Source organism: Escherichia sp. E.sYA108 (genome assembly GCF_011754335.1).
Lineage (GTDB): Bacteria > Pseudomonadota > Gammaproteobacteria > Enterobacterales > Enterobacteriaceae > Escherichia > Escherichia coli.
On record NZ_JAAQVZ010000001.1, the window covers coordinates 2,188,741 to 2,244,961 of the forward strand.

Below are 56,221 nucleotides of genomic sequence, written 5' to 3' on the forward strand. Positions count from 1 at the left end.
TGCATGGCCAGATCTGGAAAATGGCTTGTGTAAAAACGGTAGTGCGAACGTGTTAACGGCGGATATCCCCAGCTCGCAGCTGGCGAATGCCTGTGCCGGTAACTCTGCGCTGGTGTATATCGAAAAATATACGGGCAATGCGCTGAAGTTAACGGCGTTTGATCAGCCAGCTGTTCAGGCATAAGACGTGAAAAGCGCCCGGAAACGGGCGCTGAGGTTATGCAAACGCAAAACTGCCTGATGCGCTATGCTTATCAGGCCTACATAGCCCCTGCAATATATTGAATTAGCAAGACTTTGTAGGCCGGATAAGGCGTTCACGCCGCATCCGGCAGTATTACCAGACCTTTACGGCTTGCGCGCAATCAGCACCGCGCGTTTAGGCGCAGGATAACCTTCCACCGTTTTACCCGGATCATGCGGGTCGAGAAAATCGGCCAGAGACTCGGTGACCATCCATTCGGTGCGTCGCTGCTCTTCTGTGGTGGTAACGCTCACATCTGCAATGCGAATATCAACAAAACCACACTTCTTCAGCCAGTTTTTCAGCGCCAGCGCGGAAGGAATGAAATAGACATTACGCATTTGAGCGTAACGATCGCCCGGCACCAGCACCGTGTTTTCGTCGCCATCAATAACCAGCGTTTCCAGCACCAGTTCGCCTTCATTCACCAGTTGGTCTTTTAACTGCCAGAGATGCTCCAGCGGTGAACGACGATGATAAAGCACGCCCATCGAAAAGACGGTATCAAAGGCTTTCAGTGCCGGAAGTTGTTCAATACCTAACGGTAACAAATGTGCGCGCTGATCGTTACCCAGCAGTTTACGCACTGCTTCAAACTGGCAGAGGAATAGCTGCGTGGGATCGATACCCACCGCCAGATGCGCCCCTGCGCCAATCATGCGCCACATGTGATAACCGCTGCCACAGCCGACATCAAGAATGGTGCGCCCGGTTAAATCAGAAAGATGGGGCATAACGCGATCCCATTTCCAGTCGGAACGCCATTCGGTATCGATGTTGACGCCATACAGTGAGAACGGCCCTTTGCGCCACGGCATCAGGTTGCGCATCAGCGTTTCAATGCGCTTAATTTGCCCGGCGCTCAGTGGCTCTTCGCTTTCGGCGGTTACGCTATGCAATAAATCCAGACGATACGGTTTAATTTCAGGCAGAAATTCCACCGCGTTGGACCACTGCTTAAACAGCCCGTGCTGCTGCTCGCGCTGCCAGTTAGCAATCTGCGCGGGCAGCGTTTCGAGCCAGTGTGAAAGATGATTTTTGGCAATCAGAGAATAAAAGTTACCAAAGTCGATCATGCAGCGTCCTCTGCTTTTAATGCCACCAGTGAACCAAAGTTAAAGCACTGGAACCACAGCTCGCTATGCTCAAAACCGGCTTTATGCAGGCGTGCTTTATGGGTTTCCACGGAATCGGTCAGCATCACGTTTTCCAGCATGCTGCGTTTCTGGCTGATCTCCAGTTCGCTGTAACCGTTGGCACGTTTAAAGTCGTGGTGCATGTTGAACAGCAGTTCACCAACTTTGGCATCTTCGAAACTGAATTTTTCCGAAAGCACCAGCGCACCGCCCGGGTTCAGCCCTTGATAAATTTTATCCAGTAACGCCTGGCGCTCGGAAGGTTCCAGGAATTGCAGGGTAAAATTCAGCACCACCATCGATGCGTTTTCAATGGCGATATCGCGAATATCACCTTCAATAACGTCTACTGGCGTAGGGGCTTTATAGGCGTCAATATGACGACGGCAGCGTTCAATCATCGCCGGGGAGTTGTCGATGGCAATAATTTTGCAATTATCATGATGAATGTTGCGACGCACCGAGAGCGTCGCCGCGCCCAGAGAACAACCCAGATCGTAAACCTGCGTACCAGGTTGAACGAAGCGCTCGGCTAACATACCAATCATGGAAATAATATTGGAATAGCCGGGAACGGAACGCTGGATCATATCCGGGAAGACTTCAGCTACCCGTTCATCAAAGGTCCAGTCGCCCAGTCTGGCGATAGGGGCAGAAAATAGCGTGTCGCGGTGAGACATAACGTAAAAATCCGGGAAAAAGAAAGTGGCGTATTGTGCGCTAACGCAGGGAGAAAACCAACTCCCAGGGCATATACCAAAGATTCGCCAGCACCATCAGCAACAGCGCACACCAGGTGGCGCTCATGCCAGAACGTCGCCAGCGGAACAGACGGTGATGAAAACCGTAATAATGCATCAGACGACCAGCAAGCAAAACGATGCCGCAAATATGCACCATCCAGGTTTCTGCGCCATTCATTTCCATAAACAGCATCAACACAATCGCGATAGGAATATATTCCACCGCGTTACCATGAATGCGAATAGCGCTTTGCAGTTCGCTAAAACCGCCGTCGCCATAGGCAACGCGGTACTGCATTCGCAGGCGAACGACATCAAAAGAGAACTTCATTAATAACAACGCACTTAAAACGGCATACAGCGCGCTTACCATACAAACTCCCTTTAAAATGGCCGATGGCACCTGTCTATGATAGGTGGCAAATTCAGAAAAGAGAAGATTGCTGTGGAATAGCCGGAACTGCTCCGATCTCTGGAAGCGTTTTACGTAAGTCTTCCCACAGGGTATGTACCAGTTCCGGGGCCTGGGCAATATCTGGCGTATGTAAAAAAAGATAAGGCGTAGTGGTCTGATGCCACTGCGCTAATTTTTGTAACCAGACCTGAAATAATTCCCGGTTTTGCGTCATATCATCACTACCGATAAAACGGATCAGTGGATTTTTCGCCGTCAGTACAGCATGTACCGGAACTTTAGGTTTTTTTCGTTGAGCGTCGCGAATAGCTTCACTGTATGGACGTGCTGCATGAACCGGGCGGCTGTCTAAAATCACCCGATTAACGCCGCGCTGATGTAAACCGCGATTAAGCGTTTGTTCCTCTTCCCCTTTGGCGAAAAACTGTGGATGGCGGACTTCCACCCCATAATTAAATTCACCGGGAAGAGAATCGAGAAAATGCCAAAGCGCAGGCAGCTCCCGTGGGCCGAATGTGGCAGGCAGTTGCAGCCAGTATTGTCCAATGCGCGGAGCCAACGGTGACATGCGGGTCAAAAATTCAGTCACTAAATCATCGCAATGCCGTAATGCTGCCTGATGCGAAATGGTCGCCGGAAACTTAAAACAGAAGCGGAAGTCATCTGTGGTCTGCTCACGCCAGCGCAGGACAACCTCGGGTTTCGGCAGGGCATAAAGCGTGGTGTTACCCTCCACACAGTTAAAGTGGCGGGCATACTCTTCAAGGCTGGTGATCCCCAACCGCACCCATTTAGGATGCGACCATTGTGGCAAACCGATGTAAATCATAACGCGTTGAGGATCTCTTCAACGCTACGCACACGGGCGATGCGCGGGTAGATATGATTAATGCTGTTATTGTGCTGCTCGGCGCTAGCGGCGCTACAGGCATCTTCGGCAATCACCAGATTAAAACCGAGTTCCCAGGCATTGCGGGCGGTGGATTCAACACCGATATTGGTCGAGATCCCACATAACACTATTGTATCGATACCCCGGCGGCGTAATTGCAACTCCAGATCCGTACCGTAAAACGCACCCCATTGACGTTTGATGATTTCGATATCGCTGTCGGTTGCACCTAATGCAGCAGGATGTTGCCACCAGTTTTCGGGCAACACTTTTGCGGGGGAGGGGGCATCAACCGGCTGTTTTAATGCTTCGGCGTAATCGGCAGACCAGCCAACGCGCACCAGAAACACGGGCTGACCGCTGGCGCGAAATTTCGCCGCCAGCTTCCCGGCGCGATTAACCACCTCATCGGCAGTATGTGGACCTCCGGCAAAAGGCAAGATGCCTTCTTGTAAATCAATCACCACCAGCGCGGTGGTTTTAGCATTAAGTTCAAGCATGATGACTCCTGACAAAACAAAATCGTGCCTCTCACCTTAATGCGATTAGCCGATGGCGGAACGACAAATTTTGTTAATTTTTATGAGTTCGGGCAACACCTTTATAGCAAACTGGCGTAGAGTCTGATTTCAGGCCCGATATAAAGTGGTAACGAGGCGTTCCAGCGCGGGCCAGGCTCTTACGGTGCGGCAGAATTTCCAGTATAATAGCCGCCTTTTTTCATTCAGTTGTGACATACAGCTAACGCTGCGACTTGGTCACCTGCGCAGCAGGGGGCATCCGCCGGCAGCTAAGTTAAGGGATATCTCATGCGTACAGAATATTGTGGACAGCTCCGTTTGTCCCACGTGGGGCAGCAGGTGACTCTGTGTGGTTGGGTCAACCGTCGTCGTGATCTTGGTAGCCTGATCTTCATCGATATGCGCGACCGCGAAGGTATCGTGCAGGTATTTTTCGATCCGGATCGTGCGGACGCGTTAAAGCTGGCCTCTGAACTGCGTAATGAGTTCTGCATTCAGGTCACGGGCACCGTACGTGCGCGTGACGAAAAAAATATTAACCGCGATATGGCGACTGGCGAAATCGAAGTACTGGCGTCCTCGCTGACTATCATCAACCGTGCAGATGTTCTGCCGCTTGACTCTAACCACGTCAACACCGAAGAAGCGCGTCTGAAATACCGCTACCTCGACCTGCGTCGCCCGGAAATGGCTCAGCGCCTGAAAACCCGCGCTAAAATCACCAGCCTGGTGCGCCGTTTTATGGATGACCACGGCTTCCTCGACATCGAAACTCCGATGCTGACCAAAGCCACGCCTGAAGGCGCGCGTGACTACCTGGTGCCTTCTCGTGTGCACAAAGGTAAATTCTACGCGCTGCCGCAATCCCCGCAGTTGTTCAAACAGCTACTGATGATGTCCGGCTTTGACCGCTACTATCAGATCGTTAAATGCTTCCGTGACGAAGACCTGCGTGCTGACCGTCAGCCTGAATTTACTCAGATCGATGTGGAAACTTCTTTCATGACCGCGCCGCAAGTGCGTGAAGTGATGGAAGCGCTGGTGCGTCATCTGTGGCTGGAAGTGAAGGGCGTGGATCTGGGCGATTTCCCGGTAATGACCTTTGCAGAAGCAGAACGCCGTTATGGTTCTGATAAACCGGATCTGCGTAACCCGATGGAACTGACCGACGTTGCCGATCTGCTGAAATCTGTTGAGTTTGCAGTATTTGCAGGTCCGGCGAACGATCCGAAAGGCCGTGTTGCCGCTCTGCGTGTTCCGGGCGGCGCATCGTTGACCCGTAAGCAGATCGACGAATACGGTAACTTCGTTAAAATCTACGGCGCGAAAGGTCTGGCTTACATCAAAGTTAACGAACGCGCGAAAGGTCTGGAAGGTATCAATAGCCCGGTAGCGAAGTTCCTTAATGCAGAAATCATCGAAGCCATCCTGGAGCGTACTGGCGCGCAAGATGGCGATATGATTTTCTTCGGTGCCGACAACAAGAAAATTGTTGCCGACGCGATGGGCGCACTGCGCCTGAAAGTGGGTAAAGACCTTGGTCTGACCGACGAAAGCAAATGGGCACCGCTGTGGGTTATCGACTTCCCGATGTTTGAAGACGACGGTGAAGGCGGCCTGACAGCAATGCACCATCCGTTCACCTCACCGAAAGACATGACGGCAGCAGAACTGAAAGCTGCACCGGAAAATGCGGTGGCTAACGCTTACGATATGGTCATCAATGGTTACGAAGTGGGCGGTGGTTCTGTGCGTATCCATAATGGTGATATGCAGCAGACGGTGTTTGGTATTCTGGGTATCAACGAAGAGGAACAGCGCGAGAAATTCGGCTTCCTGCTCGACGCCCTGAAATACGGTACTCCGCCGCACGCAGGTTTGGCATTCGGTCTTGACCGTCTGACGATGCTGCTGACCGGCACCGACAATATCCGTGACGTTATCGCCTTCCCGAAAACCACGGCGGCAGCGTGTTTGATGACTGAAGCGCCGAGCTTTGCTAACCCGACTGCACTGGCTGAGCTGAGCATTCAGGTTGTGAAGAAGGCTGAGAATAACTGATATGGCTTATAAGCGTCCCGTTTCGATCTTAGTGGTCATCTACGCACAAGATACGAAACGGGTGCTGATGTTGCAGCGGCGTGACGATCCCGATTTCTGGCAGTCGGTAACCGGCAGCGTGGAAGAGGGTGAAACCGCGCCGCAAGCTGCCATGCGCGAAGTAAAGGAAGAGGTCACCATTGATGTTGTCGCTGAACAACTGACCTTAATTGACTGTCAGCGCACGGTAGAGTTTGAAATTTTTTCACATTTACGTCATCGCTATGCGCCGGGCGTGACGCGTAATACGGAATCATGGTTCTGTCTTGCGCTTCCGCACGAGCGCCAGATCGTTTTCACTGAACATCTGGCTTACAAGTGGCTTGATGCGTCTGCTGCGGCGGCGCTCACTAAGTCCTGGAGCAACCGGCAGGCGATTGAACAGTTTGTAATTAACGCTGCCTGAACAGGCAGGGCTATCTGGAGATATTTTTATGGCAGGTCATAGTAAATGGGCCAACACCAGACATCGTAAAGCTGCGCAGGATGCTAAGCGCGGTAAAATCTTCACTAAAATCATTCGTGAGCTGGTAACCGCGGCTAAGCTGGGCGGTGGTGATCCGGACGCTAACCCGCGTTTGCGTGCAGCAATTGATAAAGCACTGTCTAACAACATGACCCGTGACACTCTGAACCGCGCAATTGCACGAGGTGTGGGCGGTGATGATGATGCAAACATGGAAACCATCATCTACGAAGGTTACGGTCCTGGCGGCACGGCAATCATGATTGAATGTCTGTCTGACAACCGCAACCGTACCGTTGCTGAAGTGCGTCATGCATTCAGCAAATGTGGCGGTAACCTCGGTACTGATGGTTCCGTAGCTTATTTGTTCAGCAAAAAAGGCGTGATCTCCTTCGAGAAAGGCGATGAAGACACCATCATGGAAGCAGCCCTGGAAGCCGGTGCTGAAGACGTTGTGACCTATGATGACGGCGCGATTGATGTCTACACTGCATGGGAAGAAATGGGCAAAGTACGCGACGCTCTGGAAGCGGCAGGTCTGAAAGCAGACAGCGCGGAAGTTTCCATGATCCCGTCCACCAAAGCTGATATGGATGCAGAAACCGCACCGAAACTGATGCGTCTGATCGATATGCTGGAAGATTGCGACGACGTGCAGGAAGTTTACCATAACGGTGAAATCTCTGATGAGGTTGCAGCGACTCTCTGATGAGGCCTGCTAAACAGCAAAACGGAGACGCGTGATGGCTATTATTCTCGGCATTGACCCGGGTTCGCGCGTGACCGGCTATGGCGTCATCCGCCAGGTAGGCAGGCAACTGTCCTACCTGGGTAGCGGATGCATACGCACCAAAGTGGATGATTTACCGTCTCGTCTGAAGCTCATCTATGCGGGCGTGACGGAAATCATCACCCAATTCCAGCCTGATTATTTCGCCATTGAACAGGTCTTTATGGCGAAGAACGCTGACTCAGCCCTGAAACTGGGGCAGGCGCGCGGCGTGGCGATTGTGGCGGCGGTGAATCAGGAATTGCCGGTATTTGAATATGCGGCACGTCAGGTAAAGCAAACAGTGGTAGGTATTGGTAGTGCCGAAAAAAGCCAGGTGCAGCATATGGTCCGCACCTTGCTGAAACTGCCCGCTAATCCACAGGCGGATGCCGCCGATGCGCTGGCGATTGCCATCACCCACTGCCACGTTAGTCAGAATGCGATGCAAATGAGCGAATCGCGACTGAACCTGGCGAGAGGGCGACTGCGTTAAGTTATACCGCCTCGGTCAGTTCAGGCTGAGGCGTTTCAACTCCCACCGCGTGAATCAACACCAAACCCGGATGATGCCACAAACTGGCTGGCGTGACGGTTTTACGCTCCCACGGAATAGAACCTAAGAACCAGAATTTCCAGAAAGTGAGTTTTGCATTTGGATTGCTATTTAACAATTCTCCAAACGTCTCTATTTCACCCACCGGAATACATAGCGCCTCTTTATAAATATCAAAAACAAATTTTGAACAGAACTGGCGCGAAGATTCGTATTTAAAACCGGTGTGGTAAATTTTGCGTAGCCGGGAAGGAACCTGTTCAACAATTCGTTGATTTTGTTGTTCTGTTAGTCCGGCGTCTAATCGCTTTATAGCATAGCGTTGATTAGCAGAGCGTTTAATAAAACGGGATAGCGTAGTGATGGTTGAGAGGGGAACACGGCTTTCTGCAACCAGAAAGTCTTCACCGTTATGACCGATAATGATCCCGACGTGATTACTCCAGCAATTTGATGCAGCTGATATTTGACCAAATAAGGCAGCACTTATACATGTAAAGACGATATCACCAATTTCATATTCAGCAGGATAATTAATATTCACGTTGTCATTCCATTGAAATAGATATGAATATACGTAATAGCATAAAAAATTTATTTTTTTCAGGGGTCGCAATGTGTATTTTTATTACACATTTCTTCGCTGAATATGTAATATTTAAATATTTGCTTCCAATATAATCTGTAGAATAAATTATACTGCGCCATTTTTCAGATCATCGAGACACCTCGCAAGTTTTCTTCATCCTTCGCTGGATATCTATCCAGCATTTTTTTATCATACAGCATTATCTTTGATTCATTACGCAGGAGCGTCATGTGATAGGCAGACTCAGAGGCATCATCATTGAAAAACAACCCCCGCTGGTGTTAATTGAAGTGGGCGGCGTAGGCTATGAAGTGCATATGCCGATGACCTGTTTTTATGAACTCCCTGAAGCGGGTCAGGAAGCGATCGTTTTCACCCACTTTGTGGTGCGTGAAGACGCGCAACTGCTGTACGGTTTTAACAATAAACAAGAGCGCACGTTGTTCAAAGAGTTGATCAAAACCAACGGCGTCGGCCCGAAGTTGGCGCTGGCGATCCTCTCCGGAATGTCAGCGCAGCAGTTCGTTAATGCCGTTGAGCGTGAAGAAGTGGGGGCACTGGTGAAACTGCCGGGTATTGGCAAAAAAACCGCCGAACGCTTGATTGTCGAAATGAAAGACCGATTTAAAGGTTTGCATGGCGATCTCTTTACGCCAGCCGCCGACCTGGTACTCACGTCTCCTGCCAGCCCGGCGACCGACGATGCTGAACAGGAAGCGGTTGCTGCGCTGGTGGCACTGGGCTATAAACCACAAGAAGCAAGCCGCATGGTGAGCAAAATCGCTCGCCCTGACGCCAGCAGTGAAACATTAATTCGCGAAGCCCTACGCGCCGCGTTATGAGGTAAAGGATGATTGAAGCAGACCGTCTGATTTCTGCCGGTACCACTTTGCCGGAAGATGTGGCAGATCGCGCCATTCGCCCTAAATTACTGGAAGAGTATGTTGGTCAGCCGCAGGTTCGTTCGCAGATGGAGATTTTCATCAAAGCAGCGAAACTGCGCGGCGATGCCCTCGATCATCTATTGATTTTTGGTCCTCCGGGGTTGGGTAAAACTACGCTTGCCAATATTGTCGCCAATGAAATGGGCGTTAATTTACGCACGACTTCTGGTCCGGTGCTGGAAAAGGCGGGCGATCTGGCAGCAATGCTCACTAACCTTGAACCACACGATGTACTGTTTATTGATGAGATCCACCGTCTTTCACCAGTGGTGGAAGAGGTGTTGTATCCGGCAATGGAAGATTACCAACTGGATATCATGATTGGTGAAGGTCCGGCGGCACGCTCCATTAAAATTGATTTGCCGCCGTTTACCCTGATTGGTGCAACCACGCGCGCAGGTTCGCTGACATCACCGTTGCGCGATCGTTTTGGTATTGTGCAACGTCTGGAGTTTTATCAGGTGCCGGATCTGCAATATATCGTCAGTCGCAGCGCACGCTTTATGGGGCTTGAGATGAGTGATGACGGCGCGCTGGAAGTTGCTCGTCGTGCGCGCGGTACGCCACGTATTGCCAACCGTCTGCTGCGTCGAGTGCGTGATTTCGCTGAAGTGAAGCACGATGGCACCATCTCGGCAGATATCGCTGCTCAGGCGCTGGATATGTTGAATGTCGATGCTGAAGGTTTCGATTATATGGACCGCAAATTGTTGCTGGCGGTAATCGATAAGTTCTTTGGTGGGCCGGTAGGTCTGGATAACCTGGCGGCAGCCATTGGCGAAGAACGTGAAACCATTGAGGATGTACTGGAACCTTATTTGATTCAGCAAGGCTTTTTGCAGCGTACACCGCGCGGGCGTATGGCGACAGTGCGGGCGTGGAACCACTTCGGCATCACGCCGCCAGAAATGCCGTAAGTCGGATTGGTCGCTCGAGCCGCATCCGACACTGGCAGTGTGCCTGATGCGACGCTGTTCGCGTCTTATCAGGCCTACCAGAGATAGCGAACCGCAGGTGGGATAAGGCGCTCGCGCCGCATCCGACAAATGTGTTCAGCGACAGATTAGCTGGCCTGCTTTTTCATCATACTGATAATAAATAACAGTGCCGCGCATAGCACCACCGACGGGCCTGCAGGTGTATCGTAAAATGCGGAAAAGGTTAAACCGCCAGTCACTGCCACCATCCCCACCAAAACAGCGACACCAGCCATCTGTTCCGGCGTGCGGGCAAAGCGACGTGCAGTAGCAGCAGGAATAATCAGCAGTGAAGTAATAATCAACGCGCCGACGAATTTCATCGCTACACCAATCGTCAATGCCGTCACCAGCATCAACAACAATTTCACGCGCTGTAATTTCACACCATCAACAAACGCCAGATCCGGGCTAATCGTCATCGACAGCAAATTGCGCCATTGCCAGAACAAAATAGCCACCACGATGACCACGCCAATCGCAATAGAGATGAGATCTTCTGGCGTCACTGCCAGTAAATCACCGAACAGGTAAGCCATCAAATCAACACGAATATTAGACATCAGACTAACGACCACCAGGCCCAGCGACAGGGCACTGTGCGCCATAATCCCTAATAACGTGTCGATCGCCAGCTGTGGACGCTTCTCCAGCCATACCAGACCGCCCGCCAGCAGCAGCGTAACGGCAATCACCGCATAGAATGGATTCACGTCCAGCAACAAACCAAACGCGACGCCAAGTAATGAGGCATGAGCCAGCGTATCACCGAAATAAGACATACGACGCCAGACTACAAACGAACCCAGCGGACCCGCGGCACAGGCGAGCATGATCCCGGCTAACCAACCGGGAAATAATAATTCAATCATGAGCGATCATTTCCCCGACGCAAAACAATTCGTCCCTGTAAATCGTGACGATGATTATGATGATGGCGATAGATACCCAGTTGTTCAGCACCACGAGGACCAAACATAGAAATAAACTCCGGATGCAGGGAAACAACTTCCGGTGTGCCGGAACAACAAATGTGGTGATTCAGGCAAAGCACTTCATCGGTTTTTGCCATTACCAGATGCAGATCGTGAGATACCATTAAAACGCCACAATCCAGTTCGCGACGCAGTTGGTCAATAAGGTCATATAACGCCACCTGACCATTCACATCCACGCCCTGAGTGGGTTCATCCAGCACTAATAATTGCGGTCGATTTAACAATGCTCGCGCTAACAGTACACGCTGCGTTTCGCCACCCGAGAGCTTTTGCATCGGTGCGTTAATCAGATGCCCGGCCTGGACACGTTTCAGTGCAGGCAAAATATCTTCTTTATGTGTGCCAGGGCGTAAGCGTAAAAAACGGTTTACGGTCAGTGGCAACGTGGTGTCGAGATACAGCTTCTGCGGTACATAGCCGATGCGCAGTTTTCCGTTGCGCTTGATAACCCCTTCATCGGGTGTTACCAGCCCGAGCACTACCCGTACCAGTGTCGACTTACCTGCGCCGTTTGGCCCAAGTAAAGTCAAAATTTTTCCAGGTTTAAGTTCCAGCGACACATCAGAGAGGACGCGGCGTTGGCCAAAAGAAACCGAGACATTTTCCAGGGAAACCAGACTTGTCATGTTAATTTTAGTCTTGCAGTAGTCATGAAATGTTATAATATCACACTTCTCATATTCATTACGATGATTGGTCGCATTATGTTACATAAAAAAACGCTTCTTTTCGCAGCATTATCCGCCGCTCTCTGGGGCGGTGCAACACAGGCCGCAGATGCTGCCGTTGTCGCTTCGCTTAAACCCGTTGGGTTCATCGCTTCTGCCATTGCTGATGGGGTAACAGAAACGGAGGTTTTACTACCTGACGGGGCTTCAGAACATGATTATTCACTGCGTCCATCAGATGTAAAACGCTTACAGAACGCGGACTTAGTCGTTTGGGTTGGCCCGGAGATGGAAGCGTTCATGCAAAAACCGGTAAGTAAATTACCTGAAGCGAAACAGGTAACGATTGCGCAGCTAGAGAATGTGAAACCGCTGCTGATGAAAAGTATTCACGGCGATGATGATGATCACGACCACGCGGAAAAAAGTGACGAAGATCACCATCACGGCGATTTCAACATGCATCTTTGGCTTTCCCCAGAGATAGCGCGGGCTACAGCGGTTGCAATCCATGGAAAATTAGTGGAACTTATGCCGCAAAGTCGAGCCAAACTTGACGCCAACCTGAAGGATTTTGAGGCACAATTAGCCTCAACCGAAAAGCAGGTTGGTAACGAGCTCGCGCCGCTCAAGGGGAAAGGTTATTTCGTTTTTCACGATGCTTACGGCTATTTCGAAAAACAGTTCGGACTGACACCGCTTGGTCATTTTACCGTTAACCCTGAGATTCAACCTGGCGCGCAGCGTTTACATGAAATAAGAACACAGTTGGTTGAGCAAAAAGCAACCTGCGTTTTTGCTGAGCCACAGTTCAGGCCAGCGGTCGTTGAGAGCGTCGCACGAGGGACATCCGTTCGTATGGGAACGTTGGATCCCCTGGGGACGAATATCAAACTGGGTAAAACAAGCTATTCAGAATTCCTGAATCAATTAGCCAACCAGTATGCGAGCTGCCTGAAAGGAGATTAATGAGGAAGTGATTACGTGCAACAGATAGCCCGCTCTGTCGCCCTGGCGTTTAATAATTTACCGCGACCACACCGCGTTATGTTGGGGTCGCTCACCGTTCTTACTCTGGCCGTCGCTGTCTGGCGGCCCTATGTTTATCACCGCGATGCCACGCCAATTGTCAAAACCATTGAGCTGGAACAGAACGAAATTCGTTCGCTCTTACCTGAAGCCAGTGAGCCGATTGATCAAGCTGCACAAGAAGATGAAGCCATTCCCCAGGACGAACTGGATGACAAAATCGCCGGTGAAGCGGGCGTGCATGAATATGTTGTTTCCACTGGCGATACGCTAAGCAGCATTCTCAATCAGTATGGTATTGATATGGGTGATATCACCCAACTGGCTGCTGCCGACAAAGAATTGCGTAACCTGAAAATCGGTCAACAACTCTCCTGGACATTAACCGCGGACGGCGAACTGCAGCGCCTCACCTGGGAAGTGTCTCGTCGTGAAACCCGAACCTATGACCGTACTGCCGCTAACGGTTTTAAAATGACCAGCGAAATGCAGCAAGGAGAGTGGGTCAACAATCTGCTGAAAGGTACCGTCGGGGGAAGCTTTGTTGCCAGCGCCAGAAACGCCGGTTTAACCAGCGCCGAAGTGAGCGCAGTGATTAAAGCCATGCAGTGGCAAATGGATTTCCGCAAACTGAAAAAAGGCGATGAATTTGCGGTGTTAATGTCACGAGAAATGCTTGATGGTAAACGTGAGCAAAGCCAGCTGCTGGGCGTACGTTTGCGTTCAGAAGGTAAAGATTATTACGCAATCCGCGCTGAAGATGGCAAATTCTACGATCGTAACGGTACTGGTCTGGCGAAAGGATTCTTGCGATTCCCGACGGCGAAACAGTTCCGTATCTCATCTAACTTTAACCCGCGTCGTACTAATCCGGTGACCGGTCGCGTTGCGCCACACAGAGGTGTTGATTTTGCCATGCCACAAGGTACGCCAGTGCTTTCAGTGGGTGACGGTGAAGTGGTGGTTGCCAAACGTAGTGGCGCAGCAGGTTATTATGTGGCTATTCGTCATGGTCGCAGCTACACCACGCGTTATATGCACTTGCGCAAGATCCTGGTGAAACCGGGACAGAAGGTGAAACGTGGCGACCGTATCGCGCTTTCCGGTAATACCGGACGTTCAACCGGGCCGCATCTGCACTATGAAGTATGGATAAACCAGCAGGCCGTAAACCCGCTGACGGCAAAACTGCCGCGTACCGAAGGGCTGACCGGCTCCGATCGTCGCGAATTCCTGGCACAGGCCAAAGAGATTGTGCCGCAGCTACGGTTTGATTAATTAACATCCATTCGCAGCCGGTACGCAGTCAGTACCGGCTTTTTTATTTGGTGCGGGGCAAGTTGCGCCGCTACACTATCACCAGATTGATTTTTGCCTTATCCGAAACTGGAAAAGCATGGAAACGAAAAAAAATAATAGCGAATACATTCCTGAGTTTGATAAATCCTTTCGCCACCCGCGCTACTGGGGAGCATGGCTGGGCGTAGCAGCGATGGCGGGTATCGCTTTAACGCCGCCAAAGTTCCGTGATCCCATTCTGGCACGGCTGGGACGTTTTGCCGGACGACTGGGAAAAAGCTCACGCCGTCGTGCGTTAATCAATCTGTCGCTCTGCTTTCCAGAATGTAGTGAAGCTGAACGCGAAGCGATTGTAGATGAGATGTTTGCCACCGCGCCGCAAGCGATGGTAATGATGGCTGAGTTGGCAATACGCGGGCCGGAGAAAATTCAGCCGCGCGTTGACTGGCAAGGGCTGGAGATCATCGAAGAGATACGACGTAATAACGAGAAAGTGATTTTTCTGGTGCCGCACGGTTGGGCCGTCGATATTCCTGCCATGCTGATGGCCTCGCAAGGGCAGAAAATGGCAGCGATGTTCCATAATCAGGGCAACCCGGTTTTTGATTATGTCTGGAACACGGTGCGCCGTCGCTTTGGTGGTCGTCTGCATGCGAGAAATGATGGTATTAAACCATTCATCCAGTCGGTACGTCAGGGTTACTGGGGATATTATTTACCCGATCAGGATCATGGCCCAGAACACAGCGAATTTGTTGATTTCTTTGCCACCTATAAAGCGACGTTGCCCGCGATTGGTCGTTTGATGAAAGTGTGCCGTGCGCGCGTTGTACCGCTATTTCCGATTTATGATGGCAAGACGCATCGTCTGACGATTCAGGTGCGCCCACCGATGGATGATCTGTTAGAGGCGGATGATCATACGATTGCGCGGCGGATGAATGAAGAAGTCGAGATTTTTGTTGGTCCGCGACCAGAACAATACACCTGGATATTAAAATTGCTGAAAACTCGCAAACCGGGCGAAATCCAACCGTATAAGCGCAAAGATCTTTATCCCATCAAATAAAAAATGCCTCTCGCGAGGAGAGGCCTTCGACTGATGATAAGTTCAAGTTTGCTTCAGAAGATTCGAAATCTGTTGAATTATCATTGAACTGTAGGCCGGATGAGGCGTTTTCGCCGCATCCGGCAACGTACTTACTCTACCGTTAAAATACGCGTGGTATTAGTAGAACCCACGGTACTCATCACGTCGCCCTGGGTGACAATCACCAGGTCACCAGACATCAAGTAACCTTTATCACGCAGCAGATTAACCGCTTCGCTGGCAGCTGCTACACCGTCATTAGCGCTATCAAAGTGCACCGGCGTAACGCCGCGATAGAGAGCAGTCAGGTTCAGCGTACGTTCATGGCGTGACATGGCGAAAATTGGCAGACCAGAGCTGATACGGGAGGTCATCAGCGCGGTACGACCCGATTCGGTCATGGTGATGATCGCCGTAACGCCTTTCAGGTGGTTAGCCGCGTACATTGCTGACATGGCAATAGCTTCTTCCACATTGTCGAACTGAACGTCCAGACGGTGTTTAGAAACGTTGATGCTCGGGATTTTTTCCGCCCCCAGGCAAACGCGCGCCATGGCTGCAACAGTTTCTGACGGGTATTGACCAGCAGCAGTTTCTGCCGACAGCATCACAGCGTCAGTACCATCCAGAACGGCGTTTGCTACGTCCATGACTTCTGCACGCGTCGGCATCGGGTTAGTAATCATTGACTCCATCATCTGGGTCGCCGTGATTACCGCGCGGTTAAGCTGACGCGCACGACGGATCAACGCTTTCTGAATGCCGACCAGTTCCGGATCGCCAATTTCCACACCGAGGTCGCCGCGAGCAACCATTACCACGTCAGAGGCGAGGATGATGTCATCCATTGCCTCCTGGCTGCAAACGGCTTCCGCACGTTCAACCTTGGCAACAATTTTCGCATCACATCCTGCATCGCGTGCCAGACGACGGGCATAGTTCAGATCTTCGCCGCAGCGTGGGAAGGAGACAGCCAGGTAATCTACGCCAATCAACGCCGCAGTCTTAATGTCTGCTTTGTCTTTTTCGGTCAGCGCTTCAGCTGACAAACCGCCGCCAAGTTTGTTGATACCTTTATTGTTGGAGAGGGGACCACCGACGGTCACTTCGGTGAACACTTTCATGCCCTGGACTTCCAGTACTTTTAACTGGACGCGACCATCGTCCAGCAGCAGGATGTCACCAGGCACAACGTCAGCAGGCAGGCCTTTGTAGTCGATACCGACTTTTTCTTTGTCGCCTTCACCTTTACCCAGGTTGGCGTCGAGCAGGAATTTATCCCCAATATTGAGGAAAACTTTGCCTTCTTTAAAGGTGGATACACGGATTTTGGGCCCCTGGAGGTCACCCAGAATAGCCACATGACGCCCCAGTTTTGCGGCAATCTCACGAACTTTATCCGCGCGCATTTTGTGATCTTCAGGCGAGCCGTGAGAAAAATTCATACGTACAACGTTGGCACCCGCCGCGATAACTTTTTCAAGGTTATTATCGCGATCTGTTGCCGGGCCTAACGTGGTAACGATTTTAGTTCTGCGAAGCCTTCTGGACATGTAATACTCCGTTGACTGAAACAACCAGGTGTTGCTTGAACATGAAATCCGAATGAAATAACGCCGCGATGGCGATAAATTAATCTCATTCGGATGTCGTATAAGATTAGGACAGTGACAGTCGTTTTTAGCGATCGTCACTTAAATTAAGTAACTGCTTATCAAAACGCGATTCCTTCAGCGCTTCCTTGACCCGCTTCAAGTTATCTCTGAATTTTGTACCGCGCCGCAAAGTAAATCCTGTCGCCAGCACATCTATCACGGTCAGCTGTGCAAGTCGAGAAACCATGGGCATATAAATGTCAGTATCTTCCGGTACGTCGAGAGTAATTGCCAGCGTTGCTTCCCGGGCGAGCGGGGTACCCGCAGAGGTGAGGGCAATTACCATAGCGTCGTTTTCGCGTGCCAGCTGCGCCAGCTCGACCAGATTTTTTGTTCTTCCCGTGTGAGAAATCAGCACCACCACGTCCCCGTCGCTACAATTCATACAACTCATGCGTTGCAGCACGATATCATCGGAGTACACCACCGGAACATTAAAACGAAAGAACTTATTCATCGCATCGTGGGCAACGGCGGCTGAAGAACCTAATCCGAAAAAGGCGATTTTTTTTGCCTGAGTGAGCAAGTCGACGGCGCGGTTGATGGCAGATTTATCCAGTGAATGACGGACATGATCGAGCGTTGCCATTGCGGACTCAAATATTTTCCCCGTGTATGATTCAACGCTGTCATCTTCATTGACGTTGCGATTAACATAGGGAGTGCCATTCGCCAGACTTTGTGCCAGATGAAGTTTAAAATCAGGAAAACCGCGTGTGTCCATGCTGCGACAGAAACGATTCACCGTCGGTTCGCTAACATTGGCTTCCAGCGCCAGAGCAGCAATACTCGAATGGATCGCGTTATCGGGCGAAGCCAGAATGACCTCGGCAACTTTGCGCTCAGATTTGCTCAAATGTTCCAGCTGAGACTGGATTTTTTCCAGCATATTCATGATGTAAAGAGACTCACGGGTAATGACGATTTCCGCTCTGAAAGAAATCGAAATGCAGTTTTGTCAGATATTACGCCTGTGTGCTGTGTTAATGACAAAAGCAGATAAAAAAGTTGTTATTTTTTTTCATAACATGATCAGTGTCAGATTTTTACCCAATGGAAAACGATGATTTTTTTATCAGTTTTGCCGCACTTTGCGCGCTTTTACCGTAATCGCACGGGTGGATAAGCGTTTACAGTTTTCGCAAGCTCGTAAAAGCAGTACAGTGCACCGTAAGAAAATTACAAGTATACCCTGGCTTAAGTACCGGGTTAGTTAACTTAAGGAGAATGACATGGCGGTAACGCAAACAGCCCAGGCCTGTGACCTGGTCATTTTCGGCGCGAAAGGCGACCTTGCGCGTCGTAAATTGCTGCCTTCCCTGTATCAACTGGAAAAAGCCGGTCAGCTCAACCCGGACACCCGGATTATCGGCGTAGGGCGTGCTGACTGGGATAAAGCGGCTTATACCAAAGTTGTCCGCGAGGCGCTCGAAACTTTCATGAAAGAAACCATTGATGAAGGTTTATGGGACACCCTGAGTGCACGTCTGGATTTTTGTAATCTTGATGTCAATGACACTGCTGCATTCAGCCGTCTCGGCGCGATGCTGGATCAAAAAAATCGTATCACCATTAACTACTTTGCCATGCCGCCCAGCACTTTTGGCGCAATTTGCAAAGGGCTTGGTGAGGCAAAACTGAATGCTAAACCGGCACGCGTAGTCATGGAGAAACCGCTGGGGACGTCGCTGGCGACCTCGCAGGAAATCAACGATCAGGTTGGCGAATACTTCGAGGAGTGCCAGGTTTACCGTATCGACCACTATCTTGGTAAAGAAACAGTGCTGAACCTGTTGGCGCTGCGTTTTGCTAACTCTCTGTTTGTGAACAACTGGGACAATCGCACCATTGATCATGTTGAGATTACCGTGGCAGAAGAAGTGGGGATCGAAGGGCGCTGGGGCTATTTTGATAAAGCCGGTCAGATGCGCGACATGATCCAGAACCACCTGCTGCAAATTCTTTGCATGATTGCGATGTCTCCGCCGTCTGACCTGAGCGCAGACAGCATCCGCGATGAAAAAGTGAAAGTACTGAAGTCTCTGCGCCGCATCGACCGCTCCAACGTGCGCGAAAAAACCGTACGCGGGCAATATACTGCGGGCTTCGCTCAGGGCAAAAAAGTGCCGGGCTATCTGGAAGAAGAGGGCGCGAACAAGAGCAGCAATACAGAAACCTTCGTGGCGATCCGCGTCGACATTGATAACTGGCGCTGGGCCGGTGTGCCATTCTACCTGCGTACTGGTAAACGTCTACCGACCAAATGTTCTGAAGTCGTGGTCTATTTCAAAACACCTGAACTGAATCTGTTTAAAGAGTCGTGGCAGGATCTGCCGCAGAATAAACTGACTATCCGTCTGCAACCTGATGAAGGCGTGGATATCCAGGTACTGAATAAAGTTCCTGGCCTTGACCACAAACATAACCTGCAAATCACCAAGCTGGATCTGAGCTATTCAGAAACTTTTAATCAAACGCATCTGGCAGATGCCTATGAACGTCTGCTGCTGGAAACCATGCGTGGTATTCAGGCACTGTTTGTACGTCGTGATGAAGTGGAAGAAGCCTGGAAATGGGTAGACTCCATTACTGAGGCGTGGGCGATGGACAATGATGCGCCGAAACCGTATCAGGCCGGAACCTGGGGCCCCGTTGCCTCGGTGGCGATGATTACCCGTGACGGTCGTTCCTGGAATGAGTTTGAGTAATATCTGGGCTTATCCTTTATGGTTATTTTACCGGTAACATGATCTTGCACAGATTGTAGAACAATTTTTACACTTTCAGGCCTCGTGCGGATTCACCCACGAGGCTTTTTTTATTACACTGACTGAAACGTTTTTGCCCTATGAGCTCCGGTTACAGGCGTTTCAGTCATGAATCCTCTGAATGAAACGTGTTGTGAATCATCCTGCTCTGACAACTCAATTTCAGGAGCCTTTATGAATCCACAATTGTTACGCGTAACAAATCGAATCATTGAACGTTCGCGCGAGACTCGCTCTGCTTACCTCGCCCGGATAGAACAAGCGAAAACCTCGACCGTTCATCGTTCGCAGTTGGCATGCGGTAACCTGGCACACGGTTTCGCTGCCTGCCAGCCAGAAGACAAAGCCTCTTTGAAAAGCATGTTGCGTAACAATATCGCCATCATCACCTCCTATAACGACATGCTCTCCGCTCACCAGCCTTATGAACACTATCCGGAAATCATTCGTAAAGCCCTGCATGAAGCGAATGCGGTTGGTCAGGTTGCGGGCGGTGTTCCGGCGATGTGTGATGGTGTCACCCAGGGGCAGGATGGAATGGAATTGTCGCTGTTAAGCCGCGAAGTGATTGCGATGTCTGCGGCGGTGGGGCTGTCCCATAACATGTTTGATGGTGCTCTGTTTCTCGGTGTGTGCGACAAGATTGTCCCAGGTCTGACCATGGCAGCCCTGTCGTTTGGTCATTTGCCTGCGGTGTTTGTGCCGTCTGGACCGATGGCAAGCGGTTTGCCAAATAAAGAAAAAGTGCGTATTCGCCAGCTTTATGCCGAAGGTAAAGTGGACCGCATGGCATTACTGGAGTCAGAAGCCGCGTCTTATCATGCGCCGGGAACATGTACTTTCTACGGTACTGCCAACACCAACCAGATGGTGGTGGAGTTTATGGGGATGCAGTTGCCAGGCTCTTCTTTTGTTCATCCGGATTCTCCGCTGCGCGATGCTTTGACCGCTGCAGCTGCGCGCCAGGTTACGCGCATGACCGGTAATGGTAATGAATGGATGCCGATCGGTAAGATGATCGATGAGAAAGTGGTGGTGAACGGTATCGTTGCACTGCTGGCGACCGGTGGTTCCACTAACCACACCATGCACCTGGTGGCGATGGCGCGCGCAGCCGGTATTCAGATTAACTGGGATGACTTCTCTGACCTTTCTGATGTTGTACCGCTGATGGCACGTCTCTACCCGAACGGTCCGGCCGATATTAACCACTTCCAGGCGGCAGGTGGCGTACCGGTTCTGGTACGTGAACTGCTCAAAGCAGGCCTGCTGCATGAAGATGTCAATACGGTGGCAGGCTTTGGTCTGTCTCGTTATACCCTTGAACCATGGCTGAATAATGGTGAACTGGACTGGCGGGAAGGGGCAGAAAAATCACTCGACAACAATGTGATCGCGTCCTTCGAACAACCTTTCTCTCATCATGGTGGGACAAAAGTGTTAAGCGGTAACCTGGGCCGAGCGGTTATGAAAACCTCTGCCGTGCCGGTAGAGAACCAGGTGATTGAAGCGCCAGCGGTTGTTTTTGAAAGCCAGCATGACGTTATGCCGGCCTTTGAAGCGGGTTTACTGGACCGCGATTGTGTCGTTGTTGTCCGTCATCAGGGGCCAAAAGCGAACGGAATGCCAGAATTACATAAACTCATGCCGCCACTTGGTGTATTATTGGACCGGTGTTTCAAAATTGCGTTAGTTACCGATGGACGACTCTCCGGCGCTTCAGGTAAAGTGCCGTCAGCTATCCACGTAACACCAGAAGCCTACGATGGCGGGCTGCTGGCAAAAGTGCGCGACGGGGACATCATTCGTGTGAATGGACAGACAGGCGAACTGACGCTGCTGGTAGACGAAGCGGAACTGGCTGCTCGCGAACCGCACATTCCTGACCTGAGCGCGTCACGCGTGGGAACAGGACGTGAATTATTCAGCGCCTTGCGTGAAAAACTGTCCGGTGCCGAACAGGGCGCAACCTGTATCACTTTTTAAGACGACAAATTTGTAATCAGGCGAGAGAAAACTCTGATGAAAAACTGGAAAACAAGTGCAGAATCAATCCTGACCACCGGCCCGGTTGTACCGGTTATCGTGGTAAAAAAACTGGAACACGCGGTGCCGATGGCAAAAGCGTTGGTTGCTGGTGGGGTGCGCGTTCTGGAAGTGACTCTGCGTACCGAGTGCGCAGTTGACGCTATCCGTGCTATCGCCAAAGAAGTGCCTGAAGCGATTGTGGGTGCCGGTACGGTGCTGAATCCACAGCAGCTGGCAGAAGTCACTGAAGCAGGTGCACAGTTTGCAATTAGCCCGGGTCTGACCGAGCCGCTGCTGAAAGCTGCTACCGAAGGGACTATTCCTCTGATTCCGGGGATCAGCACTGTTTCCGAACTGATGCTGGGTATGGACTACGGTTTGAAAGAGTTCAAATTCTTCCCGGCTGAAGCTAACGGCGGTGTGAAAGCCCTGCAGGCGATCGCGGGTCCGTTCTCTCAGGTCCGTTTCTGCCCGACAGGTGGTATTTCTCCGGCTAACTACCGTGACTACCTGGCGCTGAAAAGCGTGCTGTGCATCGGTGGTTCCTGGCTGGTTCCGGCAGATGCGCTGGAAGCGGGCGATTACGACCGCATTACTAAGCTGGCGCGTGAAGCTGTAGAAGGCGCTAAGCTGTAAAAGTCAAAATGCCCGATCGAGGATCGGGCATTTTTGTAGCGTTTTTTTGCCGGGTTTAACCCTGTACTTTTACCTGTCCGGCGGCGTGCTTCGCGCGTTCAATGGCGTCAACAACACTCTCTGCAGTAGCCAGTGCTACCCCCAGACGACGGCTGCCATCAATTTCCGGCTTACCAAATAAACGAATCTGCAAATCTGCGCCTACGGCATTCTGCACATTATCAAACGTGACATTCTGACTGGTCAGTTGCGGCAGGATAACGGCAGAAGCAGCAGGACCATACTGGCGGATCCCGCCAACCGGAAGTCCGAGGAAGGCACGTACATGCAGGGCAAACTCCGAGAGATCCTGAGAAATTAGCGTCACCATCCCGGTGTCATGCGGGCGAGGGGAGACTTCACTGAAAATCACCTCATCACCACAGACAAACAGCTCGACACCAAACAGCCCATAACCGCCCAGTGCCAGCACCACTTTACGGGCAATCTCCTGCGCACGTTCAAGGGCAAGCGGGCTCATTTGCTGTGGTTGCCAGGATTCACGATAGTCGCCATCTTCCTGGCGATGACCTACCGGTGCACAGAAATGGACGCCATCCACCGCGCTGACGGTTAGCAGGGTAATTTCGAAGTCAAACTTAACGACGCCTTCAACAATTACGCGGCCCGCTCCGGCGCGACCACCTTGCTGAGCGTACTCCCATGCATGAGCTAGTTGCTCTGCAGAACGAATAAACGTCTGCCCTTTACCGGAAGAACTCATCACCGGTTTAACAATACAGGGGTAGCCAATGGCGGCAACCGCTTCGCGGAAAAGGTTTTCGCTATCGGCAAAACGATAAGTGGAAGTGGGCAGCTGCAGCTCTTCTGCCGCCAGGCGACGGATACCCTCGCGATTCATCGTTAATTTCGTTGCGCGAGCGCAGGGGACAACATTCAGTCCTTCCTCTTCAAGTTGGATCAGCATATCGGTGGCAATAGCTTCGATCTCCGGCACGATATAATGTGGTTTTTCCAGTTCAACCACACGGCGTAATGCATCACCATCAAGCATATTAATGACATGGGAGCGATGCGCGACATGCATGGCTGGTGCGTCGGCATAGCGATCGACGGCAATCACCTCTACGCCGAGACGCTGACACTCGATTGCCACTTCTTTACCCAGTTCACCGGAGCCTAATAACATCACGCGAGTTGCTGCCGGACGCAGCGCAGTGCCTAATAACGTCATAACGAATATCCCCTGATTAATTCCGCGCGCAGTATAAACGAAAACGTTTGCGTGTGTCTTCATTGCTGATGTTGATTTCCCAACTGAAAAGAAATATACTGTATAAAATCACAGTTATTATGAGAGGCTGCAAATGGCGGTTGAAGTTAAATACGTAGTCATTCGTGAGGGCGAAGAGAAAATGTCGTTTACCAGCAAAAAGGAAGCCGATGCTTATGACAAGATGCTTGATACGGCCGATCTGCTTGACACCTGGCTGACAAATTCTCCAGTGCAAATGGAAGACGAGCAACGTGAAGCCCTTTCGCTATGGCTGGCAGAACAAAAAGATGTGCTGAGCACCATTCTGAAAACCGGCAAATTACCGTCCCCACAGGTCGTCGGTGCTGAATCCGAAGAGGAAGATGCCTCACACGCGGCCTGAAGCAACTTGCGCTCCTGAAAATTTGTACCATGCTTTCTCCTGAATCATTGTGCTATGGAGAAAAACATGAAAAAAAGAGGGGCGTTTTTAGGGCTGTTGTTGGTTTCTGCCTGCGCATCAGTTTTCGCTGCCAATAATGAAACCAGCAAGTCGGTCACTTTCCCAAAGTGTGAAGGTCTGGATGCTGCCGGAATTGCCGCGAGCGTAAAACGTGATTACCAACAAAATCGCGTGGCGCGCTGGGCTGATGATCAAAAAATTGTCGGTCAGGCCGATCCCGTGGCATGGGTCAGTTTGCAGGACATTCAGGGGAAAGATGATAAATGGTCAGTACCGCTAACCGTGCGTGGTAAAAGTGCCGATATTCATTACCAGGTCAGCGTGGACTGCAAAGCGGGAATGGCGGAATATCAGCGGCGTTAATGGCTTCTGATAATTCGATTGACCGTTGGCGGATGCGGCGCGGGTGCCTTGTCCGCCCTACAACGCAACATAATCGTAGGCCTGAGAAGACGCAACAGCGTCGCATTGGGCAATCAGCATCAAACAGTTTCACTCAAAACGTCAAACTACTTTCACCTAAAATACCCTTATCACCTTATATACAGTGAACACCTTACCTGGCGCGAATTTCTTTGAATAACGGCCTACCGCCCCGCTTATTTGCGCATCTTTTGTCTCGATATACATTTTCTGACATCCTCATCCGCTATGCTACAGGCACTAAAAATGGTTATTGAGGAGCAAATATGGCTAACTGGTTAAATCAACTGCAATCTCTGCTTGGGCAAAGCCGTTCTTCTACCTCCTCGTCTGCGGATCAGGGATTGGGCAAACTTTTAGTGCCTGGCGCATTAGGCGGACTGGCTGGGCTGCTGGTCGCAAATAAATCAGCACGTAAACTTCTTACGAAATATGGCACAAACGCGTTACTGGTTGGCGGCGGAGCGGTAGCGGGTACGGTGCTGTGGAATAAATACAAAGATAAAATTCGCGCGGCGCATCAGGACGAACCGCAGTTTGGCGCGCAAAGTACGCCGCTGGATGAGCGTACGGAACGTTTGATCCTTGCGCTGGTCTTTGCCGCTAAAAGTGATGGTCATATTGATGCCAAAGAACGTGCGGCAATCGACCTGCAATTGCGTGAAGCCGGCGTGGAAGAACAGGGGCGTGTACTCATTGAGCAGGCAATCGAACAACCGCTGGATCCACAACGCCTGGCTACTGGGGTCCGCAATGAAGAAGAGGCGCTGGAAATCTATTTCCTGAGCTGCGCGGCTATTGATATTGATCATTTTATGGAACGCAGTTACCTGAATGCACTGGGTGATGCGCTGAAAATCCCCCAGGACGTTCGTGAAGGCATTGAACGCGATCTCGAACAGCAAAAACGTACTTTGGCGGAGTAATTCCGCTCTCTGGATAGCCTGAAGTTGACTATTTCGGGTTATCCAGAACCGCACAGCCATTTGAACAGGCTGATTTTCTCTGTCTGCATAACAGTCGATATCCGCGCCATTACCTGTCATCATCTAAGCAATGACTACCCTGTTTCGCTTGCATCCCCGATGAGTTTTGCCACCCTTATAAGATGTTTCAACCAGAAAGAACAATAACATGCTACCAAAAGCCGCCCGCATTCCCCACGCCATGACGCTTCATGGCGATACGCGCATCGATAATTACTACTGGCTGCGGGACGATACGCGTTCTCAGCCGGAAGTCCTGGACTATCTGCAACAAGAAAATAGTTACGGTCATCGGGTGATGGCCTCGCAACAAGCCTTGCAGGATCGCATCTTAAAGGAAATCATCGACCGCATTCCGCAACGAGAAGTTTCTGCGCCCTACATCAAAAATGGCTACCGCTATCGGCATATTTATGAACCAGGCTGTGAATATGCTATCTACCAGCGTCAATCGGCGTTCAGTGAAGAGTGGGACGAGTGGGAAACATTGCTCGATGCCAACAAGCGCGCGGCTCATAGTGAGTTTTATTCGATGGGCGGAATGGCGATTACGCCAGATAACACCATTATGGCACTGGCAGAAGATTTTCTTTCCCGACGGCAGTACGGCATTCGTTTTCGTAATCTGGAAACAGGTAACTGGTACCCGGAACTGCTGGATAACGTTGAACCCAGCTTTGTCTGGGCAAATGACTCCTGGACTTTCTACTATGTTCGCAAGCATCCAGTGACGCTGCTGCCTTATCAGGTCTGGCGTCACGCCATCGGTACGCCAGCATCGCAAGATAAACTGATTTACGAAGAAAAAGACGATACCTATTACGTCAGCCTGCATAAAACGACCTCGAAGCATTATGTGGTCATTCATCTGGCCAGCGCCACCACCAGTGAAGTTCGCCTGCTGGACGCGGAAATGGCCGATGCCGAGCCGTTTGTTTTTCTGCCTCGCCGCAAAGATCACGAATACAGCCTTGATCACTACCAGCATCGGTTTTATCTGCGTTCCAACCGCCACGGTAAAAACTTTGGCTTATACCGTACCCGTATGCGTGATGAGCAACAGTGGGAAGAGTTAATTCCGCCACGTGATAACATTATGCTGGAAGGGTTTACGCTGTTTACCGACTGGCTGGTGGTTGAAGAGCGTCAGCGCGGGTTAACCAGTTTGCGGCAAATTAACCGCAAGACCCGGGAAGTCATTGGCATTGCCTTTGATGATCCGGCCTATGTGACCTGGATTGCCTACAATCCAGAACCTGAAACCGCGCGATTGCGTTATGGTTATTCGTCCATGACCACACCAGATACTTTGTTTGAACTGGATATGGATACCGGTGAGCGTCGTGTATTAAAACAAACGGAAGTTCCTGGTTTTGATGCGGCGAATTACCGCAGTGAACACCTGTGGATAGTCGCCCGTGATGGCGTCGAAGTTCCGGTTTCGCTGGTCTATCATCGCAAACATTTTCGCAAAGGACACAACCCGCTGCTGGTGTATGGCTACGGTTCTTACGGCGCAAGTATTGATGCCGATTTCAGTTTTAGCCGCTTGAGTTTGTTGGATCGTGGATTTGTCTACGCCATTGTCCATGTTCGTGGCGGCGGTGAGCTGGGGCAACAATGGTACGAGGACGGTAAATTTCTGAAGAAGAAAAATACGTTTAATGATTATCTTGATGCCTGCGATGCATTGTTAAAACTGGGCTATGGCTCTCCTTCGCTCTGTTATGCGATGGGCGGGAGTGCGGGGGGTATGTTGATGGGCGTTGCGATTAATCAACGCCCGGAATTGTTCCACGGCGTTATCGCCTAGGTGCCGTTTGTTGATGTTGTAACAACAATGCTGGATGAATCAATTCCTCTTACCACCGGCGAATTTGAAGAGTGGGGGAATCCGCAGGATCCGCAATATTACGAATATATGAAAAGCTACAGCCCGTATGACAACGTCACTGCACAGGTTTATCCGCATTTACTGGTAACGACCGGTTTACACGATTCTCAGGTGCAATATTGGGAACCGGCAAAATGGGTCGCTAAATTGCGCGAGCTGAAAACCGATGACCATCTTTTATTGCTCTGTACCGACATGGACTCAGGTCATGGCGGTAAATCTGGTCGCTTTAAATCGTACGAAGGCGTAGCGATGGAATATGCTTTTCTGGTCGCGCTGGCACAGGGAACATTACCCGCTCAGTCAGCGGATTAAGTATTTTCCAGATAATGTTTCAGTGTTAAACGCAGCTCCGGGCTCATGCTGTCGAGGTTATTAAACAACCAGCGCAGATAGCCCGGATCGCGTTCGGCAACGTCGGAAACCGCTTTGCCACGGTATTTGCCAAAGGTGAAGGTCGTCATCAACGATGGACGTCCGGTGATATCGGCCATCTGTTCTGCCGTCCAGCCAGAGGTGTTCATAATATCGATAAGCAACGCGGCGGTGATATAACAGTCATACAACGCGCGGTGATGATGCAGGCCCGGCGGCGTCTGTACATTGAGCTTCCGTGTTTTATATAGCGCCATATTGCTGTACTTGATCCCTGGCCACAAACGACGGGCCAGTTTCATAGTGCAAATCCACTCACCGGGCATTTCAGGCAGTACGCGGCGGTCAAAGCTGGCGTTATGCGCGACATACCATTCACTACCGTAATAGTGCGGGATCACATCTTCAATCCACGGTTTATCGGCGACCATGGCTTCGGTGATGCGATGAATCGCCATCGCCTGTGGACTAATAGGACGATCGGGACGCACCAGGTGGCTCATGGGATTGACGATTTTTCCGTCAATGACATCAACAGAGGCAATCTCAACGATCCCTCCCTGCAAACCGCAGGTTTCTGTATCGATAATGCGCAACATGGCATGCTCCAGGCCGAAAAAGCCTAGCGTAATGGAATGATATCGCCTTGCCAACCCTGTGATGAACGCTGACCGACTAACAATAATGAACCACGATCGGCGCGAACGATGAGACGACCATGTTCATCCCATAGTGCACTGTTACCACGGGCATTTGCCATCAGCACAGCAATCGAGTACTGATGTGAAAAAAATTGTAAGCGACGGGCCGACGCCAGCAGGTCGGGTTCTCCCAGACATTGCCCTGTCGTAAACAGTGAACAGGTCGGGTCCATATCCATACCTTGCGGTTGTTCATCGACCACCGTGATGGTTCTGGAACGACGGCCCAGACATGCACCATAACTCTGATGGTAGATCCCTGGCGTTTTTCGCCACGGTGCGAACACCGCAATTCCACGAATAAAGCGATCGTTATATTCAACGGGAAGGCCGGCAATGATGGTCATTCGCAAGGTCGTTGCGGCATAACAAAGCGGGTCTAATAGCGAGAGATCGGGTGGGGCAGGAAGGGCACGTCGCGAATAATCACACCCCAGTAAAGAAAGCGATGGAAAAACTAACAGCTGACATTGTTGCCTGGCGGCGGCCCTCACAAACTCCAGATGATGAGCTACCTGTTCGGTGAGTGAGGTTTTACGAGGCTCATATTGCGCTGCTGCAACTTTCCAGAACGACATAATGACTTCCTTTTCAAAATGACTGCAAATTATGGGGGGCGGTTTAGAAAATACTCATAATTTAGCAGGCGTTATGTAAGAAAGTGTAACTATGTATAAGTTTTATTTAAGTTTGGGCTCGTAAGGTAAACGTGACAGATTGACCGAAGCCAAACGGTGGGCGATAAGCCGCTCGCGAAACCAGCTGCGCAAATGTTCAGGCTGTTCACGTTCAACCGCTTCAGCGATCACTGGCATATTGTAGCGTTCTTTAAATGCCACCCCTGCCGCCGCCAAATCGACATTCACTTTATCCATTTCTGTTTGATCCAGTTTAGCCAGATTCTTCAGCATTCTTAATCTCCTCATCATTCGCGGGCAAAAGTTACTAAGAGTGAGCCTTGATGGCAAGCCGGAATTGATGATCCTCGACTCAGACATTAGACAAGGTTATGCTCTGTAAAAAAGTTATTACAAAAAGGAATAGATAATATGGCTTCAACTGCACGCTCCCTTCGCTACGCGCTGGCAATCCTGACCACTTCGTTGGTGACACCTTCCGTCTGGGCACATGCGCATTTAACGCATCAGTATCCTGCGGCAAATGCACAAGTGACAGCAGCTCCGCAGGCAATCACTTTAAACTTCTCGGAAGGCGTTGAAACAGGATTCAGTGGTGCAAAAATCACGGGGCCAAAAAACGAAAATATTAAAACATTACCGGCGAAGCGGAATGAGCAGGACCAAAAGCAACTGATTGTTCCACTGGCCGATTCGCTGAAACCCGGAACCTACACCGTTGACTGGCATGTTGTTTCGGTGGATGGGCATAAAACGAAAGGACATTACACCTTTAGTGTGAAATAAATCATGCTGGCGTTTACCTGGATCGCGCTGCGATTTATCCATTTCACCTCGCTGATGCTGGTTTTTGGCTTCGCAATGTACGGTGCCTGGCTGGCCCCCTTAACGATTCGTCGCTTGCTGACGAAGCGTTTTCTGCGTTTACAACAGCACGCTGCCGTCTGGAGTTTGATCAGTGCCACTGCAATGCTCGCCGTTCAGGGCGGGTTGATGGGAGCGGGATGGTCAGATGTATTTTCGCCAAACATTTGGTTGGCTGTTTTGCAAACGCAGTTTGGTGGCGTCTGGTTATGGCAAATTGTTCTCGCCCTCGTAACGTTGATCGTCGCCCTTATGCAACCGCGGAATATGCCACGTTTGCTGTTTATGCTCACTACCGCGCAATTTATTCTGCTGGCGGGAGTCGGGCATGCGACGTTGAATGAAGGGGTAACGGCGAAAATCCATCAGACTAATCACGCAATTCACCTGATCTGTGCGGCGGCGTGGTTTGGGGGATTACTGCCGGTGCTCTGGTGTATGCAACTCATCAAAGGCCGTTGGCGACACCAGGCTATTCAGGCGCTGATGCGTTTTTCCTGGTGCGGGCATTTTGCGGTGATCGGCGTACTGGCAAGCGGCGTGCTTAATGCATTGTTGATTACCGGATTTCCCCCCACGCTTACGACTTACTGGGGCCAACTCTTATTGCTCAAAGCCATCCTGGTGATGATTATGGTGGTCATCGCGCTGGCTAATCGTTATGTTCTTGTACCGCGCATGAGGCAGGATGAAGATCGTGCGGCTCCCTGGTTTGTCTGGATGACTAAACTCGAATGGGCGATAGGTGCGGTAGTGCTGGTGATCATCAGCCTGCTTGCGACTCTCGAACCTTTTTGATGGATTACGAAAATGATGAGAAAAAGTATTCTGGCGTTTCTGTTACTCACCAGTTCTGCAGCTGCGCTGGCGGCACCGCAGGTGATTACCGTCAGCCGTTTTGAAGTGGGTAAAGACAAATGGGCGTTTAATCGCGAAGAGGTGATGCTGACTTGCCGACCGGGTAATGCTTTGTATGTCATTAACCCAAGTACCCTCGTGCAGTATCCTTTAAACGATATCGCACAAAAGGAAGTTGCCAGTGGGAAGACTAAAGCCCAACCCATTTCGGTGATTCAGATTGATGATCCTAACAATCCCGGCGAAAAAATGAGTCTGGCACCGTTTATAGAGCGAGCTGAAAAACTCTGTTAATTACCTAAAATAGCCTTTTGATTTCCAATAAAAAACCGCCTCAGTTCTTTCACCAGAACGGGCGGTTTTTAACATTTAAGCTGATGACCACCACGCTTTTTATTGACCATTTTGCACGCAAACTGGAAAACCTGGCGTCGTCATCTATTCTTAAAGAGCAAGGCAACTAAGCCTGCATTAATGCCAACTTTTAGCGCACGGCTCTCTCCCAAGAGCCATTTCCCTGGACCGAATACAGGAATCGTGTTCGGTCTCTTTTTATCTGTTAAAAGCCAGAAGCATTCCCTTCGCTGACTTTATAGTCAACCATAACACACACTCTACTGTCTGAGTCCAGCGTTTTTTAACATTCTTGTTAAGATTATGTGATCTTTAGCGCGGGAGGAAAATATTGATGAAACAGCCTGCGCCCGTTTATCAGAGAATTGCGGGTCATCAATGGCGACATATCTGGCTTTCAGGCGATATACACGGTTGTCTTGAGCAGTTGCGCCGCAAATTATGGCATTGTCGTTTTGATCCGTGGCGAGATTTACTTATCTCAGTGGGAGACGTTATCGATCGTGGGCCGCAAAGTTTACGTTGCCTGCAGTTACTGGAACAACATTGGGTTCGTGCGGTAAGAGGCAATCATGAACAGATGGCGATGGATGCGCTGGCATCCCGGCAGATGTCTTTATGGTTGATAAATGGCGGCGACTGGTTTATTGCGCTGGCAGATAATCAACAGAAACAAGCGAAAACGGCGCTGGAAAAATGTCAGCATTTGCCCTTTATTCTTGAATTACACAGTCGCACCGGCAAACATGTTATTGCTCATGCCGATTATCCAGATGATGTCTATGAATGGCAAAAGGACGTCGATTTGCATCAGGTCTTGTGGAGCCGCTCGCGATTAGGTGAACGCCAAAAAGGGCAGGGAATTGCAGGTGCTGATCATTTCTGGTTTGGTCATACACCTTTGCGCCATCGCGTGGATATTGGCAACCTGCATTATATTGATACCGGTGCTGTCTTTGGGGGAGAACTGACTCTTGTGCAATTGCAATAATTAAAAATCACCGTACTCCTGTGCAGGTCGCCAGAAACCATCTATAAAATCCTCAATCGGAAAACAACCGCCATGGCGGATCCGTTGATCGCTCATAGAATAAAGACACTGCTGTTCCGTGTTGTAGATATCCACAACAATGTCTTCACAACCGCCATCCAGGTAGCAAACAAAAAGTACCAGCGCGAACATTTCATCCCCGAAGTGTGGTGCCGTACCGTTAAGTTTAGGAGAGATTTTACAACGGGGGAATAACCCGGACAAATAACCCGCCATGCCGACGGGTTCTTTTTGGATCAGGCAAGACGCATAATCCAGGCATCAGATTGTTGATCGTAACGGGTACGGTAAAGGACAGAGTGTTCGCCATTTAGCAGGGCAGGGATACTGGTTTCAGCATCCCAGGCATCCAGTTGCATACATAAATCGGGGTCTGATTTACAAGGAATGGTTAACGTTCGATCACCCGGCGATTCGCCGTGTAATTCGCCGTCGTCGATTTCAAAAGCGCCTATGCGCACACTGGTTTTCATCTTCGTGCTCTCCATTTAGCTGCCGGTTGTGGTACGACCAGTCCGATCGCACCATTTTTCAGCCTAGTTGAGGCAGTTGAATGTGCCAGTCAAAAAGTGCGCTTTTTTTGTGCGCTGTCAGGCGTTACCGGTAAAAAGTTTCCCGTCGCGCACCAGTTCACGCGGGTAGCTGTTTTTCAGTCGTGAACCAATCCGTTTGGCTAAACCAATCGGCTGATGCTGGAAAGTAACCAATACATCATCCGCCACTGGCGCGGCTTGCGGGTAAACATCGCGCCCGCGATACCACTCTTCCGCTTCCTGCGGTGTCAGTTCAAAAGCGTTCACATTGTCGGGGGAGGCAAGGGCAATAACGGCTTCATGCTGCCAGCGATAACCTTTGTTGTGCGTTTCGGCAAGTTTAATCCCCAAGCGAGAAAATCGGACTTTACCGATCAGGGCTTCAATGCCTACCGGGAACAACCACAGTTCTTTGTCACGCTGCCAGAGTCGCAGGTTTTCATCCCAGTTTAAGCCAACACTTGCAGCCGCCTGACGAATTTGACCGGCTTCGCGATCTTTCACCGGGCTAAACGGGAAATTGCCCACTTTGTATTTTGGGGCGGGTAAGACGGGGATCGCCTGAGTTTTACGCAGACGAGCAACGAAGAAGCCTTCGCAGTCGTAAATTTGTGGGAAAACATGCAAAAAGCCGTCTTCGGTCAGCGCCTTATTTGCACCAGGGAAGAGATCGCCAAGCGGTAAAAACTCTACTGCGTCGTGGTAAGTCTCTTTCAGCCACAGGCAAACGGCTTCGTTTTCTTCCCGGTTTAAGGTACAGGTCGAGTAAACCAGCGTACCGCCAGGACGTAATGCATGAAAGGCGCTGTCGATCAGCTCCCGTTGGGTCGCTGCGATTTCCTGATTGCTTTCTGGTGACCAGTTTTTTAGCGCATCGGGATCTTTACGCACCACGCCTTCGCCGGAGCAGGGAGCGTCCAGCAAAATGGCATCGAACATTTCTGGCACTGCCGCACCAAATACGCGGCCATCAAAATGCGTGAGCGCAACATTACTGATGCCACAGCGGCTGATATTGGCATGTAACACTTTTACCCGACTGGCGGAAAACTCATTGGCAAGGATTGCCCCTTCGTTATTCATCCGCGCAGCAATTTGCGTCGTTTTGGAACCTGGTGCAGCAGCGACATCCATCACCCGCTGTGGTGCATTACCGTCAGCAAACAAGGCGGCAACAGGCAACATTGAACTGGCTTCCTGAATATAAAACAGGCCGCTTAAATGCTCGGCGGTACTACCCAACGGCAATGCATCTTCATTGTCGCGTTCAATCCAGAAACCTTCTTCACACCACGGAATTGGCGTAAGCGTCCAGCCATAAGGTGCAGTTAATTGCAGGAAATCAGCAACGGAGGTTTTCAGCGTATTAACGCGAATGCTGCGGCGCAACGGGCGCTGACAGGCGGCAAGAAAATCATCAAAAGAGAGCGTCGAAGGCATCGCTTCGCGCATTTGTGTCAGAAAGGCGTCCGGGAAATAAACGGTGTGTTGGGCCACGAGCATATACCACTGGCAAAAAAACAGGCGCGCAGTTTAGCATAAACGCTCCGGCGCAGGCACGCCGGAGCAGTGGGCATTATTTGGGAAGCGCAGTTCCCCATTCACGCCACTCTTTCGGTTCACTTTCCTGCAACAGGAAGTGCTTGCCTTCCTGGGCTTTCGGTGCCAGTGGCGTACCCGGAGGCGTGGCGAAGGCGATGCCGCCACGGATAAACTGGTTAAAGGTGCCGGTTTTCACTACGCCGCCCGTCAGACCAAAGTCCAGACTGTAACCCGATGCCAACCAGAAGACTGAATTGTTACGCACCAGGTGTTGATAGCGTTTACTGATGCGCATCGCAATCATCACGCGATCTGACAATGTCCCCAGCGTCATTCCGGTAACCGTACCTACTTCCAGACCACGGAACAGCACAGGTGTACCGATACCTAACGAACCGGCTTCCGGCGCTTCAACAATAATGCTTAAGCCATCCAGGTAACGCGAATCAGTAATGGTGGCCTCTTGTAATTCAAAGTCGCGGCGAGGATTGCCCCGGCCTGGTTCGACGTTGATATACGGCTGGAGGATAGTATCAAGATGCTCAACGCCAGCTGCCGAAATTTGCGGTGTGACCACTGAGAAGCGCGTACCACCGCGAGCAAAGGTCTGGACATATTCCGGATAGAGCACCGCCTTTGCCTGTACTTCATTGCGTGCGGTAATCAGATCCAGCGTCTGGATTTGCCCGATATCAATACCGAGATAGCGAATTGGCATCCCGACCGCCAGTTTTCCGGCATCGAAAGCGTGAAGCGTAATTTGTCCGCCAACCGCACGGGCCGCTGTTTCGGAAGCATACAGAATACGCTTGTCGCCTTTACGCTGACTGGCGCTGGCACCGCTGAGGTTATCGAAGCTAATAGCCCCCTTTAATGCTCTGGAGAGCGGGGATGCCTGTACAGTCAGACCACTACCATTCAGCTGAACTTTCGCCCCACCTTCTGCCCAGAACACGCTGTTGCTGGTCAGAAGGTTGCGATACTCCGGTTTAATATGCAGATCGATATCAAACGCGTTAGCTCGCGGACGCACAGTAATAACTTCACCAACTTCAAATTTACGGTACAGCACTACCGATCCTGCCTGCACATCCGGCAGCGTCTCTGCACTCAAACTCACGGTTGTGGTGGGTAAATCGCTAAGGCTGTTCTCCAGCGCTTTTTCCTGATTGGCATACAGTGGATAGCTGGCTTTCATCTCGCCTTTATCGCCCGGCAGAATACGTATTCCGCCATTGATCCATTCTGAGGCGCTGGCACCGAGAAACTCAACGCCATCCAGCCCCACCTTCACGTCGACGCGGCTGTTGACGACAAATTTGCTATCGCCTTTTACCAGTTCGCGATGCTGAGGCTCGATGGCGACGGTAAAGGTGACGCCTTTGCTGGTGAGTTTACGATCGATAACCTGGCCTACCTGCACGCCGTGAAGAATGAGCGGCTGACCAGCATCAATACCGTAACTTTCTGGTGCTGTCAGGGTCAGTGTCAGAACATCCGGCTCTTGCAGCAGGGCTTTTTCGCCTGGCACAACAACAAACTCTTTGCGTGGCTCGCCATCGCCGGGCACCAACTCAAAGGTTTTTCCGGTCAGCAGGGCGCTGAGATTGGCATCGCTAAGGGATAATTTCGGGTTGCGTAATTCGATGCGGGTATTTTCACGAAGCAGGGTGACGACGCTGGGATCAACGGTCATTTCCCCAGTGACTTTACCACCAGGATTTAAATCCAGTTTAGTCAGCTGTCCGACTTCCAGCCCCTGATACATTAACGGCGTCGAGTCGGCGGTTAATCCGGCACCGTCTGGCAGTTCCAGTTTTATTATTACGCCACGTTGGCTATGGGCCAGGTCTTCATACAGACCAAAGGTATCTTCCGCTTCGGCAGGTTTCGACTCTTCAGGTGAATCGAAGGCAATCGCACCGTTAACCAGTGCCGCCAGACTTTCCAGTTTCACCTTCGCGCCACTGATACTGACGTTGGCATCAACGCCGGAAACGTTCCAGAAACGGCTACCTTTTTTCACCAGATCGGTAAAACGCCGCTCGATCAGGACATCAATCACCACGCCTTGCTTGTTGGGATTGATGGCATAGTCGTAGACTTTTCCCACCGGGATCTTGCGGAAATAGACCAATGAACCACTGCTCAGTGAACCGAGATCGGGGGCTTGCAGGTGGATCATCAGATCGCCATTGTCCAGCCGATATTTCGGTTGGGTGTCGAGTGCGACAAAGTGATCCTGCTCTTTACCTTTACCCGGCATCATGCCGATATAATTACCACCGACGAGGGCGTCCAGCCCGGAGACACCTGCCAACGAGGCCTTTGGCGTCACCAGCCAGAACTGTGTCTCTTCGCGCAGCGCATCTTTCATATCGGACTTGATGCTGACCTTGACTTCAATCTTACGAAGATCGTCGCTGAGGCTGATATCCTGCACTGTTCCAACTTCAACGCCCTGATAACGAACAGGCGTACGGCCTGGAACAATACCATCCGCCGACATAAAGTCGATGGTGACAGTATTGCCCCGGTCCTGATAACTGTCCCAAATCAGCCAACCAGCAATCATTAGCGCGATGAACGGCAGCAGCCAGAAAGGTGAGATACGGCGTTTATTTTTAATCTGCGCTTCAGTCGTCGAAGCGGGCATTTCCTGACTCATGTGCATCCCAAAGTAAGCGGCTGTCCAGCCATTCCACAGCAAGAATAGTCAAAATTACCGCTGCGCCGAAATAAAACGCAGCCGGTCCCATAGTAAAAGCGAGGATCTGATCGCGATTAATCAGCGACATGGTTAAAGATATGACAAACAGGTCGAGCATCGACCAGCGACCAATCCAGGTCACCATCCGCAGTAACAGAATGCGTGTGCGTAAACCTTGCTGGCATTTAAAATGAATACTCAACAGTAAAGTGAACATGACGATCACTTTAGTAAACGGTACCAGAATACTGGCGATAAACACGATTCCCGCAACTGCAATGTTGCTACTTGCCAGCGACATAATTCCGGAAAGAATCGTATCTTCCTGCCGACCACCATTCAGATAAATGATAGAGATAGGCAACAGGTTGGCAGGTAACAACAAAACGATTGACGCTAACAGCGCCGCCCAGCATTTTTGCAGACTATGACGGCGACGCAGGCGTAGCGGGATATGGCAACGCGGGCAGCGACCACGCTGATCAGGATAGCCGGTAAAATGGCACCCAAGACAGACACGGAGTTTCTCGTCCCTACGCGTAGCGGGGCGCTGCGGATAAAATCGCTCCCACAGTTCTTCGACATTAAGATGTGACAACGTCACCGTCGTTAAAATCACCAACGCCACAAAAGAGAACAAGCCGACCCCCGCCTGGATATGGGCATAATCCTGTACCTTTATAGAAGCAACGCCAATGCCGACCAGGTAGATATCCAACATCACCCACTCTTTCAGCCGCTCAAGCATCAGCAGTACCGGGCGTAAATTCATTCCCAATCGGTTACCAAACCATAAATAAGCTATGGAGGTCACCAGAATGAGGGGGGCACCGATAACGCAGAAAAAGACCATCGACCCCGTTATCGCATCGCCCTGTTTGGTCATTTGCCAGATGCCTTGCATAATGTTGGCGTCAATACGAATGCCTAACAGCCAGATATGCAACAGCGGTTCGCCCCAGGCAAACGGCATAAGCAACAGCATGGTGAAGGCCATTGCCGCCAGGCGCGTTAGCGACCAGTCGCGCCCGTCACGAATTTTTGCCTGACAGCGCGGACAATAGGCACTTTGATGAGAATTTATCTCGGGCAGGCTAAACAGCATGTCACATTGCGGGCAACGTTGGTAATCACCACGCGGCAGTTCCTCGCCGATAGCCCTCACTGTTATCTTCTTTGTCGGCGTAATTTGTGGTGTGTTAAGAGCCATGACGTGCCAAATGTAATAAGAATTAACATTAATCTTAACCCATGATGGGAATGATCTTGAGCATTAACGCATTTAATGCTTATTTTAATAGGCTGGCAGTTCCAGGTAAGACAACCAAGTGATTATATAATGAACAAAGCAGAATTTTACGCGGATTTAAATCGCGACTTTAACGCGCTGATGGCGGGAGAAACCAGTTTTCTGGCAACGCTTGCGAACACCAGTGCGTTGTTATATGAGCGTCTCACTGACGTAAACTGGGCAGGTTTTTATTTGCTTGAGGACGATACACTGGTGCTCGGACCATTTCAGGGCAAAATTGCCTGTGTCCGGATACCCGTTGGGCGCGGCGTATGCGGCACTGCGGTTGCCCGCAATCAAGTGCAGCGTATCGAGGATGTTCACGCGTTTGACGGGCATATTGCCTGTGATGCGGCGAGTAATTCTGAAATTGTTCTGCCACTGGTGGTGAAAAATCAGATTATTGGTGTTCTCGACATCGATAGTACCGTCTTCGGTCGCTTTACAGACGAGGATGAGCAAGGCTTACGTCAGCTTGTGGCACAGCTTGAAAAAGTGCTTGCAACGACGGATTACAAAAAATTCTTTGCGAGCGTCGCAGGATAATCAACGGATAACGTAGCATTTACTGATAGCGTCATTATAATGACGCCTGTTCATGCCTGCGCTTGTTGGCTACGTCCGTTGTAATCAGGAAATTTCATGGAAAATCAACCTAAGTTGAATAGCAGTAAAGAAGTAATCGCGTTTCTGGCCGAACGTTTTCCCCACTGTTTCAGTGCGGAAGGTGAAGCGCGTCCGCTGAAAATCGGTATTTTTCAGGATTTGGTCGATCGTGTTGCCGGGGAAATGAACCTGAGCAAAACGCAATTGCGATCCGCTTTACGTCTCTACACTTCGAGCTGGCGTTATCTTTACGGTGTTAAACCCGGCGCAACACGTGTCGATCTTGACGGCAACCCATGCGGTGAGCTGGACGAGCAACATGTCGAGCATGCTCGCAAGCAGCTTGAAGAAGCGAAAGCGCGTGTTCAGGCACAGCGTGCTGAACAGCAAGCGAAAAAACGCGAAGCTGCCGCAGCTGCTGGTGAGAAAGAAGACGCACCGCGCCGCGAACGCAAGCCACGTCCGACCACGCCACGCCGCAAAGAAGGCGCTGAACGTAAACCTCGTTCGCAAAAGCCGGTAGAGAAAGCGCCAAAAACAGTAAAAGCACCTCGCGAAGAACAGCACACCCCGGTTTCTGACATTTCAGCTCTGACTGTCGGACAAGCCCTGAAGGTGAAAGCGGGTCAAAACGCGATGGATGCCACCGTATTAGAAATCACCAAAGACGGCGTCCGCGTCCAGCTGAATTCGGGTATGTCTTTGATTGTGCGCGCAGAACACCTGGTGTTCTGAAACGGAGGCCGGGCCAGGCATGAACATGTTTTTTAGGCTTACCGCGTTAGCTGGCCTGCTTGCAATAGCAGGCCAGACCTTCGCTGTAGAAGATATCACGCGTGCTGATCAAATTCCGGTATTAAAGGAAGAGACGCAGCATGCGACGGTGAGTGAGCGCGTAACGTCGCGCTTCACCCGTTCTCATTATCGCCAGTTCGACCTCGATCAGGCATTTTCGGCCAAAATCTTTGACCGCTACCTGAATCTGCTCGATTACAGCCACAATGTGCTGCTGGCAAGCGATGTTGAACAGTTCGCGAAAAAGAAAACTGAGTTAGGCGATGAACTGCGTTCAGGTAAACTCGACGTTTTCTACGATCTCTACAATCTGGCGCAAAAGCGCCGTTTTGAACGTTACCAGTACGCTTTGTCGGTACTGGAAAAGCCGATGGATTTCACCGGCAACGACACTTATAACCTTGACCGCAGCAAAGCGCCCTGGCCGAAAAACGAGGCTGAGTTGAACGCGCTGTGGGACAGTAAAGTCAAATTCGACGAGTTAAGCCTGAAGCTGACAGGAAAAACGGATAAGGAAATTCGTGAAACCCTGACTCGCCGCTACAAATTTGCCATTCGTCGTCTGGCGCAAACCAACAGCGAAGATGTTTTCTCGCTGGCAATGACGGCGTTTGCACGTGAAATCGACCCGCATACCAACTATCTTTCCCCGCGTAATACCGAACAGTTCAACACTGAAATGAGTTTGTCGCTGGAAGGTATTGGCGCAGTGCTGCAAATGGATGATGACTACACCGTTATCAATTCGATGGTGGCAGGAGGTCCGGCAGCGAAGAGCAAAGCTATCAGCGTTGGTGACAAAATTGTCGGTGTTGGTCAAACAGGCAAGCCGATGGTTGACGTGATTGGCTGGCGTCTTGATGATGTGGTGGCCTTAATTAAAGGGCCTAAGGGCAGTAAGGTTCGTCTGGAAATTTTACCTGCTGGTAAAGGGACCAAGACCCGTACGGTAACGTTGACCCGTGAACGTATTCGTCTCGAAGACCGCGCGGTTAAAATGTCGGTGAAGACCGTCGGTAAAGAGAAAGTCGGCGTGCTGGATATTCCGGGCTTCTATGTAGGTTTGACAGACGATGTCAAAGTGCAATTGCAGAAACTGGAAAAACAGAATGTCAGCAGTGTGATTATCGACCTGCGTAGCAATGGTGGTGGGGCGTTGACTGAAGCCGTATCGCTCTCCGGTCTGTTCATTCCATCCGGCCCGATTGTTCAGGTCCGCGATAACAACGGCAAGGTTCGTGAAGACAGCGACACCGACGGACAGGTCTTCTATAAAGGCCCGCTGGTGGTGCTGGTTGACCGCTTCAGTGCTTCGGCTTCAGAAATCTTTGCCGCGGCAATGCAGGATTACGGTCGTGCCCTGGTTGTGGGTGAACCGACATTTGGTAAAGGCACCGTTCAGCAGTACCGTTCATTAAACCGTATTTACGATCAGATGTTACGTCCTGAATGGCCAGCGCTGGGTTCTGTGCAGTACACGATCCAGAAATTCTATCGCGTTAACGGCGGCAGTACGCAACGTAAAGGCGTAACGCCAGACATCATCATGCCGACGGGTAATGAAGAAACGGAAACGGGTGAGAAATTCGAAGATAACGCGCTGCCGTGGGATAGCATTGATGCCGCGACTTATGTGAAATCAGGAGATTTAACGGCCTTTGAACCGGAGCTGCTGAAGGAACATAATGCGCGTATCGCGAAAGATCCTGAGTTCCAGAACATCATGAAGGATATCGCGCGCTTCAACGCTATGAAGGACAAGCGCAATATCGTTTCTCTGAATTACGCTGTGCGTGAGAAAGAGAATAATGAAGATGATGCGACGCGTCTGGCGCGTTTGAACGAACGCTTTAAACGCGAAGGTAAACCGGAGTTGAAGAAACTGGATGATCTACCGAAAGATTACCAGGAGCCAGATCCTTATCTGGATGAGACGGTGAATATCGCACTCGATCTGGCGAAGCTTGAAAAAGCCAGACCCGCGGAACAACCCGCTCCCGTCAAGTAATATCAATCAGGCACAAGAAATTGTGCCTGATTTTTTAACAGCGGCAAGATGCCGTAAATCAGATGCTACAAAATGTAAAGTTGTGTCTTTCTGGTGACTTACGCACTATCCAGACTTGAAAATAGTCGCGTAACCCATACGATGTGGGTATCGCATATTGCGTTTTGTTAAACTGAGGTAAAAAGAAAATTATGATGCGAATCGCGCTCTTCCTGCTAACGAACCTGGCCGTAATGGTCGTTTTCGGGCTGGTACTGAGCCTGACAGGGATACAGTCGAGCAGCGTTCAGGGGCTGATGATCATGGCCTTGCTGTTCGGTTTTGGTGGTTCCTTCGTTTCGCTTCTGATGTCCAAATGGATGGCATTACGATCTGTTGGCGGGGAAGTGATCGAGCAACCGCGTAACGAAAGGGAACGTTGGCTGGTCAATACTGTAGCAACCCAGGCTCGTCAGGCGGGGATCGCTATGCCGCAAGTGGCTATCTACCATGCGCCGGACATCAATGCTTTTGCAACCGGTGCGCGCCGTGATGCCTCTCTGGTTGCTGTCAGCACCGGTTTGCTGCAGAACATGAGCCCGGATGAAGCCGAGGCGGTAATTGCTCACGAAATCAGCCACATCGCCAATGGTGATATGGTCACCATGACGCTGATTCAGGGCGTGGTGAACACCTTCGTTATCTTTATTTCCCGTATTCTGGCGCAGCTTGCCGCGGGTTTTATGGGCGGAAACCGTGATGAAGGTGAAGAGAGCAACGGCAACCCGCTGATCTACTTTGCGGTTGCAACGGTTCTGGAACTGGTGTTTGGTATTCTGGCGAGCATTATCACCATGTGGTTCTCGCGTCATCGTGAATTCCACGCCGATGCGGGTTCAGCAAAACTGGTTGGTCGCGAGAAAATGATTGCTGCATTGCAGCGCCTGAAAACCAGCTATGAACCGCAAGAAGCAACCAGCATGATGGCTTTCTGCATTAACGGGAAGTCGAAATCGCTCAGTGAGTTGTTCATGACTCACCCGCCGCTGGATAAACGTATTGAAGCTCTGCGTACGGGTGAATACCTGAAGTAATATGAAGTAAATACTAAAAAGCGCGTCCTGATCGACGCGCTTTTTTTATGCCCTGGATCGTGGCTGAGTGATACGTAAACCACTGACACAGGCAGCAATCACTGCCAGAATAGCCGCAGCTATCAGCGAGACGTGCGTACCATTATCACCAAACTGATTTAGCATCAGCGCTACCAGAGCCGCGCCGCTACTCTGACCCAGAAGACGAGCCGTCCCTAACATGCCACTGGCTCCACCGCTACGTTCGCGAGGAGCGGAGGTAATAATGGTGTGGTTATTGGGTGACTGGAACAAGCCAAATCCAGCACCACATAAGATCATCGGCCAGATAATATTGATATCCGCAGGTGACGCTGGCAGCAGAACCAGGGAAAAAAGCCCCGCAGCCATGATGAATAACCCTAAAGCACCCAGCAATCCTGCATGTACGCGTTCAATCAAATAGCCTGCCAGTGGAGCCATCACCATCGTTGCTAACGGCCACGGTGTCAGAAGTAAACCTGTTTCGACTTCACTACGCCCGAGCACGGTTTGCAGGTAAAAGGGCAGGGAAACCATTGCCAGCATTTGTGCGCAGAAAGAGCAAACAGATGTGCAAATAGAAAGTGAAAACAGCGGGATACGCAGTAAATCCACCGGTAGCAGCGGTACGGGAAGAGAAAGCTGGCGGCGAATAAAGAAAATACCAACGACAACCATTACCACCAGTTCCGCACCAATCAATGTCAGCGATTGCCCCTGAGCGAAACCACTCAACGCAGTGATAAGCAGGCCGAAGGTTAACGCGTTCATCACGGCGCTGGGCAGGTCGAAACGGGGTTTACTGGCGCGAGAACCATTGGGTGGCAGAAAACGCATTGCCAGAAGCAGGGCGATAATTCCCAACGGTACGTTGATTAAAAATAACCATTTCCAGGATGCGATGGAGAGGATTGCTGCAGCAATTGTCGGCCCGGCAGCAGAAGAGACGGCAACAATAAACGAGTTTATGCCCATCCCTCTACCCAGAAAACGTTGTGGATAGATCAGGCGGATAAGTGCGGTATTAACGCTCATCAACGCTGCACCGCCGAAACCTTGTATGACACGCGCAAGGGTGAGCATTTGCAGCGAATCAGAAAGGGCGCAGAACAGTGAAGACAACAGAAAAACGACCAGACCGCATTTATAAATACGTCGATAGCCAAACATATCGCCCAGAAACGAAAACGAGAGCAGGGAGATGACAATGGCGATTTGATAGGCGTTCACTACCCAGATGGAACTGGCCGGCGTGGCATGAAGGTCCGTAGCGATTGTTGGCAAGGCGACGTTGGCGATTGCGCCGTCAAGGACAGCCATCGAAATACCAATCACAATGGTTAATATCGCACCGTATCGCAGGGGCAATGGCAGGCCGTCGGCCTGAACTTTTGGCATAGGAATTTTATATCTTTGGTGAATAATCAACAGGGGTATGATTCTAGCACTGATATTCACGGTGGATGTCGCAGAATTGTAACTAACCGGCAAAAGATGGATTGCGACCACCCAGGTGCGAAATTATAATAAAAAACAGTTCTGATTTTTATAAAACACTCGCAATGAGGTGATAAATGGCTAACGCAGATCTGGATAAACAGCCTGATTCTGTATCTTCCGTGCTAAAAGTTTTTGGCATTTTGCAGGCGCTGGGTGAAGAGCGCGAAATAGGGATAACCGAGTTGTCGCAGCGCGTCATGATGTCAAAAAGCACCGTTTATCGCTTTTTACAGACCATGAAAACTTTAGGTTATGTGGCGCAGGAAGGGGAGTCGGAGAAATATTCGCTGACCCTGAAATTGTTCGAACTGGGCGCTCGCGCGTTGCAAAACGTCGATTTAATTCGTAGCGCAGATATCCAGATGCGTGAGATCTCCCGCCTGACCAAAGAAACTATCCACCTCGGCGCACTGGACGAAGACAGTATTGTTTACATCCACAAAATTGACTCAATGTACAATTTGCGCATGTATTCACGGATTGGGCGTCGTAATCCGCTGTACAGCACCGCGATTGGTAAGGTACTGCTGGCATGGCGCGATCGCGATGAAGTGATGCAAATTCTTGAGGGCGTGGAGTATAAACGCAGTACCGAGCGGACCATCACCAGTACAGAAGCGTTATTACCCGTTCTGGACCAGGTGCGCGAGCAGGGGTATGGCGAAGATAATGAAGAGCAGGAAGAAGGACTGCGTTGCATTGCGGTTCCGGTATTTGATCGCTTTGGCGTGGTCATTGCCGGTCTGAGCATCTCCTTCCCGACGTTGCGTTTCTCTGAAGAGCGTTTACAGGAATATGTCGCAATGTTGCATACCGCGGCGCGCAAAATTTCTGCCCAAATGGGTTATCACGACTATCCGTTCTGAGGAGAGTAAGAACCTGTCTGAATATCAAACAGACAGGTTCTTTATTTAGCATGAGAAAAATAAAGTTGAAGGTGGCGTTATATTAAACGCACTTGCGATAAGAATATTTTACTCATGAGTGAGAATCTGGTTATTTATTATCCTTAACCATTATCGACCACAATATTGCTTTTACGTAACAACGGGCAATCTGTTATCCCCAGAAAACCACTTTTAGTGTGCAGGTATTGTACCGTGCTGGTGCCTCTGGCGGTCAGATAGGTACATTGTAAACCTAATCCCGCGGCATTCTCTTTGCTTCCAATCAAAACGCCATATCCGCTGAGTAATAATCCTATCCATACCAGCGCTATCAGCATAACTGTGCGAATGATGAATCGCATTACAACCTCTTCTCTTTTTATGTTCGCTTAATCGTAGCGGCAATATGCGCTGAAGCAAGCGACTCATTCCGAAAAAGCACGAATATCGACATAGTTAGGCGCTGTTTAACTAACGCATGCTAGTTTAATGACATAAGGTAGGTGAAACGGAGATTGGAGTGAAAAAGTTTCGATGGGTCGCTCTGGTTGTCGTGGTGTTGGCGTGCTTGCTGCTTTGGGCGCAGGTATTCAACATGATGTGCGATCAGGATGTACAATTTTTCAGCGGAATTTGTGCCATTAACCAGTTTATCCCGTGGTGATATCATTTTTTCAGCACTAGATTTTCTTCCTCTCCAGCAGTGGTAGAATAGCGCCTCTACTCAGAGGTGGTGAAATGAACGAAGTTGTAAATTCAGGCGTGATGAACATTGCGTCTTTGGTTGTATCGGTGGTGGTTCTTCTTATCGGGCTCATCTTGTGGTTTTTTATCAATCGTGCCAGTTCACGGACTAACGAACAGATTGAACTGCTTGAGGCGTTGCTGGATCAGCAAAAACGTCAAAATGCACTGTTACGTCGTTTGTGCGAAGCAAACGAACCTGAGAAAGCAGATAAAAAGACCGTTGAGAGTCAAAAATCGGTTGAAGACGAAGATATTATTCGTCTGGTCGCCGAACGATAATCCTTCCTCAATCTTGAGTAACCCCGTCGTTGAAGGGTTACTCAATTCATGCTGATTATACGCACTGTCATGGTGCAACTGCTTCAAATTAAAACTCTGGTCTGACTTCAAATAATTATCATATTATTTATTTGCGTAACGGGATATCAGAAAAAGATATTTACCCCATTAATTTATTAGGATGTTTACATCGAATTTGTGATTAAGTGTGGTATTATTTATTAGCGAAACGTTTCTCTCTTGATTTTTTTACTCATTCATCAATTTTTCTTATTTTAAATTTACAATACCTTTGGAGATTGACTTCTCTTTGGGGTAATTGATAGCCGTTAACTGACTGTTTTATGAGAAAAAGTGATATAACTTTTTATTCATTGCATAGTAGAAAATGTGATATTGCACGCACTATGTAATAACTTCTCCCACAGGCCTGGAACAACTGAACTTATTGAACTATGTTAGAAAATACGTCAGTTTAAGTATCTGCCTGAACTGGCAAGGTTAAGCACAATGATATATCGGCGCGTATTCCGTTGCATAAGTGTGCAAAAAAAGTGGAAGACGTATCGAGATTTGTGCGTCTGATCGAGACATGTTTAAAAATGGCTTGCCATAATTAACGTTGTATGTGATAACAGATTTCGGGTTAAACGAGGTACAGTTCTGTTTATGTGTGGCATTTTCAGTAAAGAAGTCCTGAGTAAACACGTTGACGTTGAATACCGCTTCTCTGCCGAGCCTTATATTGGTGCCTCATGCAGTAATGTGTCAGTTTTATCTATGTTATGCCTGCGGGCGAAGAAAACAATCTAAGGAATTTTTCAAATGGCAAAGATTAAAGGTCAGGTTAAGTGGTTCAACGAGTCTAAAGGTTTTGGCTTCATTACTCCGGCTGATGGCAGCAAAGATGTGTTCGTACACTTCTCCGCTATCCAGGGTAATGGCTTCAAAACTCTGGCTGAAGGTCAGAACGTTGAGTTCGAAATTCAGGACGGTCAGAAAGGTCCGGCAGCTGTTAACGTAACAGCTATCTGATCGAATCCACTGATCTGAAGTGTGAATACGCTTCAATCTCGCTATAAAGCCTCGTCGAATGCGAGGCTTTTTACTTTGTTTTATCTTCGCTCCAGTCGTTCGGATATTTGCCCGCCGCATGATTCGCGTTACACTTGCGGCCTTTAGTATCCTGCCGGAGTTGTCATGTCGTTTTCCTGTCCACTTTGCCATCAGCCTCTTTCGCGTGAAAAAAACAGCTATATCTGTCCCCAGCGACATCAGTTTGATATGGCGAAAGAAGGGTATGTCAATCTGCTGCCCGTTCAGCATAAACGGTCTCGTGATCCGGGCGACAGCGCGGAAATGATGCAAGCACGCCGCGCATTCTTAGATGCCGGACATTATCAGCCGCTGCGTGATGCAATTGTCGGCCAACTGCGGGAACGGCTTGATGAAAAGGCCGCGGCGGTGCTGGATATTGGCTGTGGTGAAGGGTATTACACACACGCATTTGCTGATGCGTTGCCCGAAATCACCACGTTTGGCCTGGATGTCTCGAAGGTAGCGATAAAAGCGGCGGCGAAACGCTATCCGCAGGTCACTTTTTGTGTCGCTTCCAGCCACCGTTTGCCGTTTTCCGATACCAGTATGGACGCCATAATACGTATTTACGCGCCGTGTAAAGCAGAAGAATTAGTGCGAGTAGTGAAGCCCGGCGGTTGGGTCATTACTGCCACGCCGGGACCGAGACACTTAATGGAGCTGAAGGGGCTGATTTACAATGAAGTACATCTTCATGCACCTCATGCAGAACAACTGAAAGGTTTTACATTACAGCAGAGTGATGAGTTGTGTTATCTGATGCGTCTTCGCGGTGATGAAGCCGTCGCATTATTGCAGATGACGCCGTTTGCCTGGCGTGCGAAGCCTGAAGTCTGGCAAGCACTGGCAGCAAAAGAAGTGTTCGACTGCCAGACGGACTTTAATATTCACCTCTGGCAGCGTTCTTATTAACCGTGGAAGTGCGTCCAGAGGATCTGGACGCCAATACCGATCAGTACCAGCCCGCCGAGAATTTCCGCTTTTTTCCCAATAATTGAGCCGATAAAGCGACCAACCATCATCCCTAATGTCGACATAATCAAGGTTGCACAACCAATGGCCAATGCGGTCGCGATAATGTTAACCTGCAGGAAAGCAAGACCAACACCCACAGCCATGGCATCCAAGCTGGTGGCAATCGCGGTGGTTACCAGTAACCAGAAACCGTGTCGACGGCGCGGTTCTTCATCTTCATCATCTGCGCCACGAAAACCCTCAATAATCATTCGCCCGCCGAGAAATATCAGCAGCACAAACGCAATCCAGTGGTTCCATTCAAGGACAAACCGGCTGGCTAACATGCCCATTCCCCAGCCGATCAGCGGCGTCAGGGTTTCGACGGCACCAAAAATAAGGCCGGTTCGCAATGCTTCAGAAAATTTCGGTTTATGGAGGGTGGCACCTTTACCGATTGATGCAGCAAAGGCATCCATCGACATACCAAACGCAAGAAGAACAGTAGCAGTGATATTCATGACAACGTCCTGACCGGGGTATCCATAAAACACATCATCGCCCCCAGCAAACATGCATACATGAACAACAAGCCGCGATGGTTTTCGCGTTCATGCAGGCATAGCGATTGATGTGCATATGGTCTCGCCTGACTGAAAGTGTTCAGTCCGTACGTGCCACGTTTTGCAACGAGTATGTTGACACGTACATTTCCGGAATCTGGAAATCGGCTACTCCCCAAATGAGGGCGCAACCTTAACATATTTTGAGAATATAAAACAACTGTTGGAATATATTATTTCATTGCTTTATTGATAACGATTTTCATTTAGATTTATATATCAATGAAACGTTAAAATAAATAACAAATAAGGGAAGAGGTAATATAGCCTAAGCTATGTCTGATTATTAAAAATACACTAAACATAGCTTTGGCTAAATTCATAACTTATTGAGTTGAAACGAGAAGCTTATAAATTTTTTCCAGATCGTCGATATTTCGAACGCGGATTAACAGCCGGCGCTGTTCTAATTGCATCACCAACACGCCATCTTCCGACAAGTTCATCGCTTTGATTCGGCTATATTCAATCCAGACATTGGCGAAGAAAAAACCTTTTTGTTTAAAGATGATCTTCGGAACGCGGATCCAGAATATATAAAAACCCATCAGAGCCAGTGCACTTAATAACCATGTTGTTATTAGCGCGCCATGATTCGTGACGTTGTTATAGATAAGAATGACAATCAATCCGACGAAGATAACGCTATCGATGCGACCACGCCGGAGCAAAGGAATTGCCAGCAGGGTGGGGCCGTTACGGCGGGGCATGATGAACTGATCGTAGATCGCGAAGGCCAGGAGTGCGGCGATGAAAAGAATCAGTACCAGGTCCGTGATTGTCATTAATCCTCCAGATAAAAAAACGGGGCCAAAAGGCCCCGGTAGTGTACAACAGTCTTACAGTCCCAGCAGGCCGCAAGCGTAACCAGCGATACCGATGACGAAGAAGCCAACGATGATCCACAGCGGGTTAACTTTTTTGCGCAACAGCCACATACAAGCAAAGGTCAGCAGCAGTGGTACCAGGCCTGGCATTAACTGGTCAAGAATAGTCTGGACAGTGGTAACGTGTTCTTTGCCCGTCTGGTCAGTAATGCGAGAGACAACCAGCGGGATGTTGACATGCGTCCACTTGTTAACTAATGCCCCCATGACAAACAGGCCGAGGATAGACGCCCCTTCCGTCAGTTTTTGCAGGAAGCCACCACCCATATCTTTAACGATATCGATACCTTTGGAGTAACCATACGCTACGCCGTAGTAACGGGTTGCCAGACGCACCAGGTTAAACAAGATGAAGAACAGCAGCGGACCTAACAGGCTGCCGCTCATTGCGATACCGGCCCCCAGTGCTGCAAATACCGGACGTACGGTTCCCCAGAAGATCGGGTCGCCTACACCAGCCAGCGGCCCCATCAAACCGACTTTGATACCGTTGATAGCACCGTCATCGATCTCTGCGCCATTAGCACGCTGTTCTTCCAGCGCCAGGGTTACGCCGAGAATCGGCGCAGCCACGAACGGCTGGGTGTTAAAGAACTCCAGGTGACGGCGAATAGCTTGTTTACGAGCTTCGTTGTTCTCAGGGTAGAGGCGACGAATTGCTGGTACCATAGAGAAGCAGAAACCCAGTGCCTGCATACGTTCGAAGTTCCATGAACCCTGGAAGAGGTTAGAACGCAGGAAGACGCCACGAATATCACTTTGAGTGAGTTTTTTCTCGGTGGTAGTTTGAGTTGTATCAACCATTTCGCTCACCTGTTAGTCCAGTTCGTTATCGAGATCGTTGTTACCAGCTGCCTGAGCAGGCGCACCGGCTACGCGGTTGTATTTCGGGCTAAGTTGGATGTAGAGCACTGCCATAACAGTACCAATCACACCCAGAGCAACCAGGTTAAAGTTGGTGAATGCTGCGGTTACGAAGCCGAGGTAGAAGAACGGCATCAGGTAGCCAGCACGCATCATGTTGATAACCATCGCATAACCAACCACCACGATCATGCCACCGGCGATATTCAGACCATTGGTCACCACTTCCGGAATCGCATTCAGCATGTTCTGGACTTCGCTGGTACCAACAGACAGGGCAACGATGACGGCCGGAATAGCCACACGCATTGCTTGCAGGAACAGAGAAGAAACGTGGATCCAGGAAATCGCTGTCAGGTTGCCGTTATCAGCAGCCTTATCCGCAGCGTGCTGGAAAGCAACGGTGATAGTACGAACGATGATGGTCAGTACCTGGCCCGCAGCGGCCAGAGGGATTGCCAGTGCGATACCTGCACCAATGCTCTGATGACCTGCGATAACCAGAATAGTAGAAATGATGGAAGCCAGAGCGGCGTCAGGCGCAACTGCAGCACCGATGTTCATCCAGCCCAGCGCGATCATTTCCAGCGTACCACCGATAATAATACCGGTTTTCATATCGCCAAGAACGATACCCACCAGGGTACACGCGATTAGCGGACGGTGAAACTGAAATTCATCGAGGATTGATCCCATACCTGCGATACAGGCTACGATAAATACCAGCACAATTTGAAGAGTGGTAATCTCCATTGTACTTCTCCTGTTTACGTAAGACTTAAGTGTGAAAACTGAGTGATAATCAACACAATACGTTACTTATCGATTTTGCTGATCAGATCCATCATTTTCAGTTTCGGATCGGTGGAAACCTTACGGACTTCCAGCTCAATACCGCGCGCATTCAGTTTCTTGAACGCCTCGATATCTTTTTCATCAACCGAAACCGCGTTATTCACCTGGGTTTTACCCTGACGGAATGCCATACCACCGACGTTAACAGAGGTGATTTTCACGCCGCCTTCAACGAGACGCTCTACATCTGTTGGGTTGGTAAATAACAGCATTACGCGTTCGCCAGCATATTTCGGGTTGTTGTAGACGCGAATCATTTTGGCAACATCAACTACGTGTGCTGTTACGCCCGGAGGTGCAACCTGGGTGAGCAGTGTCTTACGAACGGTATCCGCAGCCACTTCATCACTAACAACAATAATACGGGAGACATTGGTTTCTTTGGTCCAGCGGGTGGCGACCTGACCGTGAATCAGACGGTCGTCGATACGAGCAAGGCCAATAACCATGTAGTCGTTTGGTCCCATTGGTTTTGCCGGAGTTGGAGCCGCTTTTGGTGCTGCGGCAGCGGGTGCTGGCGCGGCTTTTTCAACCGGTTTGGCTTTCAGTGCTTTCACGCCTTCACGGCCTGTTTCTACTGCCAGCGCCACCAGTTCATCAAAGCTTGGGTCATCATCACGGGCCATTAACGTTTCCACGAGCATTGGAATGTTAACGCCTGCAATGACTTCATAATGCTCTTTGTCGACGACAATGCGGCTGGCAGCATTGAACGGGCTGCCTCCCCATGTATCAACGAGAAACAGCACGCCTTTAGTGGTGTCGAGTTTTGCCAACTGAGCGTTGTACTTTTCAATCAGCGTTTCGGCATTTTCACCTGGAACGAAATCGATCCAGCCGACGTTTTCCTGCTCGCCTAACAGCATTTCTGCCGTTTTAAGCAACTGCTCTGCAGCCCAACCATGTGTGCCTATAACAATAGCAATGGTCACTTGCTACCTCCTTTATTATCGTTAACACCTCAACGTGCCAGATGTATTTTTGAATCGTCGTCCACAATCGAATCGATTCAGATAAGGGCTACAACCAAAAACCCCTGCGTTTCGCGATTTATTTTAGATATCGAAAAAATTATTTTATGTGATGAAGATCCGTAATTTAACTTTCGATTAGCAGAAATTTCGAAAGGTAAAATATCCTTGTCACATTCGTTTGCAAAGGAAGGTAAATCTTTGCCAAATCAGAGGCGTCTCTGATATGTTTAACTCCTGTTTAACAACCATGGAGTATAGGGCAGTAGCCCGCAGTATGGATCGTCACCGACGTCATTTCAGCATCAGGCCTTTTAACGCCTGTCTTTCTGGCACTTTATGCCGCACCTTTCGTTTGCATTTTGTCGTTACGCCTGCATTATTTCTGGCGTCGAATAGCTATTCCTTAAGCAGGAGCTTGTCATGGAATTCTTAATGGACCCCTCGATTTGGGCGGGGCTACTCACGCTTGTTGTTCTCGAAATTGTGCTGGGTATCGATAACCTGGTCTTCATCGCCATTCTTGCTGACAAACTGCCGCCAAAACAACGCGATAAAGCGCGTTTGCTGGGATTATCACTGGCGCTGATTATGCGTCTGGGGCTGCTGTCGCTGATTTCATGGATGGTCACGCTGACCAAACCGCTATTTACCGTCATGGATTTCTCCTTCTCCGGACGCGACCTGATTATGTTGTTCGGGGGCATATTCTTGCTGTTCAAAGCAACAACTGAACTGCATGAACGGCTGGAAAACCGCGATCATGATTCCGGCCACGGTAAAGGCTACGCCAGTTTCTGGGTGGTCGTCACACAGATTGTCATCCTTGACGCCGTCTTCTCGTTGGATGCGGTAATTACTGCAGTAGGGATGGTTAACCATTTGCCGGTGATGATGGCGGCGGTAGTGATTGCGATGGCGGTTATGCTGCTGGCATCAAAACCGCTGACGCGATTCGTTAACCAGCACCCCACGGTGGTGGTGCTCTGTCTGAGCTTCCTGTTAATGATTGGTCTGAGTCTGGTGGCAGAAGGTTTCGGTTTCCACATTCCGAAAGGTTACCTGTATGCCGCGATTGGCTTCTCGATCATCATCGAAGTGTTTAACCAGATTGCGCGTCGCAACTTTATTCGTCACCAGTCGACTTTGCCGCTGCGAGCGCGTACTGCCGATGCGATTCTCCGTTTGATGGGCGGGAAACGTCAGGCCAATGTTCAGCACGATGCCGATAACCCGATGCCGATGCCGATCCCGGAAGGTGCGTTTGCCGAAGAAGAACGTTACATGATTAACGGCGTACTGACGCTGGCGTCGCGTTCTCTGCGCGGGATCATGACGCCGCGCGGTGAAATAAGCTGGGTTGATGCTAATCTCGGGGTCGATGAAATCCGCGAGCAGCTGCTCTCCTCACCGCACAGTTTGTTCCCGGTATGTCGCGGTGAACTGGATGAAATTATCGGCATCGTACGTGCTAAAGAACTGCTGGTGGCGCTGGAAGAGGGAGTTGATGTGGCGGCGATAGCTTCGGCGTCTCCGGCGATTATCGTCCCGGAAACCCTCGATCCGATCAACCTGCTGGGCGTGCTGCGTCGTGCTCGCGGGAGCTTTGTTATCGTGACCAACGAGTTTGGTGTGGTACAAGGTCTGGTCACGCCGCTGGATGTGCTTGAAGCCATTGCGGGTGAATTCCCGGACGCTGACGAAACGCCGGAAATCATTACCGACGGTGACGGCTGGCTGGTAAAAGGCGGTACAGATTTGCATGCCTTGCAGCAGGCGCTTGATGTTGAGCACCTTGCCGATGACGATGATATCGCGACGGTCGCGGGCCTCGTGATTTCGGCAAATGGTCACATTCCCCGTGTGGGCGATGTGATTGATGTAGGGCCACTGCATATCACCATCATTGAAGCCAATGATTATCGTGTTGATCTGGTTCGCATTGTTAAAGAGCAACCGGCGCACGATGAAGATGAGTAAGCGTTAACGTAACGGCATAATGGGGGTGATATGTCCATTATGCCGGGCGGGCGGCGGTTGGCTGCCCGCCAGCCATTTGGGAAAATCACGTAGCGGCATCGGCTGTGCGTACAAATACCCTTGCAAAATATGCACGCCATGACTGCGCAAATACTTCGCCTGTTCTTGCGTTTCTACGCCCTCCGCCACCAGTTCAATATTCAGTCTTTGCGCCAGTGCGATGATGATATCGGTCACCGTCGAGTTAACCGCGTCAGAACCTATAGCTGCGGTAAATGACTTATCAATTTTCAGCACGTCAGGACGTAATGTTTCAAGCCAGGAAAACGAACTGTTGCCGGTGCCGAAGTCATCAATCGCCAGTTTGACGTTTTTACGATGCAGCTCGCGGGCAATCCGATAATCAACATCCAGTAAGGCATCGCGTTCGGTGATTTCGAGGATCAGTTGCTGAATCGGGTGAGCGCTAAACCAGTACTGATTGAGATCTTTTATCAGCACACCACGGCGAAAATGACTGGGTGCGACGTTAATGCCAACATGAAACTGACTACTCATTGGGAAAACATGGCGCTGACGAATGGTTTCTGCCATCACATAGCGGGTTAGTGGCACAATTAAATGATGTTCTTCCGCGATAGGAATAAACACATCCGGTGAAATCCAGCCCTGACGCGGATTGTTCCAGCGCAGCAAAATCTCTACACCAATACATTGCTGGCTGCGCGCATTAAGCAAAGGCTGACAGAACAATTCGAACTCATGTTGCGCCAGGCCCAGATTGATCTCGCGGGAAAAGCTCATTCGGTAAGCGGTCGCCAGCCAGGCGATGTAGCCCACCAGTAAACTTAGCAGTACCGCCAGCGGTAATTGTGTTGGAAGATAGTGCCATGCCAGCGCCGTAGCCCCCGGGCCATTAACGTTAATGGTAAAAGGAAAGCGTTGCGAAGAAACCTGATAGTTTTCATTATTTTCAGGTTGCGGAAGGGAATCTACCAGCCCATTACCATAGAGCAAATGCCGACTGTCCACCGTCAGGCTGGCGCTACTGATTTGCGGCAGTTGTGGTTCAAGGAGCATTGCCGTCAGTAAGTCGATGTTAATCATCTCCATGACCCCAGCATTGCTACTGCCCGCTGCAGGCGTCCATTGAATCAAAACCGGACTGCCTTTTATCAGGGCACGGTCGGTCGTCAGTCGTAAAAGTGGTTGCGGTGCAGGAAGTTCAGCCAGAATGTCCACGACGGGCACATTGCGATAACCAAAAATGCTGGAGCAATAAAGTGTGCCGTCTTGCACCAGGCCAATGGATCGCACAGTTTGGAGTTTTGCAGCCTGTTTACGTAATGGCAAATGGGTGACAGAGCAGGGCAGACCAATCAGCGGAAGCAAGACTTCGCTACCTGCCTGTAGGGGAAGCAGTACTTTATCTAATTCCTCTACAGCGTGATTGGCGAATTGTACTACCCGTTGTTGATTTAAGTTACGCTGTGAAATAAATCGCACGCTCAGGGTCGAAGCGAGCGTAACGAGTGCGCAAATCGTACAAACAATCATTCGATTACGGCGATAGGTTTTAATGATCCGTTGTGCTTTTTGCATGCGGGCCACC

The 56,221-nt window shown here is 50.2% G+C and carries 60 protein-coding genes and 1 pseudogene (1 of these 61 cut by a window edge); 34 read left to right on the top strand and 27 right to left on the bottom strand.

All coding sequences use genetic code 11. The annotated features are described in order from the left end of the window. Nucleotides 1-184: the 3' end of a trimethylamine N-oxide reductase TorZ gene (gene torZ, locus HBM92_RS10165; RefSeq protein WP_000176878.1), read on the top strand. The gene continues 2,246 nt to the left of window position 1, outside the view; 184 of the gene's 2,430 nt are visible here — the last part of the coding sequence; its start codon lies beyond the left edge, outside the window; it ends in the stop codon at nt 182-184. A 164-nt stretch (nt 185-348) separates the two neighbouring features. Here torZ and cmoB read toward each other — a convergent pair whose 3' ends face one another. From cmoB to HBM92_RS10190, 5 genes are read right to left on the bottom strand one after another with little or no spacing between them, the layout of a single operon-like run. Beyond that, the gene (gene cmoB / locus HBM92_RS10170; RefSeq protein ID WP_000564738.1) at nt 349-1,320 is read right to left on the bottom strand and encodes a tRNA 5-methoxyuridine(34)/uridine 5-oxyacetic acid(34) synthase CmoB; all 972 of its coding nucleotides are present in this window, start codon (nt 1,318-1,320) and stop codon (nt 349-351) included. Further along, the gene (gene cmoA / locus HBM92_RS10175; protein ID WP_000019588.1) at nt 1,317-2,060 is read right to left on the bottom strand and encodes a carboxy-S-adenosyl-L-methionine synthase CmoA; all 744 of its coding nucleotides are present in this window, start codon (nt 2,058-2,060) and stop codon (nt 1,317-1,319) included. Before cmoA ends, cmoB begins: the two co-directional genes overlap by 4 nt. Before the next feature lie 40 nt (nt 2,061-2,100). Next, complete coding sequence (locus tag HBM92_RS10180; RefSeq protein WP_000252980.1) at nt 2,101-2,496, bottom strand: MAPEG family protein; 396 nt, start codon at nt 2,494-2,496, stop codon at nt 2,101-2,103. 52 nt (nt 2,497-2,548) lie between these two features. After that, nucleotides 2,549-3,367 carry a DUF72 domain-containing protein gene (locus HBM92_RS10185; protein ID WP_000639278.1) on the bottom strand — a complete coding sequence of 273 codons (819 nt, stop codon included), beginning with the start codon at nt 3,365-3,367 and terminating at the stop codon, nt 2,549-2,551. After that, the gene (locus HBM92_RS10190; protein WP_000891621.1) at nt 3,364-3,930 is read right to left on the bottom strand and encodes a hydrolase; all 567 of its coding nucleotides are present in this window, start codon (nt 3,928-3,930) and stop codon (nt 3,364-3,366) included. The genes HBM92_RS10185 and HBM92_RS10190 overlap by 4 nt, the downstream gene beginning before the upstream one ends. Nucleotides 3,931-4,239: 309 nt before the next feature. Between HBM92_RS10190 and aspS the strand changes: the two genes are divergently transcribed. From aspS to ruvC, 4 genes are read left to right on the top strand one after another with little or no spacing between them, the layout of a single operon-like run. Continuing rightward, nucleotides 4,240-6,012 (top strand): aspartate--tRNA ligase, encoded by a 1,773-nt coding sequence (gene aspS / locus HBM92_RS10195; protein WP_001258675.1) that lies wholly within the window; start codon nt 4,240-4,242, stop codon nt 6,010-6,012. After that, nucleotides 6,005-6,457, top strand: a complete 453-nt coding sequence (nudB, locus tag HBM92_RS10200; RefSeq protein ID WP_077393227.1) for a dihydroneopterin triphosphate diphosphatase — start codon at nt 6,005-6,007, stop codon at nt 6,455-6,457. The genes aspS and nudB overlap by 8 nt, the downstream gene beginning before the upstream one ends. A gap of 28 nt (nt 6,458-6,485) precedes the next feature. Then, on the top strand, nt 6,486-7,226 hold the full coding sequence (locus HBM92_RS10205) for a YebC/PmpR family DNA-binding transcriptional regulator (protein ID WP_000907234.1): 741 nt from the start codon (nt 6,486-6,488) through the stop codon (nt 7,224-7,226). Between the two features lie 34 nt (nt 7,227-7,260). Next, nucleotides 7,261-7,782, top strand: a complete 522-nt coding sequence (gene ruvC, locus HBM92_RS10210) for a crossover junction endodeoxyribonuclease RuvC (protein WP_001295503.1) — start codon at nt 7,261-7,263, stop codon at nt 7,780-7,782. Between the two features lies 1 nt (nt 7,783). Here the strand turns inward: ruvC and HBM92_RS10215 are convergent, their stop codons facing one another. Beyond that, complete coding sequence (locus HBM92_RS10215) at nt 7,784-8,386, bottom strand: YebB family permuted papain-like enzyme (RefSeq protein WP_001024947.1); 603 nt, start codon at nt 8,384-8,386, stop codon at nt 7,784-7,786. A 71-nt stretch (nt 8,387-8,457) separates the two neighbouring features. Between HBM92_RS10215 and yobI the strand changes: the two genes are divergently transcribed. The 3 genes from yobI (at nt 8,458) to ruvB (ending at nt 10,292) form a co-directional block, all read left to right on the top strand. Continuing rightward, on the top strand, nt 8,458-8,523 hold the full coding sequence (gene yobI / locus HBM92_RS10220) for a stress response small protein YobI (RefSeq protein WP_072123646.1): 66 nt from the start codon (nt 8,458-8,460) through the stop codon (nt 8,521-8,523). A 138-nt stretch (nt 8,524-8,661) separates the two neighbouring features. After that, a complete protein-coding gene (gene ruvA, locus HBM92_RS10225) occupies nt 8,662-9,273 on the top strand; it encodes a Holliday junction branch migration protein RuvA (protein ID WP_000580323.1) in 612 nt (203 codons plus the stop codon). Nucleotides 9,274-9,281: 8 nt separating this feature from the next. Further along, the gene (gene ruvB / locus HBM92_RS10230) at nt 9,282-10,292 is read left to right on the top strand and encodes a Holliday junction branch migration DNA helicase RuvB (protein ID WP_000568522.1); all 1,011 of its coding nucleotides are present in this window, start codon (nt 9,282-9,284) and stop codon (nt 10,290-10,292) included. A 146-nt stretch (nt 10,293-10,438) separates the two neighbouring features. Here the strand turns inward: ruvB and znuB are convergent, their stop codons facing one another. After that, nucleotides 10,439-11,224 (bottom strand): zinc ABC transporter permease subunit ZnuB, encoded by a 786-nt coding sequence (znuB, locus tag HBM92_RS10235; protein WP_000571478.1) that lies wholly within the window; start codon nt 11,222-11,224, stop codon nt 10,439-10,441. Then, entirely contained in the window at nt 11,221-11,976 is a 756-nt protein-coding gene (gene znuC, locus HBM92_RS10240; RefSeq protein WP_000202996.1) for a zinc ABC transporter ATP-binding protein ZnuC, read from the bottom strand. Before znuC ends, znuB begins: the two co-directional genes overlap by 4 nt. A 78-nt stretch (nt 11,977-12,054) precedes the next feature. On the opposite strand from znuC, the gene znuA reads away from it, so the two are divergent. The 3 genes from znuA (at nt 12,055) to lpxM (ending at nt 15,415) form a co-directional block, all read left to right on the top strand. Beyond that, the gene (znuA, locus tag HBM92_RS10245) at nt 12,055-12,987 is read left to right on the top strand and encodes a zinc ABC transporter substrate-binding protein ZnuA (protein ID WP_011076428.1); all 933 of its coding nucleotides are present in this window, start codon (nt 12,055-12,057) and stop codon (nt 12,985-12,987) included. 15 nt (nt 12,988-13,002) lie between these two features. Next, nucleotides 13,003-14,325 (top strand): murein DD-endopeptidase MepM, encoded by a 1,323-nt coding sequence (gene mepM / locus HBM92_RS10250; RefSeq protein WP_001184045.1) that lies wholly within the window; start codon nt 13,003-13,005, stop codon nt 14,323-14,325. 118 nt (nt 14,326-14,443) lie between these two features. After that, the gene (lpxM, locus tag HBM92_RS10255) at nt 14,444-15,415 is read left to right on the top strand and encodes a lauroyl-Kdo(2)-lipid IV(A) myristoyltransferase (RefSeq protein ID WP_001443144.1); all 972 of its coding nucleotides are present in this window, start codon (nt 14,444-14,446) and stop codon (nt 15,413-15,415) included. Nucleotides 15,416-15,546: 131 nt separating this feature from the next. Here the strand turns inward: lpxM and pyk are convergent, their stop codons facing one another. Both pyk and hexR read right to left on the bottom strand, forming a co-directional pair. Next, complete coding sequence (gene pyk, locus HBM92_RS10260; protein ID WP_000091149.1) at nt 15,547-16,989, bottom strand: pyruvate kinase; 1,443 nt, start codon at nt 16,987-16,989, stop codon at nt 15,547-15,549. A 127-nt stretch (nt 16,990-17,116) separates the two neighbouring features. Next, nucleotides 17,117-17,986, bottom strand: coding sequence for a DNA-binding transcriptional regulator HexR (gene hexR, locus HBM92_RS10265; RefSeq protein WP_001056695.1), 870 nt, complete (start codon nt 17,984-17,986; stop codon nt 17,117-17,119). A 337-nt stretch (nt 17,987-18,323) separates the two neighbouring features. Between hexR and zwf the strand changes: the two genes are divergently transcribed. The 3 genes from zwf (at nt 18,324) to kdgA (ending at nt 22,523) form a co-directional block, all read left to right on the top strand. Next, entirely contained in the window at nt 18,324-19,799 is a 1,476-nt protein-coding gene (gene zwf, locus HBM92_RS10270; protein WP_000301727.1) for a glucose-6-phosphate dehydrogenase, read from the top strand. A gap of 234 nt (nt 19,800-20,033) precedes the next feature. Next, a complete protein-coding gene (gene edd / locus HBM92_RS10275) occupies nt 20,034-21,845 on the top strand; it encodes a phosphogluconate dehydratase (RefSeq protein WP_001069461.1) in 1,812 nt (603 codons plus the stop codon). A gap of 36 nt (nt 21,846-21,881) precedes the next feature. Continuing rightward, on the top strand, nt 21,882-22,523 hold the full coding sequence (kdgA, locus tag HBM92_RS10280; protein WP_000800512.1) for a bifunctional 4-hydroxy-2-oxoglutarate aldolase/2-dehydro-3-deoxy-phosphogluconate aldolase: 642 nt from the start codon (nt 21,882-21,884) through the stop codon (nt 22,521-22,523). A 55-nt stretch (nt 22,524-22,578) separates the two neighbouring features. Here the strand turns inward: kdgA and purT are convergent, their stop codons facing one another. Further along, nucleotides 22,579-23,757, bottom strand: coding sequence for a formate-dependent phosphoribosylglycinamide formyltransferase (purT, locus tag HBM92_RS10285; RefSeq protein ID WP_000173466.1), 1,179 nt, complete (start codon nt 23,755-23,757; stop codon nt 22,579-22,581). Between the two features lie 133 nt (nt 23,758-23,890). Here purT and yebG point away from each other — a divergent pair, with 133 nt between their 5' ends. From yebG to ptrB, 4 genes and pseudogenes are all read left to right on the top strand, one after another. Continuing rightward, nucleotides 23,891-24,181, top strand: a complete 291-nt coding sequence (yebG, locus tag HBM92_RS10290; protein WP_000257738.1) for a DNA damage-inducible protein YebG — start codon at nt 23,891-23,893, stop codon at nt 24,179-24,181. 66 nt (nt 24,182-24,247) lie between these two features. Next, nucleotides 24,248-24,604 (top strand): protein YebF, encoded by a 357-nt coding sequence (gene yebF, locus HBM92_RS10295; protein ID WP_001295500.1) that lies wholly within the window; start codon nt 24,248-24,250, stop codon nt 24,602-24,604. 326 nt (nt 24,605-24,930) lie between these two features. Further along, entirely contained in the window at nt 24,931-25,590 is a 660-nt protein-coding gene (locus HBM92_RS10300; RefSeq protein WP_000024725.1) for a tellurite resistance TerB family protein, read from the top strand. A gap of 208 nt (nt 25,591-25,798) precedes the next feature. Next, nucleotides 25,799-27,859: pseudogene (ptrB, locus tag HBM92_RS10305) on the top strand (oligopeptidase B). On the opposite strand, the gene exoX reads toward ptrB, so the two are convergent. From exoX to holE, 3 genes are all read right to left on the bottom strand, one after another. Beyond that, nucleotides 27,856-28,518, bottom strand: a complete 663-nt coding sequence (gene exoX, locus HBM92_RS10310; RefSeq protein WP_000944256.1) for an exodeoxyribonuclease X — start codon at nt 28,516-28,518, stop codon at nt 27,856-27,858. The pseudogene ptrB and the gene exoX sit on opposite strands and share 4 nt — an antisense overlap. A 23-nt stretch (nt 28,519-28,541) precedes the next feature. Then, on the bottom strand, nt 28,542-29,198 hold the full coding sequence (yobB, locus tag HBM92_RS10315; protein ID WP_000011644.1) for a carbon-nitrogen hydrolase family protein YobB: 657 nt from the start codon (nt 29,196-29,198) through the stop codon (nt 28,542-28,544). A 102-nt stretch (nt 29,199-29,300) separates the two neighbouring features. After that, nucleotides 29,301-29,531: a DNA polymerase III subunit theta gene (gene holE / locus HBM92_RS10320; protein ID WP_000916763.1), complete on the bottom strand. Its 231-nt coding sequence runs from the start codon at nt 29,529-29,531 to the stop codon at nt 29,301-29,303. A 138-nt stretch (nt 29,532-29,669) separates the two neighbouring features. Here holE and yobA point away from each other — a divergent pair, with 138 nt between their 5' ends. From yobA to pphA, 4 genes are all read left to right on the top strand, one after another. Next, complete coding sequence (gene yobA, locus HBM92_RS10325; RefSeq protein WP_000168747.1) at nt 29,670-30,044, top strand: CopC domain-containing protein YobA; 375 nt, start codon at nt 29,670-29,672, stop codon at nt 30,042-30,044. 3 nt (nt 30,045-30,047) lie between these two features. Further along, the gene (copD, locus tag HBM92_RS10330; RefSeq protein ID WP_000879311.1) at nt 30,048-30,920 is read left to right on the top strand and encodes a copper homeostasis membrane protein CopD; all 873 of its coding nucleotides are present in this window, start codon (nt 30,048-30,050) and stop codon (nt 30,918-30,920) included. 12 nt (nt 30,921-30,932) lie between these two features. Continuing rightward, the gene (locus tag HBM92_RS10335; protein ID WP_000984819.1) at nt 30,933-31,274 is read left to right on the top strand and encodes a YebY family protein; all 342 of its coding nucleotides are present in this window, start codon (nt 30,933-30,935) and stop codon (nt 31,272-31,274) included. A gap of 394 nt (nt 31,275-31,668) precedes the next feature. Beyond that, nucleotides 31,669-32,325: a protein-serine/threonine phosphatase gene (gene pphA, locus HBM92_RS10340; protein ID WP_000812743.1), complete on the top strand. Its 657-nt coding sequence runs from the start codon at nt 31,669-31,671 to the stop codon at nt 32,323-32,325. Here the strand turns inward: pphA and HBM92_RS10345 are convergent, their stop codons facing one another. The 5 genes from HBM92_RS10345 to yebS form a co-directional block, all read right to left on the bottom strand. Then, a complete protein-coding gene (locus tag HBM92_RS10345) occupies nt 32,326-32,517 on the bottom strand; it encodes a YebW family protein (protein ID WP_001317886.1) in 192 nt (63 codons plus the stop codon). Nucleotides 32,518-32,621: 104 nt separating this feature from the next. Continuing rightward, nucleotides 32,622-32,858: a YebV family protein gene (locus tag HBM92_RS10350; protein ID WP_001295499.1), complete on the bottom strand. Its 237-nt coding sequence runs from the start codon at nt 32,856-32,858 to the stop codon at nt 32,622-32,624. A gap of 117 nt (nt 32,859-32,975) precedes the next feature. Then, nucleotides 32,976-34,415, bottom strand: coding sequence for a 16S rRNA (cytosine(1407)-C(5))-methyltransferase RsmF (gene rsmF, locus HBM92_RS10355; protein ID WP_001704100.1), 1,440 nt, complete (start codon nt 34,413-34,415; stop codon nt 32,976-32,978). Between the two features lie 79 nt (nt 34,416-34,494). Then, nucleotides 34,495-37,128, bottom strand: a complete 2,634-nt coding sequence (gene yebT / locus HBM92_RS10360; RefSeq protein ID WP_001327806.1) for a lipid-binding membrane homeostasis protein YebT — start codon at nt 37,126-37,128, stop codon at nt 34,495-34,497. Further along, complete coding sequence (gene yebS, locus HBM92_RS10365; RefSeq protein ID WP_001304298.1) at nt 37,097-38,380, bottom strand: membrane integrity lipid transport subunit YebS; 1,284 nt, start codon at nt 38,378-38,380, stop codon at nt 37,097-37,099. Before yebS ends, yebT begins: the two co-directional genes overlap by 32 nt. Before the next feature lie 129 nt (nt 38,381-38,509). Here yebS and msrC point away from each other — a divergent pair, with 129 nt between their 5' ends. The 4 genes from msrC (at nt 38,510) to htpX (ending at nt 42,943) form a co-directional block, all read left to right on the top strand. Then, entirely contained in the window at nt 38,510-39,007 is a 498-nt protein-coding gene (msrC, locus tag HBM92_RS10370) for an L-methionine (R)-S-oxide reductase (RefSeq protein ID WP_001029106.1), read from the top strand. A gap of 96 nt (nt 39,008-39,103) precedes the next feature. Continuing rightward, on the top strand, nt 39,104-39,802 hold the full coding sequence (gene proQ, locus HBM92_RS10375) for an RNA chaperone ProQ (RefSeq protein WP_000431376.1): 699 nt from the start codon (nt 39,104-39,106) through the stop codon (nt 39,800-39,802). Nucleotides 39,803-39,821: 19 nt separating this feature from the next. Next, the gene (gene prc, locus HBM92_RS10380) at nt 39,822-41,870 is read left to right on the top strand and encodes a carboxy terminal-processing peptidase (RefSeq protein ID WP_001055794.1); all 2,049 of its coding nucleotides are present in this window, start codon (nt 39,822-39,824) and stop codon (nt 41,868-41,870) included. Nucleotides 41,871-42,061: 191 nt separating this feature from the next. After that, nucleotides 42,062-42,943, top strand: a complete 882-nt coding sequence (gene htpX / locus HBM92_RS10385; RefSeq protein WP_000984517.1) for a protease HtpX — start codon at nt 42,062-42,064, stop codon at nt 42,941-42,943. Between the two features lie 45 nt (nt 42,944-42,988). Here the strand turns inward: htpX and HBM92_RS10390 are convergent, their stop codons facing one another. Continuing rightward, nucleotides 42,989-44,362, bottom strand: a complete 1,374-nt coding sequence (locus HBM92_RS10390; protein WP_001296135.1) for an MFS transporter — start codon at nt 44,360-44,362, stop codon at nt 42,989-42,991. Nucleotides 44,363-44,538: 176 nt separating this feature from the next. Here HBM92_RS10390 and kdgR point away from each other — a divergent pair, with 176 nt between their 5' ends. Continuing rightward, nucleotides 44,539-45,330 (top strand): DNA-binding transcriptional regulator KdgR, encoded by a 792-nt coding sequence (gene kdgR / locus HBM92_RS10395; RefSeq protein WP_001262188.1) that lies wholly within the window; start codon nt 44,539-44,541, stop codon nt 45,328-45,330. Nucleotides 45,331-45,473: 143 nt separating this feature from the next. Here the strand turns inward: kdgR and HBM92_RS10400 are convergent, their stop codons facing one another. After that, on the bottom strand, nt 45,474-45,713 hold the full coding sequence (locus tag HBM92_RS10400) for a YobH family protein (protein ID WP_001211011.1): 240 nt from the start codon (nt 45,711-45,713) through the stop codon (nt 45,474-45,476). Nucleotides 45,714-45,871: 158 nt separating this feature from the next. On the opposite strand from HBM92_RS10400, the gene mgrB reads away from it, so the two are divergent. The 5 genes from mgrB (at nt 45,872) to rlmA (ending at nt 48,387) form a co-directional block, all read left to right on the top strand. Further along, on the top strand, nt 45,872-46,015 hold the full coding sequence (mgrB, locus tag HBM92_RS10405) for a PhoP/PhoQ regulator MgrB (RefSeq protein WP_000714544.1): 144 nt from the start codon (nt 45,872-45,874) through the stop codon (nt 46,013-46,015). A gap of 74 nt (nt 46,016-46,089) precedes the next feature. Further along, a complete protein-coding gene (locus HBM92_RS10410) occupies nt 46,090-46,377 on the top strand; it encodes a YebO family protein (RefSeq protein ID WP_001006866.1) in 288 nt (95 codons plus the stop codon). A gap of 669 nt (nt 46,378-47,046) precedes the next feature. Next, nucleotides 47,047-47,190 carry a DUF2627 domain-containing protein gene (locus HBM92_RS10415; protein ID WP_001295496.1) on the top strand — a complete coding sequence of 48 codons (144 nt, stop codon included), beginning with the start codon at nt 47,047-47,049 and terminating at the stop codon, nt 47,188-47,190. Between the two features lie 12 nt (nt 47,191-47,202). Then, the gene (gene cspE, locus HBM92_RS10420) at nt 47,203-47,412 is read left to right on the top strand and encodes a transcription antiterminator/RNA stability regulator CspE (RefSeq protein WP_001062678.1); all 210 of its coding nucleotides are present in this window, start codon (nt 47,203-47,205) and stop codon (nt 47,410-47,412) included. A gap of 165 nt (nt 47,413-47,577) precedes the next feature. Beyond that, the gene (rlmA, locus tag HBM92_RS10425) at nt 47,578-48,387 is read left to right on the top strand and encodes a 23S rRNA (guanine(745)-N(1))-methyltransferase (RefSeq protein WP_000010139.1); all 810 of its coding nucleotides are present in this window, start codon (nt 47,578-47,580) and stop codon (nt 48,385-48,387) included. On the opposite strand, the gene mntP is transcribed toward rlmA, so the two are convergent. The 5 genes from mntP to manX all read right to left on the bottom strand — a co-directional run bounded on the left by mntP (nt 48,384) and on the right by manX (nt 52,590). Further along, nucleotides 48,384-48,950, bottom strand: coding sequence for a manganese efflux pump MntP (gene mntP, locus HBM92_RS10430; protein ID WP_001296134.1), 567 nt, complete (start codon nt 48,948-48,950; stop codon nt 48,384-48,386). The two genes, rlmA and mntP, sit on opposite strands and share 4 nt — an antisense overlap. 428 nt (nt 48,951-49,378) lie before the next feature. After that, entirely contained in the window at nt 49,379-49,837 is a 459-nt protein-coding gene (locus HBM92_RS10435) for a DUF986 family protein (protein ID WP_000156255.1), read from the bottom strand. Between the two features lie 54 nt (nt 49,838-49,891). Further along, nucleotides 49,892-50,743, bottom strand: a complete 852-nt coding sequence (manZ, locus tag HBM92_RS10440) for a PTS mannose transporter subunit IID (RefSeq protein WP_000228655.1) — start codon at nt 50,741-50,743, stop codon at nt 49,892-49,894. Nucleotides 50,744-50,755: 12 nt separating this feature from the next. Beyond that, nucleotides 50,756-51,556 (bottom strand): PTS mannose transporter subunit IIC, encoded by an 801-nt coding sequence (gene manY / locus HBM92_RS10445; RefSeq protein ID WP_000406926.1) that lies wholly within the window; start codon nt 51,554-51,556, stop codon nt 50,756-50,758. A 62-nt stretch (nt 51,557-51,618) separates the two neighbouring features. Then, nucleotides 51,619-52,590, bottom strand: coding sequence for a PTS mannose transporter subunit IIAB (gene manX, locus HBM92_RS10450; protein ID WP_000150543.1), 972 nt, complete (start codon nt 52,588-52,590; stop codon nt 51,619-51,621). A 316-nt stretch (nt 52,591-52,906) separates the two neighbouring features. On the opposite strand from manX, the gene HBM92_RS25595 reads away from it, so the two are divergent. Next, nucleotides 52,907-53,065: a protein YoaL gene (locus HBM92_RS25595; RefSeq protein ID WP_001327808.1), complete on the top strand. Its 159-nt coding sequence runs from the start codon at nt 52,907-52,909 to the stop codon at nt 53,063-53,065. Beyond that, complete coding sequence (gene yoaE / locus HBM92_RS10455; RefSeq protein ID WP_000394983.1) at nt 53,053-54,609, top strand: CNNM family cation transport protein YoaE; 1,557 nt, start codon at nt 53,053-53,055, stop codon at nt 54,607-54,609. Before HBM92_RS25595 ends, yoaE begins: the two co-directional genes overlap by 13 nt. A gap of 3 nt (nt 54,610-54,612) precedes the next feature. Here yoaE and HBM92_RS10460 read toward each other — a convergent pair whose 3' ends face one another. Then, complete coding sequence (locus HBM92_RS10460) at nt 54,613-56,211, bottom strand: EAL domain-containing protein (protein WP_001304300.1); 1,599 nt, start codon at nt 56,209-56,211, stop codon at nt 54,613-54,615. Nucleotides 56,212-56,221 lie beyond the last annotated feature (10 nt).

Bases quoted from the DNA above. Each gene is read 5' to 3' on its own strand.
- pphA (WP_000812743.1), top strand. From the start codon at position 31,669: ATGAAACAGCCTGCGCCCGTTTATCAGAGAATTGCGGGTCATCAATGG.
- HBM92_RS10435 (WP_000156255.1), bottom strand. From the start codon at position 49,837: ATGACAATCACGGACCTGGTACTGATTCTTTTCATCGCCGCACTCCTG.
- cspE (WP_001062678.1), top strand. From the start codon at position 47,203: ATGGCAAAGATTAAAGGTCAGGTTAAGTGGTTCAACGAGTCTAAAGGT.
- prc (WP_001055794.1), top strand. From the start codon at position 39,822: ATGAACATGTTTTTTAGGCTTACCGCGTTAGCTGGCCTGCTTGCAATA.
- rlmA (WP_000010139.1), top strand. From the start codon at position 47,578: ATGTCGTTTTCCTGTCCACTTTGCCATCAGCCTCTTTCGCGTGAAAAA.
- HBM92_RS10335 (WP_000984819.1), top strand. From the start codon at position 30,933: ATGATGAGAAAAAGTATTCTGGCGTTTCTGTTACTCACCAGTTCTGCA.
- HBM92_RS10350 (WP_001295499.1), bottom strand. From the start codon at position 32,858: ATGAAAACCAGTGTGCGCATAGGCGCTTTTGAAATCGACGACGGCGAA.
- HBM92_RS10460 (WP_001304300.1), bottom strand. From the start codon at position 56,211: ATGCAAAAAGCACAACGGATCATTAAAACCTATCGCCGTAATCGAATG.
- yebG (WP_000257738.1), top strand. From the start codon at position 23,891: ATGGCGGTTGAAGTTAAATACGTAGTCATTCGTGAGGGCGAAGAGAAA.
- cmoB (WP_000564738.1), bottom strand. From the start codon at position 1,320: ATGATCGACTTTGGTAACTTTTATTCTCTGATTGCCAAAAATCATCTT.
- yobB (WP_000011644.1), bottom strand. From the start codon at position 29,198: ATGTCGTTCTGGAAAGTTGCAGCAGCGCAATATGAGCCTCGTAAAACC.
- aspS (WP_001258675.1), top strand. From the start codon at position 4,240: ATGCGTACAGAATATTGTGGACAGCTCCGTTTGTCCCACGTGGGGCAG.
- hexR (WP_001056695.1), bottom strand. From the start codon at position 17,986: ATGAATATGCTGGAAAAAATCCAGTCTCAGCTGGAACATTTGAGCAAA.
- manZ (WP_000228655.1), bottom strand. From the start codon at position 50,743: ATGGTTGATACAACTCAAACTACCACCGAGAAAAAACTCACTCAAAGT.
- HBM92_RS10410 (WP_001006866.1), top strand. From the start codon at position 46,090: ATGAACGAAGTTGTAAATTCAGGCGTGATGAACATTGCGTCTTTGGTT.
- purT (WP_000173466.1), bottom strand. From the start codon at position 23,757: ATGACGTTATTAGGCACTGCGCTGCGTCCGGCAGCAACTCGCGTGATG.
- yebF (WP_001295500.1), top strand. From the start codon at position 24,248: ATGAAAAAAAGAGGGGCGTTTTTAGGGCTGTTGTTGGTTTCTGCCTGC.
- zwf (WP_000301727.1), top strand. From the start codon at position 18,324: ATGGCGGTAACGCAAACAGCCCAGGCCTGTGACCTGGTCATTTTCGGC.
- yebS (WP_001304298.1), bottom strand. From the start codon at position 38,380: ATGGCTCTTAACACACCACAAATTACGCCGACAAAGAAGATAACAGTG.
- ruvB (WP_000568522.1), top strand. From the start codon at position 9,282: ATGATTGAAGCAGACCGTCTGATTTCTGCCGGTACCACTTTGCCGGAA.
- HBM92_RS10345 (WP_001317886.1), bottom strand. From the start codon at position 32,517: ATGTTCGCGCTGGTACTTTTTGTTTGCTACCTGGATGGCGGTTGTGAA.
- znuC (WP_000202996.1), bottom strand. From the start codon at position 11,976: ATGACAAGTCTGGTTTCCCTGGAAAATGTCTCGGTTTCTTTTGGCCAA.
- holE (WP_000916763.1), bottom strand. From the start codon at position 29,531: ATGCTGAAGAATCTGGCTAAACTGGATCAAACAGAAATGGATAAAGTG.
- HBM92_RS10185 (WP_000639278.1), bottom strand. From the start codon at position 3,367: ATGATTTACATCGGTTTGCCACAATGGTCGCATCCTAAATGGGTGCGG.
- znuB (WP_000571478.1), bottom strand. From the start codon at position 11,224: ATGATTGAATTATTATTTCCCGGTTGGTTAGCCGGGATCATGCTCGCC.
- yoaE (WP_000394983.1), top strand. From the start codon at position 53,053: ATGGAATTCTTAATGGACCCCTCGATTTGGGCGGGGCTACTCACGCTT.
- kdgA (WP_000800512.1), top strand. From the start codon at position 21,882: ATGAAAAACTGGAAAACAAGTGCAGAATCAATCCTGACCACCGGCCCG.
- HBM92_RS10390 (WP_001296135.1), bottom strand. From the start codon at position 44,362: ATGCCAAAAGTTCAGGCCGACGGCCTGCCATTGCCCCTGCGATACGGT.
- HBM92_RS10415 (WP_001295496.1), top strand. From the start codon at position 47,047: ATGTGTGGCATTTTCAGTAAAGAAGTCCTGAGTAAACACGTTGACGTT.
- kdgR (WP_001262188.1), top strand. From the start codon at position 44,539: ATGGCTAACGCAGATCTGGATAAACAGCCTGATTCTGTATCTTCCGTG.
- mntP (WP_001296134.1), bottom strand. From the start codon at position 48,950: ATGAATATCACTGCTACTGTTCTTCTTGCGTTTGGTATGTCGATGGAT.
- pyk (WP_000091149.1), bottom strand. From the start codon at position 16,989: ATGTCCAGAAGGCTTCGCAGAACTAAAATCGTTACCACGTTAGGCCCG.
- HBM92_RS10205 (WP_000907234.1), top strand. From the start codon at position 6,486: ATGGCAGGTCATAGTAAATGGGCCAACACCAGACATCGTAAAGCTGCG.
- proQ (WP_000431376.1), top strand. From the start codon at position 39,104: ATGGAAAATCAACCTAAGTTGAATAGCAGTAAAGAAGTAATCGCGTTT.
- HBM92_RS10180 (WP_000252980.1), bottom strand. From the start codon at position 2,496: ATGGTAAGCGCGCTGTATGCCGTTTTAAGTGCGTTGTTATTAATGAAG.
- HBM92_RS10400 (WP_001211011.1), bottom strand. From the start codon at position 45,713: ATGCGATTCATCATTCGCACAGTTATGCTGATAGCGCTGGTATGGATA.
- HBM92_RS25595 (WP_001327808.1), top strand. From the start codon at position 52,907: ATGGATCGTCACCGACGTCATTTCAGCATCAGGCCTTTTAACGCCTGT.
- copD (WP_000879311.1), top strand. From the start codon at position 30,048: ATGCTGGCGTTTACCTGGATCGCGCTGCGATTTATCCATTTCACCTCG.
- HBM92_RS10300 (WP_000024725.1), top strand. From the start codon at position 24,931: ATGGCTAACTGGTTAAATCAACTGCAATCTCTGCTTGGGCAAAGCCGT.
- yebT (WP_001327806.1), bottom strand. From the start codon at position 37,128: ATGAGTCAGGAAATGCCCGCTTCGACGACTGAAGCGCAGATTAAAAAT.
- ruvC (WP_001295503.1), top strand. From the start codon at position 7,261: ATGGCTATTATTCTCGGCATTGACCCGGGTTCGCGCGTGACCGGCTAT.
- msrC (WP_001029106.1), top strand. From the start codon at position 38,510: ATGAACAAAGCAGAATTTTACGCGGATTTAAATCGCGACTTTAACGCG.
- lpxM (WP_001443144.1), top strand. From the start codon at position 14,444: ATGGAAACGAAAAAAAATAATAGCGAATACATTCCTGAGTTTGATAAA.
- yobA (WP_000168747.1), top strand. From the start codon at position 29,670: ATGGCTTCAACTGCACGCTCCCTTCGCTACGCGCTGGCAATCCTGACC.
- cmoA (WP_000019588.1), bottom strand. From the start codon at position 2,060: ATGTCTCACCGCGACACGCTATTTTCTGCCCCTATCGCCAGACTGGGC.
- znuA (WP_011076428.1), top strand. From the start codon at position 12,055: ATGTTACATAAAAAAACGCTTCTTTTCGCAGCATTATCCGCCGCTCTC.
- htpX (WP_000984517.1), top strand. From the start codon at position 42,062: ATGATGCGAATCGCGCTCTTCCTGCTAACGAACCTGGCCGTAATGGTC.
- HBM92_RS10190 (WP_000891621.1), bottom strand. From the start codon at position 3,930: ATGCTTGAACTTAATGCTAAAACCACCGCGCTGGTGGTGATTGATTTA.
- manY (WP_000406926.1), bottom strand. From the start codon at position 51,556: ATGGAGATTACCACTCTTCAAATTGTGCTGGTATTTATCGTAGCCTGT.
- exoX (WP_000944256.1), bottom strand. From the start codon at position 28,518: ATGTTGCGCATTATCGATACAGAAACCTGCGGTTTGCAGGGAGGGATC.
- edd (WP_001069461.1), top strand. From the start codon at position 20,034: ATGAATCCACAATTGTTACGCGTAACAAATCGAATCATTGAACGTTCG.